This is a genomic window from Cupriavidus sp. GW821-FHT02F09 (genome assembly GCF_059421605.1).
In genome coordinates this window covers 1-55,352 of the sequence record NZ_JBWKVH010000033.1, presented here as the reverse complement: position 1 = coordinate 55,352, position 55,352 = coordinate 1, and the positions used below count along the sequence as shown (strand labels likewise).

56 protein-coding genes and 1 tRNA gene (1 of these 57 running past the window's edge) are annotated in these 55,352 nt (G+C 66.4%); 32 read left to right on the top strand and 25 right to left on the bottom strand.

All coding sequences use genetic code 11. The annotated features are described in order from the left end of the window. The 8 genes from AC07XB_RS28205 to recA form a co-directional block, all read right to left on the bottom strand. A protein-coding gene (locus AC07XB_RS28205) for a Wzy polymerase domain-containing protein (protein ID WP_492830781.1) crosses the window boundary here: on the bottom strand, positions 1–144 show its beginning. The gene continues 1,728 nt to the left of window position 1, outside the view; only the first 144 of its 1,872 coding nucleotides appear in the window; it begins with the start codon at positions 142–144; its stop codon lies beyond the left edge, outside the window. 104 nt (positions 145–248) lie between these two features. Then, positions 249–698 (bottom strand): pilin, encoded by a 450-nt coding sequence (locus AC07XB_RS28200; RefSeq protein ID WP_492830790.1) that lies wholly within the window; start codon positions 696–698, stop codon positions 249–251. Between the two features lie 405 nt (positions 699–1,103). After that, complete coding sequence (locus AC07XB_RS28195; protein WP_006158059.1) at positions 1,104–1,799, bottom strand: TerC family protein; 696 nt, start codon at positions 1,797–1,799, stop codon at positions 1,104–1,106. 306 nt (positions 1,800–2,105) lie between these two features. Then, on the bottom strand, positions 2,106–2,987 hold the full coding sequence (sucD, locus tag AC07XB_RS28190; protein ID WP_043343904.1) for a succinate--CoA ligase subunit alpha: 882 nt from the start codon (positions 2,985–2,987) through the stop codon (positions 2,106–2,108). Between the two features lie 81 nt (positions 2,988–3,068). Then, positions 3,069–4,235, bottom strand: a complete 1,167-nt coding sequence (gene sucC, locus AC07XB_RS28185) for an ADP-forming succinate--CoA ligase subunit beta (RefSeq protein WP_043343899.1) — start codon at positions 4,233–4,235, stop codon at positions 3,069–3,071. 69 nt (positions 4,236–4,304) lie between these two features. Beyond that, positions 4,305–4,979, bottom strand: coding sequence for a DUF2889 domain-containing protein (locus AC07XB_RS28180; protein ID WP_492830780.1), 675 nt, complete (start codon positions 4,977–4,979; stop codon positions 4,305–4,307). A gap of 338 nt (positions 4,980–5,317) precedes the next feature. Then, positions 5,318–5,785, bottom strand: coding sequence for a recombination regulator RecX (gene recX / locus AC07XB_RS28175; RefSeq protein ID WP_183034509.1), 468 nt, complete (start codon positions 5,783–5,785; stop codon positions 5,318–5,320). Positions 5,786–5,952: 167 nt separating this feature from the next. Beyond that, complete coding sequence (recA, locus tag AC07XB_RS28170) at positions 5,953–7,026, bottom strand: recombinase RecA (protein ID WP_150991883.1); 1,074 nt, start codon at positions 7,024–7,026, stop codon at positions 5,953–5,955. A gap of 298 nt (positions 7,027–7,324) precedes the next feature. Between recA and AC07XB_RS28165 the strand changes: the two genes are divergently transcribed. The 6 genes from AC07XB_RS28165 to tolA all read left to right on the top strand — a co-directional run bounded on the left by AC07XB_RS28165 (position 7,325) and on the right by tolA (position 13,447). Then, a complete protein-coding gene (locus tag AC07XB_RS28165) occupies positions 7,325–8,011 on the top strand; it encodes a response regulator (RefSeq protein ID WP_006158053.1) in 687 nt (228 codons plus the stop codon). A 100-nt stretch (positions 8,012–8,111) separates the two neighbouring features. Continuing rightward, positions 8,112–9,668, top strand: coding sequence for a sensor histidine kinase (locus AC07XB_RS28160; RefSeq protein WP_492830779.1), 1,557 nt, complete (start codon positions 8,112–8,114; stop codon positions 9,666–9,668). Continuing rightward, entirely contained in the window at positions 9,665–9,982 is a 318-nt protein-coding gene (locus AC07XB_RS28155) for a DUF4212 domain-containing protein (RefSeq protein WP_492830778.1), read from the top strand. The genes AC07XB_RS28160 and AC07XB_RS28155 overlap by 4 nt, the downstream gene beginning before the upstream one ends. A gap of 263 nt (positions 9,983–10,245) precedes the next feature. After that, the gene (locus tag AC07XB_RS28150; RefSeq protein WP_492373790.1) at positions 10,246–11,946 is read left to right on the top strand and encodes an MFS transporter; all 1,701 of its coding nucleotides are present in this window, start codon (positions 10,246–10,248) and stop codon (positions 11,944–11,946) included. A 204-nt stretch (positions 11,947–12,150) separates the two neighbouring features. After that, a tRNA-Met gene (locus tag AC07XB_RS28145) sits at positions 12,151–12,227 on the top strand. Positions 12,228–12,700: 473 nt separating this feature from the next. Beyond that, positions 12,701–13,447, top strand: coding sequence for a cell envelope integrity protein TolA (gene tolA, locus AC07XB_RS28140; RefSeq protein ID WP_492373789.1), 747 nt, complete (start codon positions 12,701–12,703; stop codon positions 13,445–13,447). Positions 13,448–13,565: 118 nt separating this feature from the next. Here tolA and AC07XB_RS28135 read toward each other — a convergent pair whose 3' ends face one another. The 6 genes from AC07XB_RS28135 to AC07XB_RS28110 form a co-directional block, all read right to left on the bottom strand. Then, complete coding sequence (locus AC07XB_RS28135; protein ID WP_492373788.1) at positions 13,566–14,417, bottom strand: MetQ/NlpA family ABC transporter substrate-binding protein; 852 nt, start codon at positions 14,415–14,417, stop codon at positions 13,566–13,568. Positions 14,418–14,500: 83 nt separating this feature from the next. Beyond that, on the bottom strand, positions 14,501–15,964 hold the full coding sequence (locus AC07XB_RS28130; RefSeq protein WP_492373787.1) for an efflux transporter outer membrane subunit: 1,464 nt from the start codon (positions 15,962–15,964) through the stop codon (positions 14,501–14,503). Next, positions 15,961–16,929 carry an efflux RND transporter periplasmic adaptor subunit gene (locus AC07XB_RS28125; RefSeq protein ID WP_492373786.1) on the bottom strand — a complete coding sequence of 323 codons (969 nt, stop codon included), beginning with the start codon at positions 16,927–16,929 and terminating at the stop codon, positions 15,961–15,963. Before AC07XB_RS28125 ends, AC07XB_RS28130 begins: the two co-directional genes overlap by 4 nt. Beyond that, on the bottom strand, positions 16,926–17,135 hold the full coding sequence (locus AC07XB_RS28120) for a DUF1656 domain-containing protein (protein ID WP_150991902.1): 210 nt from the start codon (positions 17,133–17,135) through the stop codon (positions 16,926–16,928). The genes AC07XB_RS28125 and AC07XB_RS28120 overlap by 4 nt, the downstream gene beginning before the upstream one ends. Next, complete coding sequence (locus AC07XB_RS28115; protein WP_492830777.1) at positions 17,132–19,219, bottom strand: FUSC family protein; 2,088 nt, start codon at positions 19,217–19,219, stop codon at positions 17,132–17,134. The genes AC07XB_RS28120 and AC07XB_RS28115 overlap by 4 nt, the downstream gene beginning before the upstream one ends. 4 nt (positions 19,220–19,223) lie before the next feature. Continuing rightward, positions 19,224–19,685, bottom strand: a complete 462-nt coding sequence (locus tag AC07XB_RS28110; protein ID WP_492373784.1) for a MarR family winged helix-turn-helix transcriptional regulator — start codon at positions 19,683–19,685, stop codon at positions 19,224–19,226. A gap of 335 nt (positions 19,686–20,020) precedes the next feature. Between AC07XB_RS28110 and AC07XB_RS28105 the strand changes: the two genes are divergently transcribed. The 5 genes from AC07XB_RS28105 to AC07XB_RS28085 all read left to right on the top strand — a co-directional run bounded on the left by AC07XB_RS28105 (position 20,021) and on the right by AC07XB_RS28085 (position 24,947). Beyond that, positions 20,021–20,818 (top strand): crotonase/enoyl-CoA hydratase family protein, encoded by a 798-nt coding sequence (locus tag AC07XB_RS28105; RefSeq protein WP_492814601.1) that lies wholly within the window; start codon positions 20,021–20,023, stop codon positions 20,816–20,818. A 45-nt stretch (positions 20,819–20,863) separates the two neighbouring features. Next, complete coding sequence (locus AC07XB_RS28100) at positions 20,864–22,042, top strand: thiolase family protein (protein ID WP_492814599.1); 1,179 nt, start codon at positions 20,864–20,866, stop codon at positions 22,040–22,042. 38 nt (positions 22,043–22,080) lie between these two features. Then, a complete protein-coding gene (locus tag AC07XB_RS28095) occupies positions 22,081–22,845 on the top strand; it encodes an SDR family NAD(P)-dependent oxidoreductase (protein ID WP_492373781.1) in 765 nt (254 codons plus the stop codon). 93 nt (positions 22,846–22,938) lie between these two features. Then, a complete protein-coding gene (locus AC07XB_RS28090) occupies positions 22,939–23,946 on the top strand; it encodes a Bug family tripartite tricarboxylate transporter substrate binding protein (RefSeq protein WP_492830776.1) in 1,008 nt (335 codons plus the stop codon). 80 nt (positions 23,947–24,026) lie between these two features. Then, positions 24,027–24,947 (top strand): LysR family transcriptional regulator, encoded by a 921-nt coding sequence (locus AC07XB_RS28085; RefSeq protein WP_492373779.1) that lies wholly within the window; start codon positions 24,027–24,029, stop codon positions 24,945–24,947. Here AC07XB_RS28085 and madM read toward each other — a convergent pair. Further along, entirely contained in the window at positions 24,944–25,720 is a 777-nt protein-coding gene (gene madM / locus AC07XB_RS28080; protein WP_220810837.1) for a malonate transporter subunit MadM, read from the bottom strand. The two genes, AC07XB_RS28085 and madM, sit on opposite strands and share 4 nt — an antisense overlap. A 10-nt stretch (positions 25,721–25,730) precedes the next feature. Beyond that, positions 25,731–26,141, bottom strand: a complete 411-nt coding sequence (gene madL / locus AC07XB_RS28075) for a malonate transporter subunit MadL (protein ID WP_174427787.1) — start codon at positions 26,139–26,141, stop codon at positions 25,731–25,733. 348 nt (positions 26,142–26,489) lie between these two features. Here madL and mdcA point away from each other — a divergent pair, with 348 nt between their 5' ends. The 7 genes from mdcA to mdcH are packed head-to-tail and all read left to right on the top strand — an operon-like array spanning position 26,490 to position 32,628. Further along, positions 26,490–28,148 carry a malonate decarboxylase subunit alpha gene (gene mdcA, locus AC07XB_RS28070; RefSeq protein ID WP_183034496.1) on the top strand — a complete coding sequence of 553 codons (1,659 nt, stop codon included), beginning with the start codon at positions 26,490–26,492 and terminating at the stop codon, positions 28,146–28,148. Continuing rightward, a complete protein-coding gene (locus tag AC07XB_RS28065; RefSeq protein WP_492373778.1) occupies positions 28,148–29,053 on the top strand; it encodes a triphosphoribosyl-dephospho-CoA synthase in 906 nt (301 codons plus the stop codon). Before mdcA ends, AC07XB_RS28065 begins: the two co-directional genes overlap by 1 nt. Further along, positions 29,053–29,367 (top strand): malonate decarboxylase subunit delta, encoded by a 315-nt coding sequence (locus tag AC07XB_RS28060; RefSeq protein WP_492830775.1) that lies wholly within the window; start codon positions 29,053–29,055, stop codon positions 29,365–29,367. Before AC07XB_RS28065 ends, AC07XB_RS28060 begins: the two co-directional genes overlap by 1 nt. Continuing rightward, positions 29,364–30,215, top strand: a complete 852-nt coding sequence (locus tag AC07XB_RS28055) for a biotin-independent malonate decarboxylase subunit beta (RefSeq protein WP_492830774.1) — start codon at positions 29,364–29,366, stop codon at positions 30,213–30,215. The genes AC07XB_RS28060 and AC07XB_RS28055 overlap by 4 nt, the downstream gene beginning before the upstream one ends. Continuing rightward, positions 30,212–31,030, top strand: coding sequence for a biotin-independent malonate decarboxylase subunit gamma (mdcE, locus tag AC07XB_RS28050; protein ID WP_492830773.1), 819 nt, complete (start codon positions 30,212–30,214; stop codon positions 31,028–31,030). The genes AC07XB_RS28055 and mdcE overlap by 4 nt, the downstream gene beginning before the upstream one ends. A 24-nt stretch (positions 31,031–31,054) precedes the next feature. Further along, positions 31,055–31,693 (top strand): malonate decarboxylase holo-ACP synthase, encoded by a 639-nt coding sequence (locus AC07XB_RS28045; protein ID WP_492830772.1) that lies wholly within the window; start codon positions 31,055–31,057, stop codon positions 31,691–31,693. After that, positions 31,690–32,628: a malonate decarboxylase subunit epsilon gene (gene mdcH / locus AC07XB_RS28040; protein ID WP_492830771.1), complete on the top strand. Its 939-nt coding sequence runs from the start codon at positions 31,690–31,692 to the stop codon at positions 32,626–32,628. The genes AC07XB_RS28045 and mdcH overlap by 4 nt, the downstream gene beginning before the upstream one ends. Before the next feature lie 9 nt (positions 32,629–32,637). Here mdcH and AC07XB_RS28035 read toward each other — a convergent pair whose 3' ends face one another. Continuing rightward, positions 32,638–33,108, bottom strand: a complete 471-nt coding sequence (locus AC07XB_RS28035) for an Lrp/AsnC family transcriptional regulator (protein WP_006158020.1) — start codon at positions 33,106–33,108, stop codon at positions 32,638–32,640. 162 nt (positions 33,109–33,270) lie between these two features. Between AC07XB_RS28035 and AC07XB_RS28030 the strand changes: the two genes are divergently transcribed. Both AC07XB_RS28030 and AC07XB_RS28025 read left to right on the top strand, forming a co-directional pair. After that, positions 33,271–34,182 carry a DMT family transporter gene (locus AC07XB_RS28030; RefSeq protein WP_492373773.1) on the top strand — a complete coding sequence of 304 codons (912 nt, stop codon included), beginning with the start codon at positions 33,271–33,273 and terminating at the stop codon, positions 34,180–34,182. Positions 34,183–34,296: 114 nt separating this feature from the next. Beyond that, positions 34,297–34,671, top strand: coding sequence for a hypothetical protein (locus AC07XB_RS28025; RefSeq protein ID WP_492373772.1), 375 nt, complete (start codon positions 34,297–34,299; stop codon positions 34,669–34,671). Positions 34,672–34,722: 51 nt separating this feature from the next. Here the strand turns inward: AC07XB_RS28025 and AC07XB_RS28020 are convergent, their stop codons facing one another. Beyond that, a complete protein-coding gene (locus AC07XB_RS28020; RefSeq protein WP_492830770.1) occupies positions 34,723–35,754 on the bottom strand; it encodes a DUF6352 family protein in 1,032 nt (343 codons plus the stop codon). Between the two features lie 231 nt (positions 35,755–35,985). On the opposite strand from AC07XB_RS28020, the gene AC07XB_RS28015 reads away from it, so the two are divergent. The 4 genes from AC07XB_RS28015 (at position 35,986) to AC07XB_RS28000 (ending at position 39,404) form a co-directional block, all read left to right on the top strand. Then, a complete protein-coding gene (locus tag AC07XB_RS28015) occupies positions 35,986–37,035 on the top strand; it encodes an AvrD family protein (protein WP_492830769.1) in 1,050 nt (349 codons plus the stop codon). A 1-nt stretch (position 37,036) separates the two neighbouring features. Next, a complete protein-coding gene (locus tag AC07XB_RS28010) occupies positions 37,037–37,792 on the top strand; it encodes an AAA family ATPase (RefSeq protein ID WP_492830768.1) in 756 nt (251 codons plus the stop codon). A gap of 77 nt (positions 37,793–37,869) precedes the next feature. Then, the gene (locus AC07XB_RS28005; protein WP_492830767.1) at positions 37,870–38,445 is read left to right on the top strand and encodes a flavodoxin family protein; all 576 of its coding nucleotides are present in this window, start codon (positions 37,870–37,872) and stop codon (positions 38,443–38,445) included. Positions 38,446–38,666: 221 nt separating this feature from the next. Further along, positions 38,667–39,404 carry a helix-turn-helix transcriptional regulator gene (locus AC07XB_RS28000; protein ID WP_492373767.1) on the top strand — a complete coding sequence of 246 codons (738 nt, stop codon included), beginning with the start codon at positions 38,667–38,669 and terminating at the stop codon, positions 39,402–39,404. A gap of 31 nt (positions 39,405–39,435) precedes the next feature. Here AC07XB_RS28000 and AC07XB_RS27995 read toward each other — a convergent pair whose 3' ends face one another. Together AC07XB_RS27995 and AC07XB_RS27990 are read right to left on the bottom strand one after the other, a co-directional pair. Then, a complete protein-coding gene (locus tag AC07XB_RS27995; protein ID WP_492830766.1) occupies positions 39,436–40,662 on the bottom strand; it encodes an aminotransferase-like domain-containing protein in 1,227 nt (408 codons plus the stop codon). Positions 40,663–40,704: 42 nt separating this feature from the next. Then, positions 40,705–41,661: a Bug family tripartite tricarboxylate transporter substrate binding protein gene (locus tag AC07XB_RS27990; RefSeq protein WP_477134447.1), complete on the bottom strand. Its 957-nt coding sequence runs from the start codon at positions 41,659–41,661 to the stop codon at positions 40,705–40,707. 263 nt (positions 41,662–41,924) lie between these two features. Here AC07XB_RS27990 and AC07XB_RS27985 point away from each other — a divergent pair, with 263 nt between their 5' ends. Beyond that, on the top strand, positions 41,925–42,866 hold the full coding sequence (locus tag AC07XB_RS27985; protein ID WP_492373765.1) for a LysR substrate-binding domain-containing protein: 942 nt from the start codon (positions 41,925–41,927) through the stop codon (positions 42,864–42,866). Between the two features lie 117 nt (positions 42,867–42,983). Continuing rightward, entirely contained in the window at positions 42,984–43,214 is a 231-nt protein-coding gene (locus AC07XB_RS27980; RefSeq protein ID WP_492830765.1) for a hypothetical protein, read from the top strand. A gap of 296 nt (positions 43,215–43,510) precedes the next feature. Here AC07XB_RS27980 and AC07XB_RS27975 read toward each other — a convergent pair whose 3' ends face one another. From AC07XB_RS27975 to AC07XB_RS27965, 3 genes are all read right to left on the bottom strand, one after another. Next, complete coding sequence (locus tag AC07XB_RS27975) at positions 43,511–43,930, bottom strand: carboxymuconolactone decarboxylase family protein (RefSeq protein ID WP_492373764.1); 420 nt, start codon at positions 43,928–43,930, stop codon at positions 43,511–43,513. Between the two features lie 89 nt (positions 43,931–44,019). Then, positions 44,020–45,537 carry a M20/M25/M40 family metallo-hydrolase gene (locus AC07XB_RS27970; protein WP_492830789.1) on the bottom strand — a complete coding sequence of 506 codons (1,518 nt, stop codon included), beginning with the start codon at positions 45,535–45,537 and terminating at the stop codon, positions 44,020–44,022. A 295-nt stretch (positions 45,538–45,832) separates the two neighbouring features. Next, positions 45,833–45,994: a hypothetical protein gene (locus tag AC07XB_RS27965; protein ID WP_492814575.1), complete on the bottom strand. Its 162-nt coding sequence runs from the start codon at positions 45,992–45,994 to the stop codon at positions 45,833–45,835. 270 nt (positions 45,995–46,264) lie between these two features. Here AC07XB_RS27965 and AC07XB_RS27960 point away from each other — a divergent pair, with 270 nt between their 5' ends. Beyond that, positions 46,265–46,702, top strand: a complete 438-nt coding sequence (locus AC07XB_RS27960) for a universal stress protein (RefSeq protein WP_183034476.1) — start codon at positions 46,265–46,267, stop codon at positions 46,700–46,702. A 30-nt stretch (positions 46,703–46,732) separates the two neighbouring features. On the opposite strand, the gene AC07XB_RS27955 is transcribed toward AC07XB_RS27960, so the two are convergent. Together AC07XB_RS27955 and AC07XB_RS27950 are read right to left on the bottom strand one after the other, a co-directional pair. Next, a complete protein-coding gene (locus AC07XB_RS27955; protein WP_492373762.1) occupies positions 46,733–47,794 on the bottom strand; it encodes a serine/threonine protein kinase in 1,062 nt (353 codons plus the stop codon). Positions 47,795–47,827: 33 nt separating this feature from the next. Then, entirely contained in the window at positions 47,828–49,498 is a 1,671-nt protein-coding gene (locus AC07XB_RS27950; protein WP_492830764.1) for a DEAD/DEAH box helicase, read from the bottom strand. Positions 49,499–49,805: 307 nt separating this feature from the next. Between AC07XB_RS27950 and AC07XB_RS27945 the strand changes: the two genes are divergently transcribed. From AC07XB_RS27945 to ybeY, 5 genes are all read left to right on the top strand, one after another. Then, positions 49,806–51,494, top strand: coding sequence for a ClcB-like voltage-gated chloride channel protein (locus AC07XB_RS27945; RefSeq protein WP_492373760.1), 1,689 nt, complete (start codon positions 49,806–49,808; stop codon positions 51,492–51,494). Positions 51,495–51,605: 111 nt separating this feature from the next. Then, on the top strand, positions 51,606–51,986 hold the full coding sequence (locus AC07XB_RS27940) for a hypothetical protein (RefSeq protein WP_492830763.1): 381 nt from the start codon (positions 51,606–51,608) through the stop codon (positions 51,984–51,986). Between the two features lie 94 nt (positions 51,987–52,080). Then, entirely contained in the window at positions 52,081–53,433 is a 1,353-nt protein-coding gene (gene miaB, locus AC07XB_RS27935; RefSeq protein ID WP_492830762.1) for a tRNA (N6-isopentenyl adenosine(37)-C2)-methylthiotransferase MiaB, read from the top strand. A gap of 40 nt (positions 53,434–53,473) precedes the next feature. Beyond that, positions 53,474–54,469: a PhoH family protein gene (locus AC07XB_RS27930; protein ID WP_043343789.1), complete on the top strand. Its 996-nt coding sequence runs from the start codon at positions 53,474–53,476 to the stop codon at positions 54,467–54,469. 14 nt (positions 54,470–54,483) lie between these two features. Then, a complete protein-coding gene (gene ybeY / locus AC07XB_RS27925) occupies positions 54,484–55,236 on the top strand; it encodes an rRNA maturation RNase YbeY (RefSeq protein WP_174427761.1) in 753 nt (250 codons plus the stop codon). Positions 55,237–55,352: the final 116 nt, after the last annotated feature.

Here is a 55,352-nt window from a genome sequence, read left to right as displayed (position 1 = left end):
GATGACGGCGAGCGCAAACAGCAATGCCGAAGTCCATTCGCCATAGAAGGTGGCGAGGGGGAGCGTGTGCCGGGAGACCAGCAGCGGTAGCGTGACCGCTACGGCGAGGAAGCTGAGAGGGATGGCTGACCGGGAGGGCAGCATGTGGGGTGCCTTGTTATGCCTTGTGGGCAGAAGGCGGATGATAGCTTGGGGAGTGGGAAAAAAAAAAGCGCCCGAAGGCGCTTTCGTGTAGGGCAGTGTTAAATTTAGACGCCAGTCTTAGACTTGCTGCAAACAGTCGCGCCCGTGTCAGTAGCAGGCCACGCGATTACGTTTGAGTTAGTGAGATCCGGAGTATAAGTGACTTCACAGCCAGCCAAGGCTGCCTTACCTGTCATCACAATTGCGCCAGTTCCCGCCGTGATAGACACGGTAGCGTTCGTAGGAGCCGGAAGTGCTGCGTAGCCAGTTGCAGCCGTCAGAAGTGCAAGAGTGTCGCACTTAGCCGCAATCACACCGCTGTTTGTTTGACTGCATTCAGCGATCGCCTGCTTCAGAGGCTGCACGTTTGTGTACACTTCCGTCCACTTGCTACGCGTCACGTAGTCTTGATATTGGGGAATAGCAATCGCCGCCAAGATACCGATAATAGCAACCACGATCATCAGTTCGATCAGCGTGAAGCCCTTCTGAGCTCGGCGGCCCAGTTTTTTCATTTGTTGAACCCGTTGTTGCATGATTGACCCCTCGAAGGAATTTTGGATACAAATCGAAACATCTTGTTTCATGTGATGCTGTACGTTCTTAGCACTTAGCGTGCCAGCGCCGCCAAGTCTTGATGTCTCGTCGGCGAGTGACAATTTTCGCCACTTCAGGCCCTTCCGGGTGTTGATCCCGCGCAAATTTTGTCACTAAGTATGACGCGGCGGGTCAGTAAGCCTACGTTTTGGCTTAAGTCAGTCTGAAACCGCACTGAAATCACCGCCGAATCCGCTAAGTGGCCTGCGCTACGGCCCAAAAACAAAACGGGCGGCTCCCGGGCCACCCGTCTGTCCGGCAGTGCCCCAACGAACGGGGCACCACCTCATCTACAAACCCGTCCCAGGACGGGTCACAGCCCATCAGGCCGTCTGTGGCGCTCGCCTGCTCAGCAGCTTGCCAACCACCACCACCAGCGCGGCGCCGATCACGCCGAACACCAGGTGAGCATGCGGCACGTGCATCTCGAACCACGCGGCGTCCACCGGGTCGCTGACCAGCATTTCACCGGCCAGGTAGCCCAGCAGCGCGGCGCCCAGCACGATGATGATGGGGAAGCGGTCCATGACCTTGAGCAAGATGGTGCTGCCGAACACGATCAGGGGGATCGACAGGCCCAGGCCCAGGATCAGCAGCATCAGCTGGCTGCCTTCCGGCCCCTTCTGCGCTGCGGCGGCCACGGCCACCACGTTGTCGAGCGACATCACCAGGTCGGCGATCAGGATGGTGCGGATCGCGGCCCAGATGTTGTCCTTGGCCGAGTGGCCTTCTTCGTCGTCATCGCCGGTGAGCAGTTGCACGCCGATGTAGACCAGCAGGATGGCGCCGACGATCTTCAGGTACGGCAGGCTCAGCAGCTTGACCGCGGCTACCGTGAGCACCACCCGCATGATGATGGCGGCGGCGCTGCCCCAGAAGATGGCCTTCTTCTGCTGGGCGGGCGGGAGGTTGCGGGAGGCCAGCGCGATCACCACGGCGTTGTCGCCGGATAGCACGATGTTGGTCAGGATGATGGATCCCAACGCAATCCAGAAAGCGGTGGAGGACAGCAGTTCCACGGTAAAGCTCCTCGAGTTTCTTAAATTATGATTCGAACGCCACATTGCATCACCAACAACTGTGCCGCATGCGGAATTTCGGATGTCTGAGTCTTCAGACATGAAGATTTACCGTATCAAGCTTTCGATTCGGTTTCAATCGGCATGTCGCGCACCTTGGGAGATACCCTAGGTAACGGTACTCCAGAATGACATGCCCCCGCACGGAGGCGGGGGCATGGAGAGCCGGTGTGCGGTCGCAGTCACGCGAGCGCTCCGGCTCCGGCAAGCTTTCCCGCCCGGAGGCGGGAGGCTGCAGATCGGTATTTACAGGATCGACTTGAGCAGGCGAGCCATTTCCGACGGGTTCTTGGTGACCTTGATACCGCAGGCTTCCATGATTTCCAGCTTGGCTTGCGCCGTGTCGGCACCGCCCGAGATCAGCGCGCCGGCGTGGCCCATGCGCTTGCCCGGAGGCGCGGTCACGCCAGCGATGAAGCCAACCACCGGCTTCTTCATGTTTTCCTTGATCCAGTAAGCCGCGTTGGCTTCGTCCGGACCACCGATTTCGCCGATCATGACCACGGCGTCCGTTTCGGGATCGTCGTTGAACATCTTCATGATGTCGATGTGCTTCAGGCCGTTGATGGGGTCGCCACCAATGCCGACTGCCGACGACTGGCCCATGCCCAGCGCGGTCAGCTGACCGACTGCTTCATAGGTCAGCGTGCCCGAGCGCGACACCACGCCGATGCGGCCCTTGCGGTGGATGTGGCCCGGCATGATGCCGATCTTGATCTCGTCAGGCGTGATCAGGCCCGGGCAGTTCGGTCCCAGCAACAGGGTCTTCTTGTTGCCCTTGGCCATCTTGTCCTTGAGCTCCATCATGTCGCGCACGGGGATGCCTTCGGTGATGCAGACCACCAGGTCCAGGTCAGCGTCAACGGCTTCCCAGATGGCGGCAGCGGCGCCTGCGGGCGGCACGTAGATCACGGACACGGTGGCGCCGGTCGATGCCTTGGCATCCTTGACGCTTGCGTAGATGGGAATGCCTTCGAAGTCTTCGCCCGCTTTCTTCGGGTTCACGCCGGCAACGAAGCAGTTCTTGCCGTTGGCATAGTCGCGGCAGCCACGGGTGTGGAACTGGCCGGTCTTGCCGGTGATGCCCTGGGTGATGACCTTGGTGTCTTTATTAATCAGAATCGACATGCTGTAATCCTTTGCTTGGCTCAAAGCAGCGCGCGAAGGCCTGGCCCCGGCGCGCTGCTGGCGTTCGTGTTCGCGTCTGGCTTACTTGCCCGCGGCAGCAGCCACGACCTTCTGGGCAGCTTCTTCCATGGTATCGGCGGCGATGATGGGCAGGCCCGAGTCGGCCAGCATCTTCTTGCCGATCTCTTCGTTGGTGCCCTTCATGCGCACGACCAGCGGCACGGACAGCGACACGGCCTTGGATGCAGCGATCACGCCTTCGGCGATCACGTCGCAACGCATGATGCCGCCGAAGATGTTGACCAGGATGGCCTTCAGGTTCGGGTTCTTCAGCATCAGCTTGAAGGCTTCGGTCACCTTCTCGGTGGTGGCACCGCCGCCCACGTCCAGGAAGTTGGCCGGCTCGCCGCCGAACAGCTTGATGGTGTCCATGGTGGCCATGGCCAGGCCAGCGCCGTTCACCAGGCAGCCGATGTTGCCGTCCAGCGAGATGTAGGCCAGGTCGAACTTCGAGGCTTCGATTTCAGCCGGATCTTCTTCGTCCAGGTCGCGGTAAGCGACGATTTCCGGGTGGCGGAACAGGGCGTTGGAGTCGAAGTTGAACTTGGCGTCGAGCGCGATCACCTTGCCGTCGCCGGTCAGGATCAGCGGGTTGATTTCAGCCAGCGAGGCGTCGGTGTCCCAGAATGCCTTGTACAGGCCTTGCAGGGCTTGGCGGGCTTGCGCCACGCTTGCGTCGGGCACGCCGATCTTGCGGGCGATGTCGTCAGCGTCCGCGTCGAGCAGGCCGGCCGACGGATCGATGATCAGCGTGTGGATCTTTTCCGGGCTGTGGGCAGCGACTTCTTCGATGTCCATGCCGCCTTCGCTGGAGGCCATCAGGGCGACCTTTTGCGAAACGCGGTCAACCACCAGGCTGACGTACAGTTCCTTCTTGATGTCAGCGCCTTCTTCGATCAGCAGGCGGTTGACCTTCTTGCCTTCCGGGCCGGTCTGGTGCGTGACCAGGGTCATGCCGAGGATGTTGGTGGCGTAGGTCTTGACCTCGTCGATGCTCTTGGCCACCTTCACGCCGCCGCCCTTGCCGCGGCCGCCCGCGTGGATCTGCGCCTTGACGACCCATACCGGGCCGCCCAGTTGTTCAGCAGCCTTCAGGGCCTCTTCGACCGAGAACGCGGGGATGCCGCGCGGAACCGGCACATTGTATTTGCGCAGGATTTCCTTGCCTTGGTACTCATGGATATTCATGCGTGTTTCCTTTCGGGTAGGCGTAAAAGTGTGGAGATGGAATCTCGGCGGACTGCAGGCCGGCCTGGCTTAGCCAGAAGTGCCGGTTGACCTGCGCGACATGGCGCCGCCGGCGGGGGCGGCGAGCGCCTCCGCTGGCTGCGCCGCCGGGGTCGGTGACCCTTCGGTCTTGATCCTCGGTTTTGGCTGGTGACCATACCAGCGGGGGTAAAACTGGCGTACGACCTCGCCTTCGAAATGCAGGGCATGGCAGCCGTGCAACTGGTAAGGCGGTTCGGTACTGGTGTCTTCGGCACCGCCGTCGCGAATGTTGAACACATCGCCGGCGAATGCCTGGATCGCGGTGGTCGGCAACACGCCGGCCAGCTCGGTCAAATGCGTGCATCCGGCCACGCCCGACAGGCGCTCTTTCACCGACTTGCGGAAACCCTTCATCAGGTTCAGGCCGATCAGCTTGCGGTAGGCCGGGCCGATGGTGTCGCACTGGCCGGGATAAGGCACCCAGTCGGAACAGGCATCGGCGTCCACGACGTTCATGCGCAGGTCAATGGTGACGCGCAGCCACAAATCGTGCAGCGGCTCACCCACCGGGCGCACACCGCCGCCGGCCAGCGGAATCTCGCGCGGCTTGGTGTCAGTCAGGCGCGCTTCGATGTCCCATAGGCCGTCGTCCCTAAGATAAGCCTCCGCCGTGATGGCACGACGGTGACGCAGGGCGCGATTGACGGGCGGGGAAAGCGGCATAACACCAGGCAGGAGCGGGAGAAATGGACGGCTGGGCCGGAAAACCGCAGGATTTTAACATGCCGGACAACGTTGGCCGGGAACAAACTGCGCGCGGCGCTGTTGCCGGGGATTGTCGAGCGACGGGCAAGCCCCGCGCATGCGGAAAAATCACGGCATTGCGGCGGAAACGGCCTAAGGCACAAGGCATGGGCAAGGCGTGAGCAAGGCGCGAAGATTCGGAATACGCCTACTCGCAAAGCAGGTATGCGCCCGAAACCGGTGCAGGACATGGCAGTAACATCACCGCGACATCACTGCGACATCACTTGAACTTGAGGCTGCCACGTCGGCGGACGTCAATCACTGCCATCCAGCCACTCATCCGCCCCTTTTATCACCTGGCTCACCACCGAGCGGGAAAAGCCGCGGGCGACCATAAAGCGGATCTGCTTGGCCTTGTCTTCCGGCGTGGCGGGCGGCGTGCCGAAGCGCTTTTGCCAGACCGCGCGGCCGCGCTCCAGCTCCGACCCGCGCAGGCGATCCTGCAGGTCGGCGAGCTGATCGCCGCCGAGCTGATGGGTGCGGGCTTCCTGCATCACGCGGGCGGCGCCATAGCGGGCCGCGCGCCGGTGCACCAGGCTGTCGACAAAGCGCGCGTTGGATAGCCAGTTCTCGCGCTCCAGCGCATCCAGCAATTGCTCGAGTGCCTCGGGAGACTCGGCATGCGGGGCCAGCTTGCGCGCCAGCTCCGCCCGGCTGTGCTCGCGCCGCGACAGGTAGCCGACGGCGCGGGCTTTCAGGGAGAGAGGAGGACGGGTAGCCATGGGGAAGGCGCGCTTGAACACCGCGCATTATCAATGCGTACTATCAATGCGCTTTATCAATGCGTTATATGGATGCGCTTTGAAAATGCAAACCGGGGCGGCGCGCGTCGCTGCGCGTGCCGCCCCGGGATGGGGATCGCGGCCGGGAATGCCCCGGCCAGCGAAGCTCAGTCTTCGGCGGTGGCCACGGCGCCGGCGGTGGCCGGCGTGCCGTTCATCAGGACCACGCCCAGCGACTCGCGCACCTTGTTCTCGATCTCGTCGGCGATGTCCGGATTTTCGCGCAGGTATTCACGCGCGTTGTCCTTGCCCTGGCCGATCTTCTCGCCCTTGTAGCTGTACCACGCGCCCGACTTCTCGACGACCTTGGCGTCCACGCCGAGGTCGATGATTTCGCCCTGGCGCGAGATGCCCTGGCCGTAGAGGATGTCGAAGAAGGCTTCGCGGAACGGCGGCGATACCTTGTTCTTGACCACCTTGACCTTGGTTTCGTTGCCGATCACCTCATCGCCCTTCTTGATCGAGCCGATGCGGCGGATGTCCAGGCGCACCGAGGCGTAGAACTTCAGCGCATTGCCGCCGGTGGTGGTTTCGGGCGAGCCGAACATCACGCCGATCTTCATGCGGATCTGGTTGATGAAGATCACCAGGCAGTTGGTGCGCTTGATGGTGCCGGTCAGCTTGCGCAGTGCCTGGCTCATCAGGCGGGCCTGCAGGCCCGGCAGCGAATCGCCCATCTCGCCTTCGATTTCGGCCTTGGGCACCAGGGCCGCCACCGAGTCGATCACGATCAGGTCGACCGAGCCCGAGCGCACCAGCGCGTCGGTGATTTCCAGTGCCTGCTCGCCGGTGTCGGGCTGGGAGATCAGCAGGTCGCCGACAGACACGCCGAGCTTGCCGGCATAGTTGACGTCGAGCGCGTGCTCGGCATCGATAAAGGCGCAGGTGCCGCCCAGTTTTTGCATCTCGGCCACGACCTGCAGCGTCAGCGTGGTCTTGCCCGAGGATTCCGGACCGTAGATTTCCACCACGCGGCCGCGCGGCAGCCCGCCGACGCCCAGCGCGATGTCCAGGCCCAGCGAGCCGGTGGACACGACCTGGATATCCTGGTCGATGTCGGCTTCGCCCAGTTTCATGATCGAGCCCTTGCCGAACTGCTTCTCGATCTGGGCCAGCGCGGCCGCCAGCGCCTTCTGCTTTTCGGCGCTTACGCCAGCACCCGCCTTCTTGCCGTCATCCATGGTCGTCCTTCCGTCAATGGTGTATAAATAGGCCGCATGTGGCGCGCTGCCTGCTTTTGCGGGTAACCGCCCGACCCGCGCCGCGCTGCGAACTCCTGATGACAATGAACCTGACAGCAGGGGCAAACATTGGGCAAACGCCGGTAATACGTTCGTTACTAAATTCAGTACGATCCGGCCCGCTCACTGCGCGACCGGATCAAGCGAGTACTGTATAAAAAAACAGTATGCTTGGCAAGTCCCGCACGCGTCATTTGATGTAAAGCGACGACTAAGCCGGGCCAGGGTGGAGACAACCATGCGTATTCTGATCGCCGAAGATGACGATGTGCTGGCAGACGGCCTGACGCGCTCATTACGTCACTCCGGCTATGCCGTCGACCATGTCGCCAGTGGGGTTGAAGCCGACTCGGCGCTCTCGACCCAGACCTTCGACCTCCTGATCCTCGATCTCGGCCTGCCCCGCATGCCCGGGCTGGAAGTGCTCAAGCGCCTGCGCACGCGCGGCGCCATGCTGCCGGTACTGATCCTGACCGCGGCCGACGGCGTCGATGAGCGCGTCAAGGGCCTGGACCTGGGCGCCGATGACTACATGGCCAAGCCCTTCGCCCTGTCCGAGCTGGAAGCCCGCGTGCGCGCGCTGGTGCGGCGCGGCGCCGGCGGCGGCGCCACGCTCACGCACCACGGCCCGCTGGCCTTCGACCAGGTTGGCCGCATCGCTTACCTGAACGAGCAGATGCTGGATCTCTCCGCGCGCGAAGTCGGGCTGTTGGAGATCCTGCTCACCCGCACCGGGCGGCTGGTATCGAAGGAGCAGTTGGTCGACCACCTGTGCGAATGGGGCGAAGAGGTCAGCAACAATGCCATCGAAGTCTACGTGCACCGGCTGCGCAAGAAGATCGAGGTGGGCGGGATCCGCATTGCCACGGTACGCGGGCTGGGCTACTGCCTGGAGAAATTCCAGGCAGCCGTGGCGCACGACTAGAAAGCGCCATTAAAATCAAAATCAGGATCGGCATCAGCGCCGTTTCCCTTTGACGGCATGCCGGCGACACCGCCAAGACCTGCCCGACCACCTCCTCCCCATGAGCCTGCTGCGACTGCCCCGGCGGCGCGCGCGGGCCGCACGGCCCGCGCGCACGCCCTCCCCGCCCGATCAGATCGTCAGCGACGAAACGCTGGCCGACGCCCTGCCGCACCTTGAAGACAGCGCGGGCCATCCGTCGCCGCGTTCGCTGTTCGGTGAAATCCTGGACTGGATGCTGGCACCGCTGCTGCTGCTGTGGCCGATGAGCATTGCCGTGACCTACCTGGTGGCAAAGTCCATTGCCAACGGGCCCTTCGACCGCTCGCTGGAGGCCAGCGCCATCGTGCTGTCGCAGCAGGTGCGCGAGGTCAACGGGCGCGTCACGCTGCAGTTGCCACTGTCCGCGCGCGAAATCCTGCGCGCCGATGAAACCGACAACATCTACTACCAGGTGGTGGGCACGCACGGCGAGTTCGTCGCCGGGGACAACGACATGCCGCTGCCCGGCGAGGACGATCGCGGCCACGCCGGGCTGGTCTCGCTGCGCGACGACCGCATCGCGGGCAACGACGTGCGCGTGGCCTACACCTACGTCGACCTGAAGCAGGCGGGCGACGCGCAGCCGGTGCTGGTGCAGGTTGGCGAGACGCTCGACAAGCGCGCGCGGCTGGCCAATGAAATCATCAAGGGCGTGATCCTGCCGCAGTTCGTGATCCTGCCGCTGGCGGTGGTGCTGGTGTGGTTCGGCCTCACGCGCGGGCTGGCCCCGCTGACTTCGATCCAGCAGCGCATCCGCGCACGCAACCCCGGCGACACCAGCCCCATCGACGAGCGCGCCGCGCCGCAGGAAATCACGCCGCTGGTGGCCTCGTTCAACGACCTGCTGGCGCGGCTCGACGTTTCCGTGCAGACGCAGAAGCGCTTTATCGCCGATGCCGCCCACCAGATGAAGACGCCGCTGGCCGGGCTGCGCATGCAGGCGGAACTGGCGCAGCGCGAGCAATCGCCCGAGGAGCTGCGCAAGTCGCTGGCGCAGATCGCCGGCAGCTCGGAGCGCGCGGCCCACCTGGTGACGCAGTTGCTGTCGCTGGCGCGCATGGAGAACCTGGCCGGCGCCGGCAGCATGGCGCCGCTGGACCTGGCCGCGCTCGCGCGCGAGGTGGTCAAGGACTGGCTGCCGCAGGCGTGGGCGCGCCGCATCGACCTCGGTGTGGATGCCGACGACCACCCGGTGATGGTGCAAGGCAATCGCCTGATGCTTACCGAGATGCTCAACAACCTGATCGACAACGCCATCCGCTACACGCCGGCCGATGGCCGCGCTACCGTGCGCGTCAGCGCGGATGCGTTCGAGCCCTTCGCGTACCTCGAAGTGGAAGACACTGGCCCCGGCATCCCGGTGGCCGAACGCGAGCGCGTGATGGAACGGTTCTACCGCGTGCTCGGCACCAAGACCCAGGGCAGCGGCCTGGGCCTGGCCATCGTGCGCGAGATCGTGCAGCAGCATGGCGGCGATGTCAGCATCCTCGACCACGTCTACCAGACGGAGCCGCGCCTGGCCGGCGCGTGCTTTCGCATCACGCTGCGCCGGCCATCCCCCCTGGAGCCTGCATGACCAACCCCGACCACGCGCGCGGCGGGCGCGACCAGGCCGATCAGTCCGAGCGCCGCGCGTGGCATCGCAACCTGCGCTGGATTGCCGCGTTGCTGTCGATCTGGTTCGTCGTCACCTTCGTGGTCGCCTGGTATGCCCGCGAGCTGCGCTTCAATTTCTTCGGCTGGCCCTTCTCGTTCTGGGTTGGTGCGCAGGGTGCGCTGATCGTCTACGTCCTGATGGCGGCAATCTATGCCTGGCGCATGAACCGCGATGAGAGCGATGACACCGGCGGGCTGCCCGTGCCTGCCCGCCAACATGACGATGCTGCATAGCAAGAAGCCCGGCCCTGCCGCTCGAAGCTGATTTTCGCAAGCCCTTCAGAGACCCTTCGCACCGCAGCGCAGCACCACCAAGCCAGCTTTTTGCCTAGCGTATACCCCGAGCGTTTAGTGGCGAATTCGGCCGAAATTGTCAGAACGCAGTAAGTTTCGCCTCCCACAATCCATTGCAACTTAGGAGGTTGTCGCGCGCCCGCCAGAGAACGCGTGCGCGCCGGCCGCCAACCTGAAAGTTCCGATCACAAACGGAGGAGACAATGGCTAACGCACAGAACGTGGCAATGCCCGGAGGCACAGCGCAGGGCTCGGCGATGACGCCCGAAGAGAGGAAGGTGATCTTTGCCTCCTCGCTCGGGACGGTGTTCGAGTGGTACGACTTTTATCTTTACGGTTCGCTGGCGGCCATCATCGCCAAGCAGTTCTTCTCCGGCCTCGATCCAACCGCCGCCTTCATTTTCGCCCTGCTGGCATTTGCCGCCGGCTTCATCGTGCGGCCGTTCGGCGCGCTGGTGTTCGGCCGCCTGGGCGACATGATCGGGCGCAAGTACACCTTCCTGGTGACCATCCTGATCATGGGGGCCTCGACCTTCATCGTGGGCCTGCTGCCGGGATTTGCCACCATCGGCTGGGCCGCCCCGATCATCCTGATCGGGCTGCGCATGCTGCAGGGCCTGGCGCTCGGCGGCGAGTACGGCGGTGCCGCCACCTACGTGGCCGAGCACGCGCCGCACGGCAAGCGCGGTGCCTATACCGCTTGGATCCAGACCACCGCCACGCTCGGCCTGTTCCTGTCGCTGATCGTGATCCTGGTGTGCCGCAACATGACGGGCGCCAACTTTGAAGTCTGGGGCTGGCGCATTCCGTTCCTGGTCTCGATCCTGCTGCTCGGCGTGTCGGTCTACATCCGCCTGTCGATGAGCGAATCGCCCGCCTTCCAGAAGATGAAGGCCGAAGGCAAGACCTCCAAGGCCCCGCTGACCGAAGCGTTCGGCCAATGGCGCAACCTGAAGATCGTGATCCTGGCGCTGATAGGCCTGACCGCCGGCCAGGCCGTGGTCTGGTACACCGGCCAGTTCTACTCGCTGTTCTTCCTGACCCAGGTGCTCAAGGTCGACGCCACCACCGCCAACCTGCTGATCGCGGGCGCCCTGGTGATCGGCACGCCCTTCTTCATCTTCTTTGGCTCGCTGTCGGACAAGGTCGGGCGCAAGTGGATCATCATGGCCGGCTGCGCGCTGGCGATGCTGACCTACTTCCCGCTGTTCAAGGCCCTGACCCACTACGCCAACCCGGCCCTGGAGCGCGCGCAGCAAAGTGCCCAGATCGTGGTGACCGCGGATCCGAAGCAATGCTCCTTCCAGGGCAGCCCGATCGCCCGCGAAATCGATTTCCGCAGCTCCTGCGACATCGTCAAGCGGACCCTGGCACAAGCTTCGGCCAGCTATGAAGTGGTGGAAGCTCCGGCCGGCACCGTGGCCTCGGTGAAGATCGGCGACAAGGAGATCGCTTCCTTCAACGCCTCGCTGGTACCGGCTGGCCACAGCTTCGACGATGCGAGCAAGAAGCAGATCGCTGCGTTCAAGAAGCAAGTGGGCGAGTCGATGGCCTCGGCCGGCTACCCGACCAAGGCGGACCCCGCGCAGATGAACACCATCATGGTGCTGGTGGTCCTCGTCATCCTGGTGATCTACGTGACCATGGTGTACGGCCCGATCGCGGCCATGCTGGTGGAGATGTTCCCGACCCGGATCCGCTACACGTCCATGTCGCTGCCGTATCACATCGGCAATGGCTGGTTCGGCGGCCTGCTGCCCACCATCTCCTTCGCGCTGGTGGCGCAGAACGGCAACATCTACTACGGCCTCTGGTACCCGATCATCATCGCGGGCGTCACCCTGGTCCTCGGCTCGCTGTTCATCCGCGAAACCAAGGACGTGGATATCTACGCCAACGACTGAAAGCGCGTGAGCCGGCCCGTCGTCCAGGGCACCAGTCTCATGCACGACTGATCCGGTAGTCAGTCGCTCCACCGGCGGGCCGCAAGGTCCGCCGTTTTTTTTGCAGGCTGCAGGGTGCATGCCGTGCTATTCGACGCCCTCAAAACTTTTTGAAGAAGTGGTGTTGACAGCCTCAAAATGCCATGTATAATCTCGGTCTTGTTCGGCGAATTAGCTCAGTTGGTTAGAGCGACGGAATCATAATCCGCAGGTCCGGGGTTCGAGTCCCTGATTCGCCACCATATTCGTTGAAGCCTGGAAACGGGCTACAACAAAAACCCCTCCCGATCGCAAGATCGGGAGGGGTTTTGCTTTTGGGGCTTCTGTTTTCTCGCGATCGATTTCCATCGCTCCCGATCGCAGGCAATCAGCAAACACCGGGGGCCGCTGCACGCCATTCAGGCCCGAGCCTCATCGTGAAAACGGCCCCCTTGGCCATGATCGCTCTCCTGCGATCTGGTGGATCATCATGGGCTGGCCTGGTACATGCGCTTTCGCTACCCTCGCCGGATCTACGCTCCACCCTCGGCGCATCCCGCCGCAGAGAATCCCGCTTGCCTACCGCAACGATGCCGACCTAAGCTGCATGCAGTGGATGCCATGCGCGGGGTCGCGCACAAAGCATTGCACCGTCTCCTTTCACAGGGATGTGAGAGTGATTCCAGAGTGACACAGCACTGACTATGCATCGCCCGTCCGTGGCCTGCCGCGCGTCATGATGACCATCGCCCATCCGTATCAACAGGTGCAGGAGCGAGGAACGCTGAAGTGTTTCCTGTTGGCTCTGTTCATGCATCTGCTGCTGGGCTTGATGCTTTACTACGGGGTGCATTGGCAGAGCCGCACGCCGGCCGGCGTGGAGGCGGAGCTATGGGACACCGTGCCCGAGATTGCGCAGCCCCAGCCGGTGGTCCAGCCGACGCCCGTGGAACCGCAGCCCGTGTTGAAGCCGGAGCCAGACGACAACGCCGACATCGCCTTGCAGGCTCAGAAGCGCAAGCAGGCGGCCGCGGCCGAGGAGGCCAGGCAGGCCGACCAGCGCGAGCGCAAGGCGCGAGAGGCGGAGCGCCAGGCGGCCTTGAAGCAGCAGCGCCAGAGCGAACTAGCGCGCCTGCAGGCCATGGCCAACAGCGCTCCCACCACAGGTGGCGTAGGCAGCCGCGCGGGCACCGGTGCCGGTGCTGGCGGCAACGCCTCGCCCGGCTACGCGGACCGCGTGCGGCGCCGCGTGAAGCCGAACATCATCTTTACCGAAGAGATCGCCGGCAACCCGGCCGCGGTGGTCGCGGTGCGCATGGCGCCGGATGGCTCGCTGCTGTCGGTGCGGCTCACCAAGTCCAGCGGCAATGCCGGCTGGGACAACGCCGTGCTGCGCGCGGTGGAGCGATCCGACCCGCTGCCGCGCGACGAGAACGGCGTGGCGCCCCCCGGCGTCAACATCACGTTCATGCCACGGGAATAGCGGCCGGCCACAAACAAAAAGCCCCTTCGGACCTTGCGATCCGAAAGGGCTTGAGTGTCAGGTCTGCGCAACCGGGACGGCTACCGGGACAACTCCATGTCCTCGGCCACCTGCCCGATCAGAATGACGGCACCATTGCACCCTTGAACTCGTTCTTCATGAACTGCCGTACCTCTTCCGACTGGTAAGCGGCGACCAGCTTCTTCACCCACGGCTTGTCCTTGTCCTGCGTGCGCACGGCGATGATGTTGGCGTACGGGCTGTGGATGTCTTCCAGCGCGATGGCGTTGCGGGTGGGCTGCAGGCCGGCGGCGAGCGCGTAGTTGGTGTTGATCACCGCTGCGGCCACGTCGGGCAGCGAGCGCGCCAGTTGCGCGGCGTCGAGCTCGACGAGCTTCAGCTTTTTCGGGTTGTCGCTCACGTCCAGCGGCGTGGCGTTGACGCCGTTGGTACCAACGCCGCTCTTGAGCTTGATCACGCCTTGCGCGGCCAGCAGGAGCAGCGCGCGGTTCTCGTTGGAGGGATCGTTGGGCACGGCGACCTTGGCACCTTGCGGCAGGTCCTTGGGCGACTTCAGCTTCTGCGAGTAGATGCCCAGCGGAGAGATATACGTGTAGCCCGCGCTGACCATCTTGTAGCCGCGCTGCTTCACCTGGCTGTCCAGGTAAGGCTGATGCTGGAAGCTGTTGGCGTCGAGGTCGCCGGCGTCGAGCGCGGCGTTGGGCTGCACATAGTCGTTGAACTCGACGACCTTGATGTTGAGTCCTTCGCGCTTGGCGACCTTCTGCACTACCTGCCAGACTTGCGCGTCAGGGCCGCTGACGGTGCCGACGCGCAGGGTCTGCTCCTGCGCCATCGCAGCGCCCGATGCCACGATGCCGAGCGTGGCTACCGCGACGGACAGCGCTTGCCGCAGGGAGGGATAAGAGAAACCAGAAGAGAAACCAGAAAAACCAGAAAAGTTGGACATGCTGCTTGTGTTCCTTTCCGCCATGCAAGCCAGCTTGCATGGCTTTAACCATGATGACAGCCCAGCGCGCGCACGATGCACGTTCAGTGCGCCTGCTCGCTCATCGTGCGCGACTCGACCTTGGGCGCATTTTGCCATCCGCCGCCCAGCGCAAGGAAGAGATTGATCTGGTCCAGCGCGACCTGGCTTTCCGACGCCGCCAGTGACGCTTCGGTGCTGGCCAGCGTGCGGTCGGCATCCAGGCTCGACAGGTACGGCGAGCGCCCGGCCTGGTAGAGCTGGCGGTTCTGCCGCGCGACTTCACTGGCCTTGTCGCGGGCATCGCGCAGCGCCTGGGTGCGCTCCAGCTCCCGCGTGTAGCTGCTCAGCGCCGACTGCGTTTCGCGCAGCGCCTTGAGCACCACGCCGTCGAAGTGGGCGAGCGCCGCTTCGGCGCCGGCTTCGGTGCCGTGGATGCGGGCACGCGTGCCGCTGGTCGGGATGTTCCAGGTGATCAGCGGGCCATAGCCCCAGTGCGCGGTCGGTGCCTGGCCAAGGTGGTCAAGGATGCCGGTGAAGCCGGCGGAGGCGCCGATGCGGATGGACGGGTACAGATCCGCCGTGGCAACGCCGATCTTGGCCGTGGCCGAGGCGAGTTCGCGCTCGGCCTGGCGCACGTCGGGCCGGCGCTTGAGCAGCGCGGCGCCGTCGCCCACGGGCAGCGCCTGGCGCAGCCTGGGTTCTTCGTGGCAGGCGTACTCCGCCTGCGATGTGGCGCTGGGCGGCTTGCCCAGCATCACCGCCAAGCGGTACGCCGCGCCCTCTTGCTCGGCCTTGAAGCGCGGCAAGGCCGCGCGCAGCACGTCGGCCTGCGCCTGTGAGCGCAGCAGGTCCACCGGCTGCCCGCGCCCGGCATCGACCAGCTTGCGGGCCAGCTCGACGCCGCGGCGCTGCAACTCCAGCTGATGCTCGGCCACGGTCAGTTCATGCGTGGCGGCGCAGCCCTGCACGTAGGCGCGCACGGTTTCGGCCACCACGCCGACACGGGCCTGGTCGAGTGCCGCCTGGCTGGCCTGCGCGCCGGCCAGCGCCGCTTCATCCGCGCGCGCCAGCTTGCCGAAGAAGTCGATCAGGTAGGAAACCTTGAAGCCGACATCGCCAAAGTTCATCACCGGAATCTTCTCTTCCTTGAGCAGCGGCTCGCCGGCGATCTGCCCGCGTTCCGCGCTGGCGGAGAGCCCGGCTCCCGGCAGGTTCTCTGCCTCCACCTCGTGGTAGACCGCGATGGCGCGCTTCAGGTTGGCCGCGGCCACGCGCAAATCGGTATTGGCAACAAGCGCCTGCTGCACCAGCTGGTCGAGCTTCGGATCGTCATACAGGCGCCACCAGCCATCGGGCACCTCGGCAATCGATACGGCGGGGTTGTTCGTGCCGAGCAGCGGGCCGTTGGCCGCTTGCGCCTTCACGGCGGCGTTGTCCGGCACATGGTAGTCGGGCCCGACCGTGGTGCAGGCGGCAAACAGCAGCGGCACCAGTGCCGGCAGCAGGGCTTTGCGCAACGTGTTCACTGCGCGCCTCCCTGGCTGGCGGCTCCCTTGGCGGCCAGCGCGAGCTTGTCCTTCTGATCCTTCTGGCCTTCCGGCCCGGCCTGCGCCTTGTCCCGGGCCGAGGGCTCGCGCACCGACACGGTAGCGGTACGGCCTGCGACCATGCGCAAGTCGGCGGGCGGCTCGTCCAGCGCGATGCGCACCGGGATGCGTTGCGCGAGGCGGACCCAGTTGAACGTCGGGTTCACATTCGGCAGCAGGTTAGAGCCGTTGGTGCGGTCGCGATCCTCGATGCCGGCGGCAATGCTCTGCACGTGGCCATGCAGCACGCGGGCTTCGCCCATGATGCGGATGTCCACCGGATTGCCGATATGGATGCCGTGCAGCTTGGTTTCTTCGAAGTAGCCTTCCACGTGAAAGGAATTCGCATCCACCATCGACAGCACCGGGCGGCCGGTGTTGACGTAGTCGCCCAGGCGCGGCAGCCGGTCGTTCAGGTAGCCGTCGACCGGGCTGAGCACGCTGGTGCGTTCCAGGTTGAGCTTGGCGAGGTTGACCGCGGCCTGCGCCTGCGCCAGCGCCGCTTCGCCTTGCTGGACCTTGGCCAGGCCTTCTTCCACCACTTCCTTGGAGACAACCTCGGACAGGGTCTGGCTGCGGCGGGCTTCACGGCGCGCCTGCGCGAGCATGGCGCTTTGCGCCGCCGCCGTGGCCTGCGCCTGCTGCAAGGCCAGCGCGAAGCGGTCGCGGTCGATCTCGAACAACGGCTGTCCGCGCTGCACGCGCTGGTTGTCCTTGACGAGGACCTTGGTCACCAGCCCGGACACGTCCGGCGCGATCTGCACCACGTCTGCGCGGATATGGCCGTCGCGGGTCCATGGCGCCACCGTGTAGTAGTCCCACAGGTGCTTGACGACGACGACCGCGACCGCGGTGACGACAAGGGTAAGGACGATGGGTCCAAGCGTACGAAGATTCAGTTTCATGACTGCAGCCGATAGGCCAGGTAGACGATGCCACCCAGGACGATCACATATAACGCCAGATTGAACAGGGACCGGTGCCAGACCAGCCGATAAAAACCCACACGCGCCAGCACGGCACGCGCGCAAGCGGTGATCAGGAACGCCACCAGCATCCACGCCAGCAGGCTCGGGACAAACACACCATAGACGTCGACTTCACCACTCATTGCTTGTTGCTCGCTTGCTTGCTCATTGGGTCTGCCGCCTGGCCCGCGGGCAAGGCACCAGCCGCGCTCATTGCCACGGGTGCCGCCGAAAACAGCGCGACGTGCATTTCCACCAGCGCGGCAAAGGCCTCGCGCGAAGCCTGGTCGGCGCGCGAGGCAACCTTGCGGATCGCCTTGGCCAGCCGGTCGCGCAGCACTTGCGGCGGCGTGTCGGCACGGGCATCCAGGCGTGCCTGGTAGTAGCTGGCAACGCCCTGCAGCACGCGCCGTACCGAGTGCTGGTGCTCCGGCGCCAGCGCGGGCAGTTCACGCTGCAGCGCCAGCGTGCTGAGCTCCACGCGCACTTCGGTAAAGCCGTCGCCGGTGGTTTCATCCTCGCTGGCCGCCAGCCGCGGCACCAGTTGCGCCAGGCGGTCCAGCATGCGGGCACGCAGATGCGCGTGCTCGCCCGGCTCGCGCCCGGTGGCATTGCGGGCGATATCGCCCCAGCTGGCGCGCACCAGCCTGCGTACCGCGGCCCTGGTGCCGAAGGGGCGGGCCACCAGGGTCCACACCAGCGCGAACAGAATGCCCGCGATGCCGGCCACGTTGCCGTTGAAGAAGGCGTTGAAGTCGGCGTTGTAGGCGCCCTGGATGCCGATATCGTTGGCCGTGATCACGGCCAGCGGCATGGCGATCAGCGCGAGCCGGGGCTGCGCCATCATCACGCCGATGATCAGGTAGGGCACCGCGAACATCAGCACCAGCATCTCGAAATCGTGCGCGTTCGGCAGGACCACGAACAAGTAGATGGTGGCGAGCACCAGGCAGACCACGTTCCAGCGGAAGAACGAGCGGATCATGGGCGCCGGCTCGTCCATCGCGGCAAAGAAGCAGCACGACACCGCGCCCAGCGCGACCGCGCCCGCGCCATCCGCCCAGCCCGTCCAGATCCACACCATGCCCATGCTGAAGATCGCCAGCGCGGTCGTGGCGGTGGAGAACAGCAGCATGCCGTGATCGTAATGGCGCGCGGCGCCCACGCCCCAGCGCTGGAACACCGGCGCCCAGTCGCCCTGAGGTGCGGCCTCGCCGATACGGCGCTGCAGCGACACGCAGTCCTGCCACAACTCCATCAGCTCGCGCAGACGGCCCTCGGCCGTGGCGGCCAGCGCCGCGTGCCAGTCTGGCCCGGCACTGCCTGGCTCCAGGCCGGCGTCGTCGATCGGCGCGTCCTGGGATAGCTGCAACACCGGCAGCGGCGCCTGCGCGCCCGCGCTGATCCATGCCGACACCAGCGCCATGTTGTGCGACAGCCGTTGCGGAATGCCTGCGGCGTGCTGGTGCAAGGCGTCAACCACGGAAGCCAGCGACGACAGCACGGGCAGCAGCATGGTCATGCGGCCACGCAACTCCTGCGCGTGTTTCACGCGCGCGGCGCTTTCGGCGTCGTAGGAGAGATGGCTGATCAACTGGTCGAGCGCGAGGATGTCGGCGGCCAGGCGATGGCGGCTGTGATGGCGCGACACCTTCGCGGCCGGATGCGCCGAAAGCATATCGGTGGCCCACAGCGCGGCGTCCGCCAGCCACTGGGCGGATTTCTGGCCGAGCACCGTGGCAACCTTGGCGGGGAAAATGGTCGAGCCGACAATGCTCGCGCACACGATGCCCAGGCAGATTTCCTCGGCCCGCGCCACGGCGATGTCGAACACGCCCGAGGGATCGCTCACCGAGGGCAAGGCCACCATCGGCAGCGTATAGGCCGCCAGCATGAACACATAGCTGCGCGGCGTGCGGTGCAGCAGCGCGACGTAGAGCAGGATGCCGGTCCATAACGCCACCGCGGCCATCAGCAGCACTGGCGCATTGACCAGCGGCGGCACGATGGCGACGGATGCGGCCGCGCCAAGCAGCGTGCCAAGCACGCGATACAGCGCCTTGGAGCGCGTCGCGCCGGTGAGCGGATGCGCCACGATATACACGGAGGCCATGGCCCAGTACGGGCGCGGCAGGCCCAGGTACAGCGCGATGAACAACGCCAGCATGGCCGCTGCAAAGGCTTTGAGGGAGAAGATCCAGTCCCGTCCGGTGGGCCAGCTGACCATGTTCTTACGACCCGAAAGCAGTGGTGGGCGCGGACTCGGCGGCTTGGGCGAGCGCGTTGAGCACGCGCATGGCGCCCTCGAAGTCCTGCTCGCTGATGCCAGCGAAGACGCTGGCGCGGAGATGCTTGAGCTCGACCTCGATTTTTTCGGCGAGCGCCTCGCCAGCGTCGGTGAGCCAGAGCGCATTGGCCCGGCGATCGTTCGCATCCACTTCCCGGCGCACCAGGCCGGCGGCGGAGAGCTGGTCAACCAGACGGACCAGCGATGCGCCTTCCAGCCCGACATAGTCGGCCAGGGTGACCTGGCGCACGCCGCCGCCAAGGCGGCGGATAAACAGCAGGGGCCCCGCCGCCGCCGCGGAAATCCCGTAGGCGGTGACGGCGCCCTGCGAAATGTGGCGCCATTGGCGCCCGGCCAGCATCAGCTGGCCGGTAAAGGCAAAACGGAGGGCGTCGATGGAAGGCATGGACGGAATGATAGCAGCCATATAGTTAGGATGCAAATTATCACACTACAAAGCAATCTCCGTTGATACAAGCCGATGCGGGGCGATGCGGGAAGCACATGGAAATCGCATCGCCAGTTGAACCTGCCTTGCGCATCCAGGCTCGCGCCGCTGCCAAACGGCACCGGCACTGATATACGCGGGATATCGGCATCGCCGAAATGAATATTGGACACCCGAGGGCACGGTCCCTTAGCCTTTTGGGCAAGCGATTGTCGGCGGCGCCGCGCTGCGCCGGCCGTCCCGAGCCAAGGCGACGACGACGACGACGACGACAACAACGACCGGAGACCAGCATGACAAGCTTCCTGCGTTACGAGCAGCAGGGCCACATCGTGACCCTGACCATGAACGAGCCGGAGCGGCGTAACCCCCTCACCGGCAACACCGCTGTGGCCGACTTCCTGGAGGCCATCGACCGCATCCACCGCGACACCAGCGTGCGCGCGGTGATCATCACCGGCGCCGGCACCGCGTTTTCCTCAGGTGGCAATATCCGCGATATGGAACGCCAGGCTTCGGGCCAGGTGCCCGGCATGGAGATTCGCCAGGACTATCGCCTGGGCATCCAGCGCCTGCCGCTGGCGCTGTTCAACCTGGAGGTACCGGTGATCGCCGCCGTCAACGGCGCGGCCATGGGTGCGGGCCTGGACCTGGCCTGCATGTGCGACATGCGCATTGCGTCCGAGCAGGCGCAGTTTGCCGAGAGCTTCGTCAAGCTGGGGATCATTCCGGGCGATGGCGGCGCCTGGCTGCTGCCGCGCGTGATCGGCCTTGCGCGCGCCGCCGAGCTGACCTTCACCGGACAGGTCATCGATGCGCGCCAGGCGCTGGAGTGGAACCTCGTCTCGCGCGTGGTGCCGCCGGATCAGCTGCTGCCCACGGCCAATGAACTGGCCGAACGCATTGCCGCCAATCCGCCGCATGCGGTGCGGCTGGCCAAGCGCCTGCTGCGCGAGGCATTGCATACCCGGCTGGACACGCTGCTGGAATTGTCGGCCGGCTTCCAGGCGCTGTCGCACCAGACCTCGGATCACCGTGAGGCGGTGTCGGCCTTTCTGGAAAAGCGCAAGCCCGAGTTCACCGGCAGTTGATCCATCGTCGTTCCCATTTCCGTCAAGAAACATCGGAGACCCGCCATGCAGCAAGCCGTCATCGTCGACGCCATCCGTTCGCCCATGGGCCGCGCCAAGCCCGGCTCGGCCTTCACTGAACTCCATCCCACGGAGCTGCTGGCGCAGGTGCTAGCAGGGCTGGTCGCGCGCAACAAGCTGGACCCCGGACTGGTGGAAGACGTCATCACCGGATGCGTGAGCCAGGTGGGCGAGCAATCCGCCACGCCCGGCCGCGTGGCCTGGCTGGCGGCGGGATTCCCAGAGCATGTGCCCTCCACCACCATCGACCGTAAATGCGGCTCCAGCCAGCAGGCCGTGCACTTTGCCGCGCAAGGCATCATGGCGGGCGCCTACGACATCGTGGTTGCCTGCGGCATCGAATCCATGAGCCGCGTGCCAATGGGCTCGGGGCGCATTGGGCAGAATCCGTACGGCCCGTCGTTCGAGGCGCGCTATGCGCCCGGGCTGGTGTCGCAAGGGGTCGCGGCGGAGCTGGTCACGGCGCAGTGGGAACTGTCACGCGATGATCTCGATCAGTACGCCGCGCAATCGCACCAGCGCGCGCACCAGGCGCGCGAGGCCGGCGCCTTCCGCCGCGAGATCCTGCCAATCCGTACCGCCGCGGGCCTCATCGCGCACGATGAAACCATCCGCCCCGCCACCACCGCCGAGCGCCTGGCCACGCTGGCGCCGTCCTTTCGCGACGAGACGCTCGGCCAGCGCTTCCCGCAGATCGGCTGGCATGTGACCGCCGGCAACGCCTCGCAGATCAGCGACGGCGCCGCCGCCATCTTGCTGATGAGCGAGCGCGCCGCCTCCCGCCTGGGCCTGAACGCCCGCGCGCGCTTCGTCGCCTTCGATGCCTGCGGCGACAGCCCCCTGACCATGCTGACCGCGCCGATCCCGTCGAGCCAGCGCGCGCTGGACAAAGGCGGCCTTGCGCTCGATGCGATTGCACACTACGAGATCAACGAGGCCTTTGCCTGCGTGCCGCTCGCGTGGCAGCACGCGCTGGGCGCCGACCCGGCACGCCTGAACCCGCGTGGCGGCGCGATCGCGCTCGGCCACCCGCTGGGCGCTTCGGGCGCGCGGCTGATGACCACCATGCTGCACGCGCTGGAAGACAGCGGCGAGCGCTACGGCCTGCAATCGATGTGCGAAGCCGGCGGCATGGCCAACGCCACCATCATCGAACGGCTCTGAGCCGGCACGCACCCATATCCAGAACGAGGAGATACCAGATGAAGCTTGCCAACATGTCCGCCGTCGTCACCGGGGGCGCCTCCGGGCTGGGCCTCGCCTGCGCCCGCCGCCTCACCGAACGCGGCGTCGCCGTGGTGATCGCCGACCTGTCCGAAGACAACGGTGCGGCCGCCGTAGAGGAGCTCGGCGCGCTCGCCCGCTTTGTCCAGGCTGATGTCTGCGACACCGCACAGATGACCCGCGTGTTCGACGCGGCCGACACGCTCGGCACCATGCGCGCGCTGATCCATTGTGCTGGCGTGGGCGGCCCGGTGCGCCTGGTGGAGAAGGACGGCCAGCCCGGCTCGCTGGAAAAATACGAATCGATCGTGCGCATCAATCTCGTCGGCACCTTCAACACGCTGCGCCTGGCCGCCGCGCGCATGGCCCGCAACGAGCTGGTCGACGGCGAGCGCGGCGCGTGCGTGCTGACGGCGTCGGTGGCAGCCTATGAAGGGCAGATCGGGCAGATCCCCTATGCGTCCGCCAAGGCCGGCATCGTCGGCATGACGCTGGTGGCGGCGCGCGACCTGGCGCAGCGCATGATCCGCGTGTGCACCATTGCTCCCGGGCTGTTCGATACGCCGCTGCTGGCGCGCCTGCCGGAAAATGTGCGCGCCTCGCTGGGCGCCTCGGTGCCGCATCCGGCGAGGCTCGGCATGCCGGATGAATTCGCCTCGACGGCGCTGCACATCCTGGAGAACGCCATGCTCAACGGGGAGACCATCCGGCTCGACGGCGCGATCCGCATGGCGCCGCGCTAAAGGCGCAGTCGTCGCAATGGCGGTGCGGGCCGGGAAGCGGACGCGCCGCCACGCCCGCACGAGGGCGACCATGCATACCGGAGGAGACACCCCATGCCTATCACGCTGTTCGGCAGGCTTTGCGCCACCCCGCTGCGCGCGGCCGCGCTTACCTTGTGCGCGGCCGCGATGCTGCCCGCCGCCGGCACGTCCCTGGCCGAGCCGGCATGGCCTGAACGCCCTATCACGATCATCGTGCCCGGCGCGCCGGGTGGCACCACCGACCTCCCGACCCGGCTGGTGGCGCAAAAGCTCAGCGCCATGCTGGGCCAGCCGGTCATCGTCGACAACCGCCCCGGCAGCGGCGGCATCATCGGCACGCAGGCCCTGCTGCGCGCGCCGGACGATGGCTACACCTTGCTGGTCGGCAACACTGGCTCCCATGCCATCAACTACAGCGCCTACAAGCACCTGAACTACCGGCCCCAGGACTTCGTGCCGATCACCGACATGATCTCGTTTCCCAACGTGCTGGTGGTCAACGCGCAATCGCCCATCAAGACCGTGGCCGACCTGAGCGCGGAACTGAAGAAAAAGCCCGGCCAGCTCTCTTATGGTTCCGCCGGCATCGGGCAGACCACCCATCTCACCGCCGAGCTGTTCCGCATGCGGTCCGCGACCGAGGTCATCCACGTGCCCTACCGTGGCTCGACACCAGCCACCACCGCGCTGCTGTCCGGGGAAACCACCTTCATGTTCGACAACCTGACGCAGGCGCTGCCGCACATCCGCGCGGGCAAGCTGCGCGCGCTGGCGGTCACCAGCGCCGAGCGCCTGCCCAGCCTGCCGGACGTGCCGACCATGGCACAGGCAGGCGTGAACGATTTCGTGGTGATGGGCTGGCTCGGCATATTCGCCGCGGCACGCACGCCGCCGGCCGTGGTCGCCAAGCTCCAGGCCAGCCTGGCGAGCGTCATGCGCGACACCGAGGTAGCGGCCAGGTTCAAGGAGATGGGGGGACTGGCCGGCGGACAGCCGCAGGCGAGTTTCGCCAGGTTCGTCGGCAGCGAGCAGAAACGTTGGGGGGAAACCATCCGCGCGTCGAACCTGAACCTGGACTGAGGAGCGCCCCCCGAACCATCCGGCATCGAATCTGGTTATCATGCTCCGGTCACCGCCACCGCACGCACGCCCCGCCTCCCATGCGAAACCGGATCAACGAAGAAATCACCTTGCGCAAGCTCGAAGTCCTGCTCGCCTACATGGAGACCGGCAACCTCGCCAAGGCCGCCGAGGCGCTGGATGTGAGCACGGTCAGCGTGCACCGCGCGCTGCACTCGCTGGAAGAAGGCATGCGCTGCGCGTTGTTCCGCCACGAAGGGCGCAACCTGCTGCCGACCGAAGCCGCGCACGTGCTGGCGGATGTGGCCACCGATGTCCTCAAGGCCATGGCCGACGGCATCCGCGCCACGCGCCAGGCCGCCGGGTATTCAGCCGATCACATGAAGATCGGCTCGCTCTATTCGCTGACCATCCGCACGGTGCCCGACGTGGTGATCGGCATCAAGGTCAGGCGGCCCGAACTACAGGCCGAACTGGTGCTCGGCTCCAACGCCGACCTGCTCTTCAAGCTCAAGCAAGGCGCCATCGACGCTGCGCTGATGGCCATGCCCGAGCCGGACCCCGAGATCGAATCCATTGCGCTGTTCGAGGACGAAATCTACTTCGCCGCGCCGGCGGATTCGCCTTATGCGCGGCAAGCCTCCATCGACCTGCGGCAATGCCGGGACGAGCCCTTCGTCACGCTCAGCGAAGGCTTCATCACCTACCAGGGCTTCATGGACGCCTTTCGCATCGCCGACTTCACACCCAATGTGGTGATGAAGGTCGGTGACATCTTCTCGCTGATGAACCTGGTCAGCGGCGGCGTAGGCTACGCGCTGCTGCCCGGCCGCGTGCGCGACGTGTTTGCGCACAAGGTGACGTTGGTTCCACTGTCCTCGCAGTACCGGCTGCGCCAGACCATCGGGCTGAGTTTCTTGCGGCGGCGCGAGCGGGATCCGAACTTGCTGGCGCTGGCGGCGGTTTGCCGGCTGGCGATGCGGGTGCCGCAGCCGGCCTAGCCAACGATCGCCTTGGTCGCCAGAAACAACAACGACGGCCCCAGCAGGCACCCCAGCCCGGTGTGGAACGTCGCCACCAGCGCACCGTAAGGCACCAGCCTGCGGTCCGTCGCCGCCAGTCCCGCCGATACCCCGCTGACGGTGCCCGCCAGGCCGCCGAACACCATCGCGGCGCGCGGGTTGTTCAGACCGAGGAAGCCTGCCGCCATGGGCGTGCCCACCATCACGATGATGGCCTTGATCAGCCCGGTGGCGATGCTCAGCGCGATCACGTCGGAGCTGGCGCCCAGCGCGGCGCCGGTCACCGGCCCCACGATGTACGTCACCGCCCCGGCGCCGATGGTGGTCATGCTGACCGCATCGCTGTAGCCGAAGGCGCGCGCCACCGCAGCACCCACGATAAACGGCAGGATGGTGCCGAGCAACAGCGACACCGCGCCGACCAGCCCGGCCTTGCGTGCCTCGGTCACCTGCACCTCGAAGGCGGTGGCGACGATGGCGAAATCGCGCAGCATGGCGCCGCCCATCAGGCCGATGCCGGAGAACAGCGAGAGATCGGCCAGGCCTTTTTCCTTGCCGGTGACGATGCCGCCGTAGTAGGCCAGCAGCAGCCCGATCACGATGGCGATGGCGGAGCCGTGGACGCGCCCGAAGGTCAGCCAGCGCGAGAGCCTTGACGACAGCCACATGATGATGCCAACCGCGGCAAACGCGGTGACCAGGGCGTTCTGCAGCAGGATGTTCTCGATAATGTGCGAAATGGAATGCGGCATGGCGGCGTCCTTAGCGCGATGCGTGGCTGGGGGTGGCTTCCGGCGAGGGCAGCGGCGGCAATGGCGCGTGGTCGCCGGTGCGGCTGAGCACGGCGATGCAGCAGGCCGAGACCAGCACCGCGCCGACTGCCGCGATCAGGGCTACCGGCCCGCCGCGCAACGCGGCAACCACGTTCTGCTGCGCCGCCATCGCCACCACCACCGGGATGTACATCGCGCCCCAGAAGCCAACGCCGGCCTCGGTCTCCTTGGGCAGGAGGCCGCGCCCGTGCAGGAAGAGCCGTATCGAGATCAGCAGCAGCATGGCGATGCCGACGCCGCCTACATTGGCCTTGACGCCGATCGCAATGCCTAGCAGTTCGCCAAGGAACAAGCCGATTAGGTGGCAGAGCGCCAGCAAGGCGGTTCCGTAGATGATCATGGTGCTGTCTCCTGTTGGCCCGTCGGCAGGGTTGCGCGCGGGCTGGTTCTAGGTTTGATGGATGCAATCTAGGCCAGCCATCGCGCCGCATCAATCAACCCGGCGGGAGAATCGTTAGCGTGGGATTAATGGCGGGATGCCGACATCCGGCGCACTAGTGGCCGGGCCGCCCCTTGCGTGGCGTTCTCGGCGGCGTACTGTGCGCCCGGGGCAGCGACCAGACGCCTTGCATGTCGGGCCGCCAACACTTACACCTAGAGTAACGATGCCGCGCCGGGCGTCATTGCTTGCGCCGCACGCGCTGCGTATCTTGGTGCCATTCCTTGCATCAAGCACACCGGAGACGCGATGCCGAACCCAGCCACGGACCGACAGTGGGACACCCGCCGCAGCGAAAAGCGCCGCCGCATGGCACGCGGCGCCGCCTTTGCCAGCGGCCGGGTCGTGCCCACCGCCGACATCGTCCCATTCCTCGAAGCCATCACCGCGCCGGGCGACCGCGTGGTGCTGGAGGGCAACAACCAGAAGCAGGCCGACTTCCTGTCGCGCTCGCTGGCCGAGGTGGATCCGGCCAAGGTGCACGGCTTGCACATGATCATCCCGAGCGTGAGCCGGGTGGAACATCTCGACCTGTTCGAGCGCGGCATCGCCAGGAAACTGGACTTTGCCTATGCCGGCGCACAGAGCCTGCGCATCTCGCAGTTCCTGGAAGACGGCCAGCTGGAGGTCGGCGCCATCCACACCTACATCGAGCTGTACGCGCGGCTCTATGTGGACCTGACGCCCAACATCGTGCTGATCGCCGGCTACAAGGCGGACCGCGACGGCAACCTCTACACCGGCGCCAGCACCGAGGACACGCCCGCGCTGGTGGAGGCCGCCACGTTCCGCGACGGCATCGTGGTGGCCCAGGTCAACGAGATCGTGGACGACCCCGCCGGGCTGCCGCGCGTGGATATCCCTGGCTCCTGGATCGACTACGTGGTGCAGGCCGACAAGCCCTTCTTCTGCGAGCCACTGTTCACGCGCGACCCGCGCCTGATCAAGCCGGTGCATGTGCTGATGGCCATGATGGCGATCCGCGGCGTGTACGAGCGCCACCAGGTGCAGTCGCTCAACCATGGCATCGGCTTTAACACCGCTGCCATCGAGCTGATCCTGCCGACCTATGGCGAGTCGCTCGGCCTCAAAGGCAAGATCTGCAAGTACTGGACGCTCAACCCCCACCCCACGCTGATTCCCGCCATCGAGTCGGGCTGGGTGGAGAGCGTGCACAGCTTTGGCAGCGAACTCGGCATGGAGAACTATGTGGCCGCGCGCCCGGATGTGTTCTTCACCGGCGCGGATGGATCGATGCGCTCCAACCGCGCCTTCTGCCAGCTTGCCGGCCAGTACGCGGTGGACCTGTTCATCGGCTCCACGCTGCAGATCGACGGCGACGGCCACTCCTCCACGGTCACGCGCGGGCGCTTGTCCGGCTTTGGCGGCGCGCCCAACATGGGCCACAACCCGGGCGGGCGGCGTCATCCCACGCCGGCGTGGCTCGACCTGATCGAAACCGACGACCCGCTCGCGCGCGGCCGCAAGCTGGTGGTGCAGATGGTGGAGACCTTCCAGGCTGGCGGCAAGCCGACCTTTGTCGAATCGCTCGATGCGGTGCAGGTGGCCAAGGACAGCGGCATGCCGCTGGCGCCGGTGATGATCTACGGCGACGACGTCACGCACGTGCTGACCGAGGAAGGCATCGCCTATCTCTACAAGGCACGCTCGCTGGAGGAGCGCCGCGCCATGCTGGCGGCCGTGGCCGGGGTGACGCCGATCGGCCTGCGCCACGACACCAGCACCACGCGCCGCATGCGCAGCGATGGCCTGATCGCGCTGCCCGAAGACCTCGGCGTGCAGCGCAGCCAGGCTACGCGCTCGCTGCTGGCGGCCAAGAGCATGGCCGACCTGGTCGACTGGTCCGGCGGGCTGTATGAGCCGCCGGCACGCTTCCGGAGCTGGTGATGGCAAGCCTCGCGTTACCTGCCGGGCACCGTGACGATGCCTTCAACCCCGCCGCCATCGCGCTGGCCGATCTCGCCGTCAATGCCCTGATCGACGAGGCCGCGCTGTCGCCCAAGCCGGGGCTGGTGGATGGCCGCGGCAATGGCGCCCACGCCGACCTCAACCTGGACCTGATGCGCGTCTCGGCGCGCGCGCTGCATCCCGCCTTTGCCGAGATGGCGGCGGCGGGCATGCGCGCGGCGCAGCCCAGCGTGGCGTTGCGCGAGCGGCTCGGCGCGCTGGGCCGCGAAGCGGAGGCCGCGATGATGCGCGCCACCGGCGGCATCAACACGCATCGCGGCGCGATCTGGAGCCTGGGACTGCTGGTTGGCGCGGCGGGCTTGCACCGGCATGGACATGGCGCGCATGGCATAGCCCGCACCGCCGGCGCCATCGCACGCTTGCCCGACCGGCACCGTCCCGCGCGCACGGGCAACAAGGGCGAACGGGCCTGCATCAACTACGGCGTCGCCGGCGCGCGCGGCCAGGCGCAGGCGGGCTTCCCGCATGTGCTGCGCGCTGGCCTGCCAGAGCTGATTCGCAGCCGGGCGCGCGGCGACGCCGAGCCCAGCGCGCGCGTCAACGCGCTGCTGGCGATCATGCAGCGGCTCGACGATACCTGCGTGCTGGCCCGCGCCGGCCGCGAAGGCCTGGCGCTAATGCAGGACGGCGCGGGCCAGGTGCTGGCAGCCGGCGGCATCGGCACGCTGGCCGGACGCCGCCTGCTGCGCCGGCTCGAAGGCGGCATGCTCGCCTGCAACGCCTCTCCCGGCGGCGCAGCGGACCTGCTCGCCGCCACTTTCTTCCTGGACCGGCTGCCACCCGCAGCGCGGCCGGCCAAAGCCCCCGTGCAAGGAGACAAATAATGGAACAGCTCCAGTTCGAATATCCCGCCGGCGCGCCGGCAAGCCAGCGCGTGCTGGTCGGCGTGGTCGGCTCCGGCGATCTCGAAGTCATGGTCGAGCCCGGCACGGCCGGTACCACGCTGGTTCACGTCACCACCTCGGTGGACGGCTACGGCAAGGTCTGGGACGCGCAGCTCTCGCGCGTGTTCAGCACCGAGCCGCGCGCCGCCATGCGCATCCGCATCCATGATTTCGGCGCCACGCCGGGCGTGGTGGGCATGCGGCTGGCGGAAGCGTTCGAGGCGCTCGGCGGCGATGGCAAGGAGCAAGCATGAGCCGCGCATCGCTGCTGAACCGCGAGAGCTTTGTCGAACTCGGCGCGCGCGCCCGCGTGCATGCGCTGCTCGATCCCGGCACCTTGCGCGAACTCGCCGGCCCCTTCGACCGGCTGGTCTCGCCGTGGCTGGAACGCCAGGGCGTGGTGCCGCAGGCGGATGACGGCGTGGTGGTGGCCAAGGGCCGCATCGACGGCCATCCTGCGGTGGTCCTCGCCATCGAAGGCGCATTCCAGGGCGGCAGCCTGGGCGAAGTGGGCGGCGCCAAGATCGCCGGCGCGCTGGAGCTGGCGGCGCAGGACAACCGGCGCGGCGTGCCCACGCGCGCGGTGATCCTGTTCGAGACCGGCGGCGTGCGGCTGCAGGAGGCCAACCTGGGACTGGCGGCCATCGCCGACATCCACGCGGGCATCGTCGACCTGCGCCGCTACCAGCCGGTGGTTGGCGTGATCGCCGGGACAGTGGGCTGCTTCGGCGGCATGTCCATCGCGGCCGGCCTGTGCAGCTGCCTGGTGGTGACGCGCGAGGCTCGCCTCGGCCTGAACGGGCCGGCAGTGATCGAGCAAGAAGCGGGCGTGGCCGAATACGATTCGCGTGACCGGCCCTTTATCTGGAGCTTTACCGGCGGCGAGCAACGCATTGCCACGGGCCTGGCGGATCGCTACGTGGAGGACGACACCGAAGCCATCCGCGCCACGGTGCGCGAGGCCCTGGCGCAAGGCGTGCCGGCCGTGCACCGCAGCGAGCGCTACGCGCATTACCTGCAACGCCTGGCCGAATACGATCCGGCGTGCCAGCCGGAGCCGCAAACCGTCCGCACCATCTACGCACACGGAGCAAAGCCATGAGTTCAGCCAACACGCAGGGCCGCGGCGAGGCCTGGCTCGCGGCGCTGACGCGCAACGCCCCGCGCCTCCCCGGCTATCCCGCCACCGTGCAGGTGGCCGACGCCGAACTGGCCGGCCAGCCGGCGCGCTTTATCGCCGTGGTGCCCGACGCCGGCAACACCTTCCCGCGTGTGCGCGACGGCGAGGTCGGCCTGCTCGAAGGCTGGTCGCTGGCGCGCGCCGTGCACGAGATCGTGCTGGCCGACCGCGACGCCGCCATCAAGCGGCCCATCGTGGCCATCGTCGATACGCCCAGCCAGGCCTATGGCCGGCGCGAGGAAGCCTTCGGCATTCATCAGTCGCTGGCGGGCGCGGCCGATGCCTACGCCACGGCGCGGCTGCAGGGCCATCCGGTGATCGCGCTGCTGGTCGGGCGCGCCATGTCGGGCGCCTTCCTCGCGCACGGATACCAGGCCAACCGCCTGATCGCGCTGAGTGATGCCGGCGTGCAGGTACACGCCATGGGCAAGCAGGCCGCCGCGCGCATCACCATGCGCAGCGTGGAGGACCTGGAGAGCTTTGCCGCCACCGTGCCGCCGATGGCGTATGACATTGGCAACTACGCCACGCTGGGCCTGCTGTGGAAGCGGGTCGGCGTCAACCACGCGGCGCAGCCCGACGCGGCCGATCTCGATACCGTGCATGGCGCGCTGCAAGCCGCGCTGGCTGATATCCAGGCGGATCCGCAACGGGATCTGCGCAGCCGCCTGGGTGGAGAAAACCGCCAGGCTTCCAGCCGTGTGCGCGAAGTGCTCGCGCAGCAGTGGCAGGACTGAACCATTGCACGACCGGCGCATGAGATGACCACAAGCACGCTCCTGCCGCATGACCTGCTGTGGCTCGCGGACGCACCGGGTTTCGCCCGTGCCAATGCGCTGCCGGCGTGGGCAAGTGCCGACTGGCTCGCGCAAGCCCCGCTGGCGGTGCGGCGCGATGGCGCCGTCGAAGACCGTATCCCGGTCGGGCTGCGCGGCACCACGCGCGCACAGCGCCACGCGGCCTGGCTGCCCGCCGCGCAGGTAGCGCGCGTGGTCACGCCGGACATGCTCGTGCGGCAGGCACGCTGGCGGGATCATCCGCGCCGCGCCGCCTTGCCTGCGCTCGCCGCGCTGGCGCGCATCGCGCCGCAGCTGAATGCTGCGCAGGTGGACTGGGGCGTGACCGGCAGCGTCGGCTTTACGCTGGCCAGCGGCATTGACGTGCTGCATGCAGGCAGCGACCTGGACCTGCTGGTTACGGCGGGAACGCCGCTTTCGGCCGAACTGGCCCGCACTCTGGCCGCCTTGCTCGACGATGCGCAAGCGCGCATCGACATCCAGGTGGCCACCCCGTTTGGCGCGTTCGCGCTGCGCGAGCGCGTGCGCACCGGCGGCCGCGTGTTGCTCAAAACGGCGACTGGCCCTGTCATGAGCCAGGACCCTTGGCAGCCGCAGCCATGAGCACACTATTCACCTTTCCGGGGCAAGGCGCCCAGCGCCCCGGCATGCTGCATGCGCTGCCCGACCACCCTGCCGTGCGCGCTACTGTAAGCGAGACCAGCGAAGTGCTCGGGCGCGATGTGCTGGCGCTGGACAGCGCGGCCGAACTAGCGTCCACCGTGGCCGTGCAGTTGTGCCTGTTGACCGCTGGCGTGGCGATGGCGCGCTGCCTGCTTGCCGAAGGCGCCAAACCCGATGCCGTGGCCGGCCTGTCGATCGGCGCCTTCCCGGCGGCGGTCTGCGCAGGCGTGCTGGACCATGCCGATGCGGTCAGACTGGTGGCGCAGCGCGCAACGCTGATGGAGCAAGCGTATCCGAGCGGCTATGGCATGACAGCGATCCTCGGCATGGAGCTGGGCCCGCTGGAGCGCATCATCGCGCAGGTGCACGGACCGGCGTCGCCGGTCTACCTGGCCAATCTTAATGCGCCCGCCCAGTTCGTGATTGCCGGCGCCTCGACGGCCATGGCACGCGTTGCGGAGCTGGCGCTGGACAGCGGCGCGCACGCGGCCAAACCCATTGCCATCAGCGTGCCCTCGCACTGCGCTCTGCTCGACGGCGCGGCAATCGAGCTCGCTCGCGCGTTCGAGGGTGTGCGCATCAACCGGCCGCGCCTGCGCTACTTCAGCGCTAGCGCGGCACGCGAGCTGCGCGATCCGGCGCGCATCGCCGCCGACCTGGCGCGCAACCTTGCCGTGCCGGTGCGCTGGCATGAGGCCATGCTGCTGGCGCGCGAATGCGGCGTGCGCCTGGCGGTGGAAATGCCGCCCGGCAATGTGCTGACGCGGCTGGCCGCGCCGCTGCTGCCGGACGGCATCGCCGTGGCCTGCGCCGACACGCGCATCGACAGCGTGGTGGCGCTCACAGCGCGTGAAGCGCTGCGGGCGTCGTCCTGAACCGGGCCATCAGCCCAGCGGCAACGCCGTGCTGTACAGGACCTGCTTGAGCGCAAAGCTGGAGCGGATGCTGGACACGCCGGGAATGCGCGTGATCTGGTCGATGATCAGCCGCTCCAGCGCTTCCACATCGGCCACCACCACGCGCAGCAGATAGTCTGCATCGCCCGACATCAGGTAGCACTCCATCACCTGCGGCAGGGTGGTGATGCGCCGCTCGAAGGCATCCAGGGTTTCGCGGCGCTGCTTGTCCAGCGAGATCTGGATAAACACCACCACCTTCAGCCCGAGCCGGCGCGCGTCCAGCAGCGTGACACGGCGCGAGATCACGCCTTGCTTTTCCAGCTGCTTGACCCGCGCCAGGCAGGGCGAGGGGGACAGGCTGACGCGGCTGGCCAGTTCCACGTTGGTCAGGCTGGCGTCTCGCTGCAGCTCGTTGAGGATCCGGATATCCGTGGCGTCCAGGTCGATGTCCAGCACGTTGCACTCCTGTTTTTTTATATGACAGCATTCTATGCCGCAACGACACGCATTTGCAGCCGCTTTCGGTTTTTGCTGCGGCGCAATAAACCGTAGACTTTCCAGCATCCCCCTCCCATCTCATGGCGGCGGGACAACCTGGTCAAAGAATCGAGTCGAAGCATGCAAGTACAACAAGGATGGCGCCGGTTTATTCCCCTCGCCTGCGCCGTGGCGATCTGGGGCGGCAACTGGCCGGTCATGAAGCTGGGCCTGACCCACGTCAGCCCGCTCTGGTTTGCCGCAGCGCGCTTCGTCTCGGCCGCCGCCATCAGCTTCCTGGTGCTGGGTGCATTTCGCCGGCTGCGCGTGCCCACGCGGCAGGAATGGCCGCTGGTGATCGGTGTGGGCCTGCTGCAGATGGCGGCCTTCACCGCGCTGGCGCTGTGGGCGCTGCAGTACGTGCCGCCGGGGCGGGCCTCGGTGATCGCCTATGCCACCTCGGTGTGGGTGATTCCGCTGTCGTCGCTGGTGCTCAAGGAGCGGCTGTCGCGCCCACAGTGGATCGCCACCGGCCTGAGCTATGCCGGCATCGCGCTGATGATCGCCCCGACCGTGCGGGACTGGCAGTTGCATACCGCCGTGGGCCTGGTGATGCTGCTCGGCGCGTCGCTGGCCTGGTCGCTCAGCATCATCCAGCTGCGCGCCAACCGCACGGTGCGCCTGGGCGCGGACATGATCCCGTGGGAAACCGCCGTGGCCTCGGTGCCGCTGGTGGTGCTGGCACTGCTGCGTGACGGCGCGCCCCACTTCCTCTCGGTGCCGGAGATCTGGCCGCTGCTGTTCTACACCGGACCGCTGGCCACCGCACTGACCTTTATCGTGGTGCTCAACATGACGCAGGCCTTGCCGCCTGCAGCCACCTCGATCGCCATGCTGTGCGTGCCGCTGATCGGGCTGGTGGTCTCGGCGGTGGCGTTCCAGGAGCGGATCTCGGCGGATCTGTCGGCCGGGCTGGCGCTGATCGCGTTGGGGGTGGCAACGTCGGCGCTGGCGCCGTGGCTGGGACGGCGGCTGCAGTGGCGCGGCGCCTGATGCTTTGGAAATTAAGCATCAAACGTTACAAGAAGACACAGTTGTATTACCCCGCTAATACCTGACATCGGCGCGCCGGCTTACAGTGGAGCCAATCACTAACCGGAGCCACCCGTGCGGAAAACTGCCACCCTTTGCGTCATTGCTGCTGTTGCAGGCCTTGCATCCAGCGCCGCATTCGCGCGCGTGGATGTGGACATCGGCATCGGCATGCCCGGCCCGGTGTTTGTCGCGCCGGCTCCCGTCTACCAGCCAGCCCCCGTGTACCGGGCCGCGCCAGTCTATGAACCGGCCCCGGTGTATGTGCAGCCCCAGCCGGTGGTAGTGACAGGCCCGGGTTACTATGGCCCCGGCTACTACGGCCCCGGTATGCGCGAGCGCGCCTGGCGCGAACGTGAATGGCGTGAACACGAGTGGCGTGAACGCGATCGGCGCGAGCGTGATTGGCACGAACACGACCATGACCGCGACCGCGAATGGCGCCGTTGATGGCGCGGACGTGGCTCCTCCTGCTGGTCGTGGTGCTCCTGCGGCCAGCGGCTATGAGATCGAGGCCAGAGGCAGGTTCAGCAGCAGATTCTGCGGCTTCACCTTGAGGATCCCGGCCTCGTTCATCGCCGCCGCCAGGTAGACGGGCCGGCCAGCCACATCCGGGCGCACCACGGATGGATCGGCAAAATCCAGCCGGAACAGCGACAAGATGCGCCGCTGCCGCTGCGGCTCCAGTTCCACGCCGCGATACAGGTCATTGAGCAACAGCGTGGCCTGCGCGTCCAGCCCGATATGCCAGGCCCACTGCCGGTCCTCGATCGCGGAGAGCGGCATCACCGTCACCTCCACCCCGAAGAAATGCCGCACCCAACGCGCGAGCACGCGGCTGAACGCCGCTAGCGCCGCGCTGCCGCTGGCGAAGCGGATCACCGTGTCGTGGCGCTCGCTGCGTCCCCAGTAAGCCTGCGCGTTATCGCGATCCAGTACATCCAGTTCCACCTTGCGCGCCGGGACCTGCGCTTCGGCCAGCATGCGGCCTAGCTCGCCGTAAACACTGCCCGACGCGTGCAGCTCGACGGTGTCGGCATCGGCCAGCATCACCCCGCCTTCCTGCAGCGAGACCTTCTGCGCGCGGGAGAACAACTCCGCGGCGCGCCACTCCATCGGATCCGGCTTGTCACTGTCATGCAGGATGCCGTGCACGATCAGGTGCGCAAGCTGGTCGATAAAGACCGGCGGCACCCTGACGTTGCCCTCGCGGAAAATATCCAGATAGGCCGCCTCGATGGTCGGCGCGGCAAGCAGGCGCTCGCGCATGGCCAGCACCACGGCGTAGTTGTCGCGGGCATCGGGGTCTTGCAAGGCGGTAAGCTCGCTGGCTGGCACGGCCCGCCGTGGCTCGGCGATCAACGCAGCATGCAACGCCCGCTCGGCGTCGCAAGATTCGTCCACCGGTGCTACCTCCGGGCGGCGCCACCACATCCGCAGCAGGTGGTCGCTGGCCAGCAACTGGCCGTCGCCGTCGCGCGCAGCGGGGTCGAAGCCGGAATGGGGCCAGCGGGCGGGGATGGATTCAACCATGGTGGGTTAGCAAACAAGGGGAGCCTCAGTATCCCATAGGCCGCGGCAGCGAGCCCCTTGCGCCTTGGCAGAAAAGAACCAGTTTCCTGGCGCGCGGCCATTGCGCGGCTCGCTTGGGAGAACCCGCACAGACCGCACTTGATTGCCGAGCGCAATACTCCGACCAGAGTATGTACGCTGCAAACCGCCCGCGCGGATACTTTCCCTCCTGCACAATTCACGGGGCGAACCATGCACTTCAGCGCCAGGGCTGACGCCAATCACGCACGGCAACACCCGTCCCAGCGCGGACAGTCACGCCACTTTGCCGACATTGATCAGTTGCTGGGCCCGCGAGAACAACGCTACTTCGGATCCGGATTCAAGCGCGTCCAGTATCGCGTGATAGCGCCCTGCACCGACATCGCAGCGCTGCCATGCCAGGGCAAGGTTGCGGTCATCTATCCTCAGGACTGGTCCAGGAAGTCCACCGGCGCTACGGCGCCGCCGCATCTCTCGACAGTGGACGCAACCCATCTGGGCGCGGTGCTCTCCGAGTGGGCGGTAGCTCAGCGATTCACGACAAGTCCGTCCGAGCCTGAAGTGCTGATCAATCGCTGTGAGATTCGCAGTGGAATTGCACCCGATGAACAGCTCGACGCCCTGCCTTATGCCATCCATCGCATTGTCACCGAGCCGCTCAAGGATCGCCGCTCGCTCTACCGCTTTTCCACGCGGATTGAACTGCAGCTTGGCGGCATGGAACTGGCGGTGACCCTGACCCACAATGGGCAGCCGCGCAACGATGCGACACACGTCGACAACACCGGAATGCTCGAACACGATGCGCCGCAATCGGTAGCCGGCAGGCTGGCGATCGGCGGCGTCTACGGGATCGATCTGCACCATCTCATGCTCAGTCCCGACGACGGCCATGCCATCGCGGAGACCATCTTCAGTGCCCCTACATCCGTCTACCGAACGCTTTCCAATGTGGAGTTCGTATTGGCTTGCGCCCAGATGGCGCAAGCCGTCATCTACCAGAAAGACAGGATTTCACGAACCCGGAGCAATACGCTCTGGATGCGGGATTTCATTATCAGCACCGCCGTGCCCTGCAAGGTCCGCCGCCAGCAATTGATCGAGCTGCACACGTTGAGCCACAAGCGCAGGCGCGCGAATGGATGCAATTGGTCCGTCTTCCGGTTCCTATGCCAGCTTGGCACAATGACCGCCACCTTCACATTCGCCCACCACCTCCCCGCGACGGAAGAAGATGCCCCGCCTGCGAGCAGGGACTGACATGCGCATCGTGATCTCCGGCACTTACTCCACCGGCAAGTCGACCACGACCGATGCCCTGGGTTACCTGACCGGCATTCCCCGCACCAATGCCCGCACCATGCGCGAAATCATGCCGGAAGCGCTACCGGGCAAGGTGCTTGAGCAGTGCAGCATTCCCGAACTGATGGAACTCTGCCTGTGGCGGTTCAAGGAGCGTGTCGTGTCCGAGCACATGTGTGGAGACACCTACATTTCGGACGGCTCCTGCCTGCACGAGTGGATCTATGCCCGAGGCCGCCTGATCGCGGGGATCAATCCCGCCAATGGGCCACTAACCCGTGGCCTGCGCAAGCTACTGGGCTTGCGCTATCGCCCCACGCATGAACACATCTTTGAGCGACTCATGCACGCGGTGGAGGCGCACGCCCGCGCCTCGTATGAGGAGGTGATCCACCTGCCGATCGAGTTCCCGATGACCGACGATGGCCATCGCCCCGTCTCGGAAGCGTTTCGCCGCATGACGGAGCGCATGCTGCTGGAGAGGTTGCAGGCGCTTGGCATTCCCTGCCGCGTGGTGGGCGGATCGATCGAACAGAGACTCGCGCAAATTACAGCGCTCTATGGATGGCCGCACCTATGCAGCATCCCCGACGCCATCGCCATGGCCCGCGCCAACGCGGCACGCATCGAGCAGGAGAGCAACGCCCGCCATCAGTCGTTCCGTGAAGGCATGGACTGGCGCCATCGCCTGGCGCGCGAATTAAGCACCTTGTAAAGCGTTCACACCGCCCAGAAGGCCGAGTCTTCTGCCTTCCAGTTTCCCACCGCCAACAACGCAAAAAGGAGTTCCCCATGCCCAGGATTGCCATCGTCTATCAAAGTAACGCAGGCCACACCGCCGTGCTCGCCCATGCGGTCCAAGTGGGCGCGCAGTCGATCGCCAACACAACCACAAGCCTCATTCCTGTCTCTGAGGTGAACAGCCGCTGGAGCGAACTCGACCAGGCCGACGCAATCATCTTTGGCGCCCCCACGTTCATGGGGAACGTCCCTGCCGACTTCAAGCGATTCATGGATGACTCCTCCGTCGTCTGGGCGTCGCAGGGCTGGCGTAACAAGCTTGCGGCCGGGTTCACTTGCTCGGCATGCTGGAGCGGGGACAAGCTGAACACCCTGATGCAAATGACGATCTTTGCCGCGCAACACGCCATGATCTGGGTACCGCTGGGTACGATGCCCGGCTATCACACCAGCCAGGGAACCCCGCGGGACCTGAACCGGGTCGGCGGCTTCCTGGGCGCCATGGCCCAGGCCAATGCGGACGAATCGCCCGATGTCGCTCCGCCGCAATGCGATCGCGATACGGCTCAGGCACTGGGCAAGCAAGTCGCCGAGGCTGCCACCCGGTTCATCTACGGCACGCGCTGATTGAGCGCGGGCCAAGTTCGAGAATTATCCGCTTGACCCGAGGACATACCCGGACGATGATTTCCGGGTACTTCGGCGCCGGCACCAGCGGTTGTGGCATGCGCCTCCATAACGATCGGCGGACACGACACATCGCTCACCCGGCGCGCGCTCCGTCCCTACCCATCCAACCCACCGTGCGCATCCAATGCGCAAGGGCAGGTGCTTAAGGAGCGACAACGATGGACATGCATGCGTCTGCGCTTTATGTGAAAGCACCTTCCAGCCGTGGCCGGGAGATTCAGCAGTCCATGCGGTCCGCCGCGATTGCGGATCCGGATAGCTTCCTGCACTGGTCACGCACCTGGCTCAATGAACTGATCCCGCACCAGATGTCCGCATTCGGCCTGACCACCAAACATACCTTGGGGGTCAGGCCACTCGAAACGTTCACCTTTCGCGTGCCGGAGGCCTACCTGCAACAGGTTACGCGTAGCCCAGGCGTGGGCTGCCCGGTTTTTTCGCACTGGATCCTGGCGCGCACTCCTCAGTTTTTCTGCCCGGACATGGCCGGCGAGAACGTGGCATTGGCGTCGTTATTCAAGCAATACGCGCTTGGCAATCTTTTTCTCCACGGACACGTCGATGCGGACCGCGGGCTGGCGTCTTATTTCGCGCTGTTCGGCGTGGATACGGCGCGCCGCGCTCACCACGAGCACCATGCCGAGGCGGTTGCCCTCGGGGTCCACGAAGCTCTCGTCAAGATCCATCATCTCAGAGGGAGCGGCAATCCCGCGAGCGCGGCCGTACGATCCCTCACCAAAGCGGAGCAAGCGGTCTTCCATTGGCTCCGCCAAGGCAAGACCAACTGGGAAATCGCACGTATCCTCAACAAGAGCGAGTGGACGGTGAAGACCCAGGTTCAACACATCCTGCGCAAACTGGATGCCAGGAACCGGCAGGTGGCGATATCCCGCTAAGTGGCCGTTTCATGAAGCGAAGCGGTTCTGGCTAAGCGCCCTGGCTGGACATTACCGCCTGCCGCAAACGCGCCACGCCTTCCACGATCTGCGTATCGGACGCGGTGGCGAACGATAGCCGCAGCGCGGCCGAGCGCTGTCCGTCCACGCCAAAGCTGGCGCCCGGCACATACATCACGCGCGCCGCGATGGCGTGCGGCAGCAGGCTGGCCGCGTCGGCCACGCCCTCGATCTCGCACCACAGGAACATGCCGCCTTGCGGGGTTTCGCAGCGCAGCGCGGAACCGAACGCATCGGCCAGGGCCTGCACCATCAGGTCGCGCTTGTGGCGGTAAAGGTCGATGATGCGCGCGGTCTGGCGGGGCAGCAGGCCGTCCGCCAGGCAGCTTGCCATGGCGAGCTGCAGCCACGGCGAGGTACACAGATCGCAGACTTGCTTGGCGATCACCGCGCGCCGCAGGATTTCGGCGGGCCCGGCCATCCAGCCCAGGCGCAGCCCGGGCGCCATGGTCTTGGAGAAGCTGCCGAGATAGATCACCCACGGTGTCAGCGCGGGCTCCTGCGCGGCCAGAGACAGCAGCGAGGGCAGCGGCTCGCCGTCAAAGCGCAGGCTGCCGTAGGGATCGTCTTCCACCACCACGATGCGGTGCTGCGCGGCGAGCGCGAGCACGGCGCGGCGGCGCGCCAGCGCCAGCGTGCGCCCGCTCGGGTTGGCGAAGGTGGGCACCAGATAGAGCAGGCGCGGCCGTTCGGCGTCGGGGCAATCCGCCAGCATGGTGGCAAGGGCCTGCACGCACAGCCCGTCCTGGTCGGAAGGGATGGCGCGCACGGCGGCGCCGGCGAGCCGCAGCGCCTGCACGGCGGCGGGATAGGTCGGCGTTTCCACCCACACCGGCGTGCCCGGCGCGACAAAGGCCCGCACCAGCAGGTCGAAGCCTTGCTGCGAGCCCGAAGTCACCACAACCTGCTCCGGTGGCAATGGCGCGCCGCGCTCCGCCATCAGCGCGGACAATGCCTGGCGCAGCGCGGGCATGCCCTCGGTCGGCCCATACTGCAGGCATTGCGCGGGATTGGTGGCCATGACCTTGGACGCGGCATCCTGCAGCGCGGTGGCATCGAAGCTGGCCGGCGAGGGATAGCCACCCGCGAACGAGATCATGTCCGGCAGGCTCATGTAGGGAAACAGCTCGCGGATGGGCGAGCCTTGCGGCTCCCGCATGGCCGGCGCGAACGCGTAAGGATGGACTGGCGTGCTCATGAGAGGCTCGGTGTGGGATCAGTCGATCGGTCGATCAGTCGATCAATCGACGGTGGCGCCGGAGAGCTTGACGATCTCGCCCCACTTGCGGCGATCGTTGCGCACCAGTTCGGCGAACGCTTCCGGCGAGTTCGGCGCCAACTCGGCGCCCTGCTCGCGCAGTTTGGCCTGGATGGCGGGATCGCTGGTGGCGCGTGCCAGGTCGCGGCTGATCTTCTGTGCAATCGCGGCGGGCAGGCCCTTGGGCGCAAACAGGCCGAACCACGGGCTGGCGTCGAAGCCTTCGACCGGCCCGGCCGCTGCCACGGTGGGCACATTGGGCAGCGCCGCCGAACGAGCTGCGGAGGTAACCGCCAGCGCCTTGAGCTTGCCGGCACGGACGAACTGGATCGATGCGGGCAAGTTATCGAACATCACGTCGACGCTGCCGCCCATCAGGTCGGCCAGCGCCGGGCTGCTGCCCTTGTAGGCAACGTGGCTCATCTGCGTACCGGTCATGCGCTGGAACAGCTCGCCCGCCAGATGGGTCGACGTGCCGTTGCCGGCCGAGGCCATGTTGACCTTGGCGGGATTGGCCTTGAGGTAGGCGATGAACTCCGCCAGCGTGGTCACGCGGGCGCGCTCGGCAAATGCCGGCGAGATCACCACCACGTTGGGCACCTTGGCCACCAGCGAAACGGGCACGAAGTCCGCCGCGGCGTCGTAGGGCAGCTTCTTGTACAGCGTGGGATTGATGCCGAACTCGCCGACCGAGCCCATCAGCAGCGTGTAGCCATCCGCCGGCGACTTGGCCGCCACGCCGGTGCCAACGATGCCGCCGGCGCCAGGACGGTTGTCCACCAGCACCGGCTGCTTCCACATCACGGTAAGCTGGTCGCCGATCATGCGCGCCACCATGTCGGTGGTGCCGCCGGCCGGATACGGCACGATGATGCGGACCGGCTTGTTAGGGAAGTCGTCCGCACTGGCCGTGGCCGCGGTCACGGCCAGCAAACCCATTGAAATGCCGCAATGGCCGATGATGCGAAGCAGTCGATTCATGCCGGTCTCCTCGTTTCCTTATTGGTTGTGATGTCCCGTCTCTGGTCTCTTGGGGGGCGGGGAACGCCGGAAGGCCTATAGGCAACATTCCGGGAGTTCGGCATTTTTAGTCATCAACTTTTTTACTTCAAGCGAGATTTACGCATAGGATGATAACTTTCATGCATCAACCTGGGGTGCCAGTGAGATGCCCAAGTCAACCGCCCCTTGCCACTCGCCCCATGAGCGCCTCCCGCATTCCCAGCCTCAGCAGCCTGCGCGCCTTCGAAGCCGCCGCCCGACACCAGAACCTGCGCCGGGCCGCGGCGGAACTCTGCCTGAGCGAGAGCGCCGTCTCGCGCCAGATCGCCACACTGGAAAGCCAGCTCGGCGTGGCGCTGTTCCACCGCGCCAACCAGCGCGTCAGCCTGACGCCGGCCGGATCGCTATACGGCTACCAGGTACGGGAAAGCCTGCAAAAGCTGCAGCGCGACACGCTGGACATCATGGCGCACGAGGGCGCGGGCGGTATCGTGGAACTGGCCTGCGTGCCGACCCTGGCAGTGGAATGGCTGATCCCCCGCTTGCCGGCGTTCTACGCGCAGCATCCACAGGTGGTGGTCAACTTCAGCGCGCAAGCGGATGTGTTCCTGTTCGACGGCACGCCGTACGACGCTGCCATCCACTACGGCGAAGCCAACTATCCGGGCGGCCGCGCCGACCCGCTGTTCGATGAAGAATCGGTGCCGATCTGCCATCCTGAGCTGTTTGCCGGCGAAGGGCCGGTCAGCGCCCAGCGCATCGCGCAGGCGCCCTTGCTGCACCTGTCGACGCGCCGGCTGGACTGGAAGAACTGGATGGAGGCGGCCGGTGTGGGCGACGTCAACGCCATGCGCGGCACGCGCTATGACCACCACAGCATGGTGATCAGCGCCGCCCGCGCCAAGCTGGGCGTGGGCCTGGTGCCGCGCTTCCTGGTGGAGGAGTACCTGGCGCTGGGCCTGCTGGTGATGCCGGTGGCGCAGGCCATGCGCTCGCAGCGCGCCTACTACCTGGTGGCGCCGGACTCGCGGCCAATGAGCGATGCGATGTCGCGCCTGCGGACCTGGCTGCTGGCGGCGGCGCAGGATTTTGCCGCGCGGCAGGCCTCGGGGCGGGCCCCGGGGCTTGCACAGGACGTTTAATCAGAAAATTTGAATATCGAATACGATACAGGGACCCTTATCGATCCCGTACCAGATCTATCCTTTGTCACATGGAGACGGAATATGTTCTCCCAATTTCAACAAGGCAGATAGATCATGAGAATTACCACCGCCCGCCTGTTCCTCGCTGCCGCCATCGCCGGCACCGCCCTGCTCTCCTTGAACTCCGCCTTTGCCGCGGACGCCCGCGGCACCCACGCCGGCGACAACTACGGCTACGTGCACCGCTCGGCCGACGCCTATACCGATGGCGCGCGCAAGGTCGACGTGTTCAGTGACGGCGCCCGCACGGTCAAGCATGACTATCCGTTCGGTTTCTCCGTGTGAGCATCAAGCAAGCGCTGCACGGAAAGCACAGACAGCACAGACAGCACAGACAGCAGGAACGCATCATGACCGTCAAAGACACCGCCCTGATCCTCGCCGGATGGATCGCCGCCTGCCTGGGCAGCGGCTACCTCGTGACCTTCGCCGCGCAGGCGCTGCAGCGTTAGGGCTGACACGCTTGCGCGCCTGGGCGGTTGAGCGCTGGCAAGGCAAGCGCCGCGCATTCTGGCATGATTCCGGATGTCCGAAACGGCCGTGCATCTGCCACAAGCCTGCCCCCGCCTGCTACCGCCCACTTAGCCCTTCACGTTGGCAGCCTCCAGCACTTCGGCCAGCTTGCGCCCGGCGTCCAGCGCCGCCGGAAAGCCACAGTACACCGCGCTGTGCACCACCAGTTCACGCAATTCCAGCGGCGTCACGCCATTGGCCAGGGCGCCGCGCAGATGGCCGGTCAGTTCCTGCGGCCGGTTGAGCGCGATCAGCATCGATACCGTGGCCAGGCTGCGCTGCTTGCGGTCCAGGCCGTCACGCGTCCACACCGTGCCCCAGGCGAACTCCGTCACCAGTTGCTGCAGGCCGACATCGCCCTGCTGTTGCGCGGCGTCGAACGCGCGCTGCACGTGTTGTTCTCCCATGACTTCCGAACGTACCTGCCGGCCGGCTTCGAAGGCCGGCGTTTGCGCGTAGGCGGCGGGATCTTGCCTGGCTTGCGTCATCTTGCTATCTCCTGTGATTGCATGGGTCATTGGGCAGGCACGCCGCGTCCTGGCGGATACGCGGCGCCTGCGGCCTACGGCGTTGCCCCTTACTTGAACGGTGTCTGCAGGATGCCCATCACGGTACGGATGCCATCGCGGTAATTGCCCAACCGCATGTTCTCGTCGTAGCTGTGCTGGTTATTGTCCGCATTGACCAGCGGCACGATCACGAACGGCGCCTGCAGCGCCTGCACCGCCGCGCCGGTCGGCACGGTGCCACCCATCATGCGGATCTGCACCGGTGCCTTGCCGTAGGACTGCTGCATGGCCTGAGTGAGCCACCGGCTGATCGGCGCCGACAGGTCCGTGCGCGCTGCGGAGCTGGAGGCCGAGACCTCGCCCGCGGTGACCGAAGCAAGCTTGGGATAGCGCGCGCGGTCGTCGTCGGTAGGCTCGCCCTTGACCAGGTGGTAGCCCTGTTTTTCCACGTGCTGCCTGACGAGGCCGAACAGGGATTGCGGGCTGGTCTCCGGCACGGTGCGGATATCGATTTCGGCCACCGCCACTTCCGGAATGATGGTGCGGGCCTTCTCGCCCACGTCGCCGGCGGCCATGCCGCGCACGTTCAGCGTGGGGTACTGCATGGCCTCCTGGTAGTTGGCACCAACGCGCTCGGCGCGCGCGATGCCCAGGCGGCGGCGCAGCGCGGCCTCGTCGTCTGGCACGGCGGCCATGATGCGGCGCGCGCGTTCATCGATCTTTACCGGCTTGTAGTAACCGGCAATGGTGACGCGGCCGTCGTCGTCCTTCATGGTGGCGAGCAGGTTTGCCAGCCGCTGCGCGGGGTTGGCGGCATAGTTGCCGTAGTGGCCGCTGTGCAGGCCCTGGCTGGCGCCGAATACCTTGAGCTGCACCAGCAGCACGCCGCGGTTGCCGAAGATCAGCGTGGGCTGGTTGCTCTGGTGCATGGGGCCATCGAAGATCACCATGCCGTCATTGCGCAGCAGCGCCAGGTTGTCCGCGATCACCTTGCCCAGCGACGGCGAGCCCTTCTCCTCCTCGGAATCCAGCAGCACCTTGATATCGACCGCCGGGTCCACCCCGGCGGCCTTGAGCGCATCCATGGCGGCCAGGAACATCACGATGGGGCCCTTGTCGTCGGACGACGAACGCCCGAACACGCGCCATTCGGGATCGACCTGGCCGGCGTAGAGTTTGTCCAGCGGCAGCGTTTCCCACTTGCCATCGGCGCTGCGCGCCTTGAGCGTAGCCTCCCACGGGCTGGGCTGCGCCCATTGCGACGGCGTTACCGACTGGCCGTCGAAATGCATGTAGAACAGCACGGTCTTGCGCGGGCCAGCGTTTTGCTGCGTGCTGGCGGGATATTCGGCGTAGACCATCGGCTTGCCATTATTGGGCAGCTCGCGCGCCTGGAAGCCACGCCGGGCGAAGGCCTTGACCAGCCAGTCCGCGTTCTTCTGGATATCCGCCGGCACGGTGGCGTCGTTGGGCAGCGCCAGCAACTCGACCCATTCGCGGTAACTGCGCGCCGCGGCCTGATCGGCGTGCTGCTGCAGCTGCACGCCGTCGAGCGTGGCGGCGTGCGCGCCAGCGGCCAGCAGCATGGCGCCAAGGGCGCTGCACACGGTCGCGCGGACAGCGCTGCGCAAGGGGGACTGGAAGGTATGGGAATGGGTATGCAGGGGGGCGCAATGCGGCGCGCTGCCAGGCGCGCGGGCAAGGGAACGTAGTCTCATGGCTCTTGTTGGATAGGAAAGTGCATGGCGACGGATACGGCGGGCGGGCCGCAAGACAGCCGCGCGGCCCGCACCCGGCAGTCTGAACCGCTACATGCAACTTGTCCACGCGCGGCGCCCCTGGCGGCGCGCCTTCATCGGGCCCGGCAGCGCGCAGGCACCTTCAGGGACCCTGCTCATCGGGCGACCGGGAAAAGCCCTCCTCGCGGCGCGCAATGGCACTGGCCAGCCCGAATTCCATGGCAAAAAGCAGGATCAGCGCGAGCATGGCCAGCGCGCCGATCGCCAACCGATAGTAGATCCACATGGCGGCAAGCCGGAACATCCGACAGAGTTGTCCTATCTGCAGCGTAGATTTCCCCGCATCAAAAAGGCGCTGAGATGCCACGGCACGGTGCAAAAAAACCGTCAAAACGGGGAATTGGAAGGCTCTCGGAAGGCTCGTGGAAGGCGCCGGCGATTGCGCCCGACTTGATCTGGATCCAGGCAGGGTTGCCCGCAGGGTGCCATCATGACCGTAGTGACCGCCCCCGGGCCACCCCGGCGGGGGCCGCCATGCCGACAACGATCACAGCCACTACAGGAGATAGCCGCCATGACCAACATCGTGCTCGCCACCGACGGTTCGCCCTTTTCCGACGCAGCCGCCCGCTTCATCGCCGAAGGCAAATTGCTGCAAAGCGGCTTTACCGTGCATGTGGTCCATGTGACGCCCGATGTCACCGGACAGGTACGCGCCTTCGTCAGCAAGGAAACCATCGACGCCTGGCATCAGGAAGAAAGCGGTAAGGCCATGCAGTCCGTGGCCGACATCCTCGGCGCCGCGGGCATCGCCTTCGAGCAACATGCGCTGCACGGCTTTGCGCCGGAGCGCATCGTCGCCTACGCCGCCAGCGTGGACGCACGCGGCATCGTCATGGGCACGCACGGCCGCGGCTCGTTCTTCGATGCGGTGATTGGTTCGGTGGCGGGACGGGTGCTGGCGCACGCCCCGTGCCCGGTCGTCCTGGTCAAGGCCCCGGGCAAGAAGTAAGGCAGCCGGCCTGGGCTGGCCGGTGCCAGGTCAGACCGGCCAGAGCGGCGGCTCGTCCATCAGCGCGACCTGCTCGCGCAGCTCGAGGATGCGGTCCTGCCAGTAGCGGGCAGTCCCAAACCACGGGAATGCCGCCGGAAAGGCCGGATCGCGCCAGCGGCTGGCCAGCCAGGCGCTGTAATGCAGCAGGCGCAGCGTGCGCAGCGCCTCGATCAGGTAAAGCTCACGCGGCTGGAATTCCGCGAAATCCTCATAGCCGGCCAGGATGTCGGCCATCTGGCCCTGCTGGGCGGCGCGGTCGCCTTCCAGCAGCATCCACAGATCCTGCACCGCCGGCCCCATGCGGCTATCGTCGAAATCGACAAAGTGCGGCCCGGGTGGGCGCGAACCCGCATGCGACTCCTCGATCCACAGCACATTGCCGCGATGGCAATCGCCATGCAGGCGCAACTGCGCGACATCGCCCGCGCGCTCGAAGCAGCGGCGAGCGCCATCCACGGCGAGGTCGGCAACCGCCTGCCAAGCCGGGCGCAGTTCCAGGGGAATACAGTCTTGCGCCAGCAGCCAGTCGCGCGGGGCCACCCCGAAGGTGTCCACGTCGATGGTGGGGCGTGCCTGGTAAGGATGCGTGGCGCCGAGCGCATGGATGCGGCCGATGAAACGGCCAAGCCAGGTCAGCGTATCGGCACGATCCAGCTCCGGTTCGCGCCCCCCGCAGCGGGGAAACACCGCGAAGCGAAAACCCGCATGCGCCAGCAGCGTGGCGCCGTCGCGCGCGATGGCCGGCACCGCCGGAATCTCGGCGTCGGCCAGTTGCCGCACGAAAGCATGCTCTTCCAGGATGGCGGCGTCGCTCCAGCGGCCGGGGCGGTAGAACTTGACCACCACCGGCGCGCTGCCTTCGATCCCCACCTGCCAGACCCGGTTCTCATAGCTATTGAGCGCCAGCAGGCGGCCATCCGGCTCGAACCCGGCGGCCTCCATGGCATCCAGCATCAGGTCCGGCGTGAGGCTGGCGTAGGGCACGCCATCGCCATCGATGGGCGTGCCGCCGTCGCCGGGCACCTGAAGGTCAAACCCTGAACTGGACATTGCGCGTGGCAGCCGTTGGGGAACGTTATGGAGTTAGCGCGTGGGCTTGGCGCGCTGGCCGCCCAGCAGCGCGGCTTGCGGCGCCGGACGGCGGCCGCGTGCCGCCGGATCCTGTCCGGTGCGCGGCTGCGCGGCGTGGGTGTTGGCACCGGCGCGGTTGCCGTTGACATCGCCATTGCGATCACGGTTGCCATTGCCAGCAGCACGGTTGCCGTTGGCCTCGCCGGTGCGGTTGCCATTGGCCTGACCGTTGCGCGGGCTGCCTTGCCCGACCGAAGCGGGTCGTGCGCTGCCCTGCGCCGGACGCTGGCCCGGTGCCTGCGGCGCGCGGCGCTGGCCTTGCCCATCGGCCGCCGCGGGAGCCTGGCTGCGGCCTTGTGGCGCGCGTGCCGGACGTTGCTGGCGCTCGCCAGCTTCCGCTGCCGGTGCACGGCCGCGCGGCTGGCCGCCGGCGGGTGCCTGGCCGCGGCCACGGCCACCACCACCGTTGCCCTGGCCCTGGCCCTGGCCGCGTGCCTGCCGGCCCTTCTGGATCGGCTCGGCCGGAATGCTCGGATCGACCTCGAAGCCCGGCAAGATGGTTTGCTCGATCTGGCGCTTGATCAGCCGCTCGATATCGCGCATCAGCGAGATTTCATCCACGCAGACCAGCGAGATCGCCTCGCCCTCGGCGCCGGCGCGGCCGGTACGGCCGATACGGTGCACGTAGTCTTCGGGCACGTTGGGGAGGTCGTAGTTGACCACGTGGGGCAGTTGGTCGATGTCGATGCCGCGCGCGGCGATATCGGTCGCCACCAGCAGGCGCAGCGTGCCGGCCTTGAACTCGGTCAGCGCGCGCGTGCGGGCCGACTGGCTCTTGTTGCCGTGGATCGCCAATGCCGACAGGCCGTCCTTGTCGAGCTGCTCGGCCAGGCGGTTGGCGCCGTGCTTGGTGCGGGTAAACACCAGCACCTGGTGCCAGTCGTTCTCGCGCACCAGGTGGGCCAGCAGTTCGCGCTTGCGCTCGCGGTCCACCGGGTAGACGCGTTGCGCCACGGTTTCGGCCGTGGTATTGCGGCGCGCCACTTCAATGGAAGCGGGGTTGTCCAGCAGGCGGTCGGCCAGGCCACGGATCTCGTCAGAGAAGGTGGCCGAGAACAGCAGGTTCTGGCGCTTCGGCGGCAAGACGTTGAGGATCTTGCGGATGTCGTGGATGAAGCCCATGTCGAGCATGCGGTCGGCTTCGTCCAGCACGAGCATTTCCACGTGCGACAGGTCGATGGTGCGCTGGGACAGGTGATCGAGCAGGCGGCCGGGCGTGGCCACCACGATATCGACACCACGCTTGAGCTGTTCGATCTGCGGGTTGATGCCCACGCCGCCGAACATCACCATGGAGCGCAGCTTGAGGTACTTGCCGTAGTTACGGACGCTTTCTTCCACCTGCGCCGCCAGTTCGCGGGTCGGGGTCAGGACCAGTGCGCGCACCGGCAGGCGCTGTCCACGCGCGGGTTCGCGGCCGGCCGAGGATTCGGACAGCAGTTGCAGCAGCGGCAGCGTGAAGCCGGCCGTCTTGCCGGTGCCGGTCTGCGCGCCGGCAAGCAGGTCGCCCCCTTTCAGGATGGCGGGAATCGCCTGCGCTTGAATCGGAGTCGGCGTGGTATAGCCCTGTTCGGCCACGGCACGCATAAGCTTGTCGGACAAGCCAAGTTCGGAAAAAGACATGAATTGACGCTTCGGCCGCCCTTTGCGCATGTGGTGCGCCAATCGCGGGGGCGACGTGAGTGAGAAAACCGAAAACCGGAAATACCGACCGGCGAAGCGAGGCGACTGCCCCCGCTTCTTTAGGAGGAAAGACCGCTAGTGTACCAGCCTGGCGCTTTCACGCGCGCGCTGCGCCCCGAGGGACGCGCGCGCCGCTGCGCTATGATGGCGGCCATCCCCCGCCTGGCCCCTGCCTGGGTGAGCCCACGCACCGCGCGGGCGCGCGCCAGCCCGGCCCAGCCCATCCCAGCCCCCGGATGCCGACACGATGCGGTTCAGGTTCATCGAAGACCAGGAAGTCACCCTCTTTACTGCCATCCCGGTAGGGATTGCCGCGGCCATCGTCACCACCCTGTTCAAGGAGGCGCTGGACGCAAGCGGCTATGTGATGTTTGGCACGCATGCCGATATCGTCACGGTATTCGCGGGCCTCGCCCTGATCTGGCGGGTGGCGATCCCGACGCTCGGCGGCGTGATCGCGGGCTTGCTGCTGACGGCGGCAGCCAAGCTCAACGCCGCGCAGCCAGGCGTCTCCGACTATATGGAGGCGGTTGCCAGCGGCACCGGGCGCCTGCCGGTGCGCATCACCTTGCTGCGCGCGCTGTCTTCGTTCTGCTCCATCGTCACCGGTAGCTCGGTGGGCAAGGAAGGCGCGATGATCCAGCTCGCGGCCCTGTGCGGATCGGTGTTTCCGTCCGCGCGCGGCGGCAGCGGGCCGGACGGCGACACCAACCTGCGGCGCATGCTCACGGCTTGCGCGGCGGCCGCCGGGCTGGCCTCGGTGTACCACACGCCGCTATCGGCGGCGGTCTTCGTGGCCGAGGTGGTCTTCGGCGCAGTGGCAGTGCAGCGCCTGATGCCGCTGTTCCTGGCTTCCGTGGCGGGCACCGTGGTCAGCCAGTTACATGGCGGCCTGCAGCCGCTCTACCCCGGCCTGACCGTGCCCGCCGACCTGCTGCATCCGCCCATGCTGCTGGCGGCGGTCTTGCTCGGCGTGCTGGCCGGCGTGTCCGGCGCCCTCTTCATGCGCGCCTCCAGCCTGGCCAAGGGTGCCTTTGCCCGGGTGCCGGGCGGCCTGGTGCCGCGCCTGGCGCTGGGCGGTGCGATGGTGGGCGTGTTGGCGATCTGGGTGCCCGAGGTGGTCGGCAACGGCTACTACACCATCCAGTCGATCTTGCAGGCGCACCCCTTGAGCGTATCGCTGGCGGCGGTGTTGCTGGCCAAGCTGCTGGCCACCGTGCTCAGCATGGGCTCGGGTGCGGTGGGCGGCGTGTTCACGCCTTCGCTGTTCGTCGGCGCGGCGCTCGGGCAGCTGCTGGCACCCGCCGTGCCAGGCGGCAGCGGCGCGCCGCTGCTGCCGCTGGTTGGCATGGCCGCCTTCCTGGCCGCCACCAGCCAGGCGCCGCTGATGTCGGTGCTGATGGTGTTCGAGATGACGCTGGCCCCGGCGCTGCTGCTGCCGGGCATGATCGGCGCTGCGGCGGCCTACTACACCGCATCGCGTTGCCAGACCTTGTCCTTGTACAGCGTGGTGGCAGAGCGCACCCAGGCATCCGCCGCCGCGGAGCGCGCGCGGGCGCTGACGCTGGCCGGGCTGTGCGACGCCACCGACACCGTCATCGGCCCCGAGGCCACGCTGGAGCAGGCCAGCGACAAGTTCGCCGAGACCGGCACGCGCTATCTTTATATGATTGGGCCGGATGGCTGCCTGCTGGGCGCGCTGTCGATCCATGCGGTGCAACGTGCCCTGCGCGAGCGGCCGCACGCGGGCCTGCTGGCACTGTGCGAACGCGATTTCCCCACCCTGACGCCGGAGTCGCGGCTGCCCGACGCGCTGCGGCTGTTCACCCATCACGCGCTCAACCGGATCCCGCTGATCCGCGATACGGCCGGGCGCGAGCTGATGGGCACGGTCTCCAAGCAGCGTGTGCTGCAGGAAGCATCCGGGCTATTCTAGCGCCGCGCGGCCGGCGGGCGACCGGGTAGAATACAAGGTTGCCCGGCCCGCGCCGCCGGGGAGCAGACCTGAATCGCTTTTGTTTTCCGAACCGTTTCCGCCGGAGCCTCCATGCCAGCCAACCGTGCCGCGCGCCCTGCCCTTTTCGTTTTGGTCCGGACCGCCTTGCTAGCTGCATCGCTTGTTTTGCCCGCCGCGCTGCTGCCGGCAACGGCGTATGCGCAGCAGGCGTTGCGCGTGATCCCCGCGGACGCGGCCAAGGCCAAGCTGGTGCTCGCCGCGCAGTCGCCCAGCGCGCCACAGTCGGCCACGCTGGACGGCAAGACCGTTGGCGTGGCGCCGGGCCTGCGGCTGTTCGGCACGGACAACCAGTTGCTGCCCATCGGGGCGGTGGCCGGCCAGAAGCTGCCGGTACGGTTCAAGCTCGACCTCTACGGCCAGTTGCTGACGGCCTGGGTGCTGACCGAGCAGGAACAAAAAGCAGCGCAATAGTCGTAGTCCGGGGCGCGGCGACGCGCCGAGGCCCGGATATCTTTCGCCCCCATAAAACCCTGATGCCCCCAGGTCAACCACTGAGATCGGCACCATGAAAAAAGTCTTCGTCAAAACCTACGGCTGTCAGATGAACGAGTATGACTCGGACAAGATGGTCGATATGCTCCATGCCACCCAGGGCATGGAGAAGACAGACACGCTGGAAGAAGCGGACGTCATCCTCTTTAACACCTGCTCCGTGCGCGAGAAGGCGCAAGAGAAGGTGTTCTCCGAACTGGGCCGCCTGAAGGCGCTCAAGGCCGTCAAGCCGGACCTGGTGATCGGCGTGGGCGGCTGCGTGGCGAGCCAGGAAGGCGCCGCCATCGTCAAGCGTGCGCCCTATGTCGACGTGGTGTTCGGCCCGCAGACGCTGCACCGCCTGCCTGACATGATCAACCGCCGCCAGCAGACCGGCCACTCGCAGGTGGACATTTCCTTTCCCGAAATCGAAAAGTTCGACCATCTGCCGCCGGCACGCGTGGAAGGCCCGAGCGCCTTTGTCTCCATCATGGAAGGCTGCTCCAAGTACTGCAGCTACTGCGTGGTGCCCTACACCCGTGGCGAGGAAGTCTCCCGCCCGTTCGAGGACGTACTGGCGGAAGTCGCCGGGCTGGCCGAGCAAGGCGTGCGCGAAGTCACGTTGCTGGGCCAGAACGTCAACGCGTATCGCGGCGCCATGGGCGGCACCAGCGAGATCGCCGACTTCGCGCTGCTGATCGAATACGTGGCCGAGATCCCCGGCATCGAGCGCATCCGCTACACCACCAGCCACCCGAAGGAGTTCACGCCGCGCCTGATCGAGATGTACGAGCGCTGCCCGAAGCTGGTCAACCACCTGCACCTGCCGGTGCAGCACGCTTCAGACCGCATCCTGATGGCGATGAAGCGCGGCTACAGCGTGCTGGAATACAAGAGCATCATCCGCAAGTTGCGCGCGCTGCGCCCGGACATGTCGCTGTCATCCGACTTCATCATCGGCTTCCCCGGCGAGACCGAGGCGGACTTCGACAAGCTGATGGCGATGATCGAGGAGATCGGCTACGACACTTCGTTCTCGTTTATCTTCAGCCCGCGCCCCGGCACGCCGGCGGCCAGCCTGGCCGACGACACGCCGCACGAGGTCAAGCTGCGGCGCCTGCAGCATCTGCAGGCCACCATCGAGGAAAACGTGCAGCGCATCAGCAAAGGCATGGTCGGATCGGCGCAGCGCATCCTGGTGGAAGGCCCGGCACGCAAGGATCCAACCGAGCTGCACGGCCGCACCGAGAACAACCGCGTGGTGAACTTCGCACTGCCCGGCGTGCCCCAGGCCAGGCGCGACCGCATGGTCGGCGAAATGGTGGATGTGGCCATCACCGAAGCCTTCCCGCATTCGCTGCGCGGCGAAATCGTCGTGCGCCAGTAACCCACGCCCGATGCAGCCCGATGCAGCCACTCGTACCCAGATGAAAATCCCTTCAGCCGAATTCGTCGCCCCCAAGGACGACAACGCCCGCCTGCAGAACCTGTGCGGGCCGCTTGACGAGAACCTGCGCCAGATCGAGCAAGCGCTCGACGTCACCATCCAGCGCCGCGGCCATCGCATGACCGTGCGCGGCGCCTACGCCCGCGACGCCGCGGCGGCCCTTGAGCGCTTCTACAACAACGCCCGCACCGCCCTGTCGATCGACGACGTGCAGCTCGGCCTGGTCGAGGCGCGCCAGGTCGCCGCGCACGGCGGCTATGTGCCCGACGGCGCGAGCGCGGATACCGGCAGCGACGATGACGAATCCCCCGTGCTGCACACGCGCCGCGCGGGCCTGCACGGGCGCACGCCCATGCAGCGCGACTACCTGCGCAACGTGCTGGCGCACGACCTGACTCTGGGCATCGGCCCGGCCGGCACCGGCAAGACCTACCTGGCGGTGGCCTGCGCCGTGGACGCGCTCGAGCGCGACTCGGTCAAGCGCATCGTGCTGACGCGACCGGCGGTGGAAGCCGGCGAACGCCTGGGCTTCCTGCCCGGCGACCTGGCCCAGAAGATCGATCCTTACCTGCGGCCGCTGTACGACGCACTCTACGACCTGCTCGGCTTCGACCGCACGCAGAAGATGTTCGAGCGCCAGATGATCGAGGTCGCGCCGCTGGCCTATATGCGCGGGCGCACGCTGAACCACGCCTTCATCATCCTGGACGAGGCGCAGAACACCACGCCCGAGCAGATGAAGATGTTCCTGACCCGGATCGGCTTTGGCTCCAAGGCGGTCATCACCGGCGACACCACCCAGATCGACCTGCCACGCGGGCAGAAGAGCGGGCTGGTGGAAGCCCAGCACGTGCTGCGTGAAGTGCGCGGCGTGGCCATGACCCGCTTTACCAGCACCGACGTGGTGCGACACCCGCTGGTGGCGCGCATCGTCGATGCCTATGACGAATATCACGCTCAACACCGAGACGCTTAATCAAACGCCCAATCGTGAACGCAAAATCCTCCTCCCCCGCCAGCCTGATCCTGTTCGACGCCGAAGGCCGCGCGCGCAAGACCCAGGCACACGCCCTGCGCGTGCAACTGCCTGACGGCCGCAGCATCACCGTGGACCTGTCGCAAGCCGCCGACGGCGTCGTCGCGCTGCTGGCCGAGCACACCGACGACCGCCAGCAGGCCGGCCTGCTGGTGCGCCCGGACAACCACGACGCCTTGTCGGTCGCCGTTACCGCCACGCCTACGGTCACCACCACCGGCACACCCGCCACGCCGCCATCCCTGGAACTGGCACTGCAATATGGCGAAGGCATCAAGGGGCAGCGCGGCCTGCCGACCCAGCGCAAGGTCCAGACCTGGGCCAAGTCCGCGCTGTACGCCGATGCGACGCTCACCATCCGCTTCGTGGGCGAGGAAGAAGGCCGCAGCCTGAACCGCAGCTACCGCGGCAAGGACTACGCGACCAATGTGCTGACCTTCGCCTATGCCGAGCACGAGTCCGACCCGGTCAGCGGCGACATCGTCCTGTGCTGCCCGGTAGTGGAGCAGGAAGCCCGCGAGCAGAAAAAGTCGCTTGAAGCGCACTACGCCCACCTGATCGTGCACGGCGTCCTGCATGCGCAGGGCTACGAGCACGAAGAAGATGGCGAAGCGGAAGAAATGGAAGCCATCGAGACGGAAACGCTGCAAGCCCTAGGCTTCCCGGATCCGTACCTGGCAGACGGCAACACCAAAATCAAGGACTAGGTGTAGCCGTGTGACCCGCCCCCAGGCGGCGAACACCTCAGCGCGATGCGAAGCGAGCCGTCAAGGTTCACCTAGGCCGTATGGGGCGCCTCGGGATTCGGCGAAAAGAGCGGAAA

Coding starts and splice junctions, on each gene's coding strand:
- AC07XB_RS28165 (WP_006158053.1), top strand. CDS start 7,325: ATGCGTATTCTGATCGCCGAAGATGACGATGTGCTGGCAGACGGCCTG.
- AC07XB_RS28005 (WP_492830767.1), top strand. CDS start 37,870: ATGCCCAGGATTGCCATCGTCTATCAAAGTAACGCAGGCCACACCGCC.
- AC07XB_RS27955 (WP_492373762.1), bottom strand. CDS start 47,794: ATGTCCAGTTCAGGGTTTGACCTTCAGGTGCCCGGCGACGGCGGCACG.
- AC07XB_RS28100 (WP_492814599.1), top strand. CDS start 20,864: ATGCAGCAAGCCGTCATCGTCGACGCCATCCGTTCGCCCATGGGCCGC.
- AC07XB_RS28085 (WP_492373779.1), top strand. CDS start 24,027: ATGCGAAACCGGATCAACGAAGAAATCACCTTGCGCAAGCTCGAAGTC.
- tolA (WP_492373789.1), top strand. CDS start 12,701: ATGATGACCATCGCCCATCCGTATCAACAGGTGCAGGAGCGAGGAACG.
- AC07XB_RS27970 (WP_492830789.1), bottom strand. CDS start 45,537: ATGCTGCTGGCCGCTGGCGCGCACGCCGCCACGCTCGACGGCGTGCAG.
- AC07XB_RS28105 (WP_492814601.1), top strand. CDS start 20,021: ATGACAAGCTTCCTGCGTTACGAGCAGCAGGGCCACATCGTGACCCTG.
- AC07XB_RS27940 (WP_492830763.1), top strand. CDS start 51,606: ATGCCAGCCAACCGTGCCGCGCGCCCTGCCCTTTTCGTTTTGGTCCGG.
- mdcA (WP_183034496.1), top strand. CDS start 26,490: ATGCCGAACCCAGCCACGGACCGACAGTGGGACACCCGCCGCAGCGAA.
- sucD (WP_043343904.1), bottom strand. CDS start 2,987: ATGTCGATTCTGATTAATAAAGACACCAAGGTCATCACCCAGGGCATC.
- AC07XB_RS28060 (WP_492830775.1), top strand. CDS start 29,053: ATGGAACAGCTCCAGTTCGAATATCCCGCCGGCGCGCCGGCAAGCCAG.
- sucC (WP_043343899.1), bottom strand. CDS start 4,235: ATGAATATCCATGAGTACCAAGGCAAGGAAATCCTGCGCAAATACAAT.
- recX (WP_183034509.1), bottom strand. CDS start 5,785: ATGGCTACCCGTCCTCCTCTCTCCCTGAAAGCCCGCGCCGTCGGCTAC.
- AC07XB_RS27960 (WP_183034476.1), top strand. CDS start 46,265: ATGACCAACATCGTGCTCGCCACCGACGGTTCGCCCTTTTCCGACGCA.
- AC07XB_RS28045 (WP_492830772.1), top strand. CDS start 31,055: ATGACCACAAGCACGCTCCTGCCGCATGACCTGCTGTGGCTCGCGGAC.
- AC07XB_RS28095 (WP_492373781.1), top strand. CDS start 22,081: ATGAAGCTTGCCAACATGTCCGCCGTCGTCACCGGGGGCGCCTCCGGG.
- AC07XB_RS28110 (WP_492373784.1), bottom strand. CDS start 19,685: ATGCCTTCCATCGACGCCCTCCGTTTTGCCTTTACCGGCCAGCTGATG.
- AC07XB_RS28180 (WP_492830780.1), bottom strand. CDS start 4,979: ATGCCGCTTTCCCCGCCCGTCAATCGCGCCCTGCGTCACCGTCGTGCC.
- AC07XB_RS27930 (WP_043343789.1), top strand. CDS start 53,474: ATGAAAATCCCTTCAGCCGAATTCGTCGCCCCCAAGGACGACAACGCC.
- AC07XB_RS27990 (WP_477134447.1), bottom strand. CDS start 41,661: ATGGGTTTGCTGGCCGTGACCGCGGCCACGGCCAGTGCGGACGACTTC.
- mdcH (WP_492830771.1), top strand. CDS start 31,690: ATGAGCACACTATTCACCTTTCCGGGGCAAGGCGCCCAGCGCCCCGGC.
- AC07XB_RS27965 (WP_492814575.1), bottom strand. CDS start 45,994: ATGTTCCGGCTTGCCGCCATGTGGATCTACTATCGGTTGGCGATCGGC.
- AC07XB_RS28155 (WP_492830778.1), top strand. CDS start 9,665: ATGACCAACCCCGACCACGCGCGCGGCGGGCGCGACCAGGCCGATCAG.
- AC07XB_RS28115 (WP_492830777.1), bottom strand. CDS start 19,219: ATGGTCAGCTGGCCCACCGGACGGGACTGGATCTTCTCCCTCAAAGCC.
- AC07XB_RS28125 (WP_492373786.1), bottom strand. CDS start 16,929: ATGAAACTGAATCTTCGTACGCTTGGACCCATCGTCCTTACCCTTGTC.
- AC07XB_RS27950 (WP_492830764.1), bottom strand. CDS start 49,498: ATGTCTTTTTCCGAACTTGGCTTGTCCGACAAGCTTATGCGTGCCGTG.
- AC07XB_RS27945 (WP_492373760.1), top strand. CDS start 49,806: ATGCGGTTCAGGTTCATCGAAGACCAGGAAGTCACCCTCTTTACTGCC.
- AC07XB_RS28000 (WP_492373767.1), top strand. CDS start 38,667: ATGGACATGCATGCGTCTGCGCTTTATGTGAAAGCACCTTCCAGCCGT.
- AC07XB_RS28150 (WP_492373790.1), top strand. CDS start 10,246: ATGGCTAACGCACAGAACGTGGCAATGCCCGGAGGCACAGCGCAGGGC.
- AC07XB_RS28010 (WP_492830768.1), top strand. CDS start 37,037: ATGCGCATCGTGATCTCCGGCACTTACTCCACCGGCAAGTCGACCACG.
- AC07XB_RS28030 (WP_492373773.1), top strand. CDS start 33,271: ATGCAAGTACAACAAGGATGGCGCCGGTTTATTCCCCTCGCCTGCGCC.
- miaB (WP_492830762.1), top strand. CDS start 52,081: ATGAAAAAAGTCTTCGTCAAAACCTACGGCTGTCAGATGAACGAGTAT.
- AC07XB_RS28015 (WP_492830769.1), top strand. CDS start 35,986: ATGCACTTCAGCGCCAGGGCTGACGCCAATCACGCACGGCAACACCCG.
- AC07XB_RS28090 (WP_492830776.1), top strand. CDS start 22,939: ATGCCTATCACGCTGTTCGGCAGGCTTTGCGCCACCCCGCTGCGCGCG.
- AC07XB_RS27995 (WP_492830766.1), bottom strand. CDS start 40,662: ATGAGCACGCCAGTCCATCCTTACGCGTTCGCGCCGGCCATGCGGGAG.
- AC07XB_RS28120 (WP_150991902.1), bottom strand. CDS start 17,135: ATGAGTGGTGAAGTCGACGTCTATGGTGTGTTTGTCCCGAGCCTGCTG.
- madM (WP_220810837.1), bottom strand. CDS start 25,720: ATGCCGCATTCCATTTCGCACATTATCGAGAACATCCTGCTGCAGAAC.
- recA (WP_150991883.1), bottom strand. CDS start 7,026: ATGGATGACGGCAAGAAGGCGGGTGCTGGCGTAAGCGCCGAAAAGCAG.
- AC07XB_RS28135 (WP_492373788.1), bottom strand. CDS start 14,417: ATGTCCAACTTTTCTGGTTTTTCTGGTTTCTCTTCTGGTTTCTCTTAT.
- mdcE (WP_492830773.1), top strand. CDS start 30,212: ATGAGTTCAGCCAACACGCAGGGCCGCGGCGAGGCCTGGCTCGCGGCG.
- madL (WP_174427787.1), bottom strand. CDS start 26,141: ATGATCATCTACGGAACCGCCTTGCTGGCGCTCTGCCACCTAATCGGC.
- AC07XB_RS28200 (WP_492830790.1), bottom strand. CDS start 698: ATGAAAAAACTGGGCCGCCGAGCTCAGAAGGGCTTCACGCTGATCGAA.
- AC07XB_RS27975 (WP_492373764.1), bottom strand. CDS start 43,930: ATGACGCAAGCCAGGCAAGATCCCGCCGCCTACGCGCAAACGCCGGCC.
- AC07XB_RS27985 (WP_492373765.1), top strand. CDS start 41,925: ATGAGCGCCTCCCGCATTCCCAGCCTCAGCAGCCTGCGCGCCTTCGAA.
- AC07XB_RS28160 (WP_492830779.1), top strand. CDS start 8,112: ATGAGCCTGCTGCGACTGCCCCGGCGGCGCGCGCGGGCCGCACGGCCC.
- AC07XB_RS27980 (WP_492830765.1), top strand. CDS start 42,984: ATGAGAATTACCACCGCCCGCCTGTTCCTCGCTGCCGCCATCGCCGGC.
- AC07XB_RS28065 (WP_492373778.1), top strand. CDS start 28,148: ATGGCAAGCCTCGCGTTACCTGCCGGGCACCGTGACGATGCCTTCAAC.
- AC07XB_RS28055 (WP_492830774.1), top strand. CDS start 29,364: ATGAGCCGCGCATCGCTGCTGAACCGCGAGAGCTTTGTCGAACTCGGC.
- AC07XB_RS28020 (WP_492830770.1), bottom strand. CDS start 35,754: ATGGTTGAATCCATCCCCGCCCGCTGGCCCCATTCCGGCTTCGACCCC.